55 protein-coding genes are annotated in these 48,704 nt (G+C 43.7%); 34 read left to right on the top strand and 21 right to left on the bottom strand.

Features of this window, described 5'->3' with window-relative positions:
- Positions 1 to 176: 176 nt before the first annotated feature.
- A complete protein-coding gene (locus JGK11_RS24225; protein ID WP_293213169.1) occupies positions 177 to 1,442 on the bottom strand; it encodes a lipid-A-disaccharide synthase in 1,266 nt (421 codons plus the stop codon).
- Between the two features lie 37 nt (positions 1,443 to 1,479).
- Between JGK11_RS24225 and JGK11_RS24220 the strand changes: the two genes are divergently transcribed.
- Both JGK11_RS24220 and JGK11_RS24215 read left to right on the top strand, forming a co-directional pair.
- The gene (locus JGK11_RS24220; protein ID WP_293176656.1) at positions 1,480 to 1,956 is read left to right on the top strand and encodes an ankyrin repeat domain-containing protein; all 477 of its coding nucleotides are present in this window, start codon (positions 1,480 to 1,482) and stop codon (positions 1,954 to 1,956) included.
- 79 nt (positions 1,957 to 2,035) lie between these two features.
- On the top strand, positions 2,036 to 2,758 hold the full coding sequence (locus tag JGK11_RS24215; protein ID WP_293213167.1) for a Uma2 family endonuclease: 723 nt from the start codon (positions 2,036 to 2,038) through the stop codon (positions 2,756 to 2,758).
- Between the two features lie 81 nt (positions 2,759 to 2,839).
- Here JGK11_RS24215 and JGK11_RS24210 read toward each other — a convergent pair whose 3' ends face one another.
- From JGK11_RS24210 to JGK11_RS24200, 3 genes are all read right to left on the bottom strand, one after another.
- Positions 2,840 to 4,024, bottom strand: coding sequence for a calcium-binding protein (locus JGK11_RS24210; protein WP_293213165.1), 1,185 nt, complete (start codon positions 4,022 to 4,024; stop codon positions 2,840 to 2,842).
- A gap of 240 nt (positions 4,025 to 4,264) precedes the next feature.
- A complete protein-coding gene (locus JGK11_RS24205) occupies positions 4,265 to 5,293 on the bottom strand; it encodes a calcium-binding protein (RefSeq protein ID WP_293213163.1) in 1,029 nt (342 codons plus the stop codon).
- A gap of 270 nt (positions 5,294 to 5,563) precedes the next feature.
- Positions 5,564 to 6,550, bottom strand: a complete 987-nt coding sequence (locus tag JGK11_RS24200) for a calcium-binding protein (protein WP_293176662.1) — start codon at positions 6,548 to 6,550, stop codon at positions 5,564 to 5,566.
- A 640-nt stretch (positions 6,551 to 7,190) separates the two neighbouring features.
- Between JGK11_RS24200 and JGK11_RS24195 the strand changes: the two genes are divergently transcribed.
- The gene (locus tag JGK11_RS24195) at positions 7,191 to 11,186 is read left to right on the top strand and encodes a magnesium chelatase subunit H (protein ID WP_293213161.1); all 3,996 of its coding nucleotides are present in this window, start codon (positions 7,191 to 7,193) and stop codon (positions 11,184 to 11,186) included.
- A gap of 71 nt (positions 11,187 to 11,257) precedes the next feature.
- On the opposite strand, the gene JGK11_RS24190 is transcribed toward JGK11_RS24195, so the two are convergent.
- Together JGK11_RS24190 and JGK11_RS24185 are read right to left on the bottom strand one after the other, a co-directional pair.
- Positions 11,258 to 11,836 carry a hypothetical protein gene (locus JGK11_RS24190; RefSeq protein WP_293206846.1) on the bottom strand — a complete coding sequence of 193 codons (579 nt, stop codon included), beginning with the start codon at positions 11,834 to 11,836 and terminating at the stop codon, positions 11,258 to 11,260.
- Positions 11,837 to 11,887: 51 nt separating this feature from the next.
- Positions 11,888 to 12,037: a hypothetical protein gene (locus JGK11_RS24185; protein ID WP_293206843.1), complete on the bottom strand. Its 150-nt coding sequence runs from the start codon at positions 12,035 to 12,037 to the stop codon at positions 11,888 to 11,890.
- A 75-nt stretch (positions 12,038 to 12,112) separates the two neighbouring features.
- Between JGK11_RS24185 and JGK11_RS24180 the strand changes: the two genes are divergently transcribed.
- From JGK11_RS24180 to JGK11_RS24135, 10 genes are all read left to right on the top strand, one after another.
- A complete protein-coding gene (locus tag JGK11_RS24180; protein ID WP_293206841.1) occupies positions 12,113 to 12,373 on the top strand; it encodes a type II toxin-antitoxin system HicA family toxin in 261 nt (86 codons plus the stop codon).
- Between the two features lie 113 nt (positions 12,374 to 12,486).
- Positions 12,487 to 12,825 (top strand): type II toxin-antitoxin system HicB family antitoxin, encoded by a 339-nt coding sequence (locus JGK11_RS24175; protein ID WP_293206837.1) that lies wholly within the window; start codon positions 12,487 to 12,489, stop codon positions 12,823 to 12,825.
- Between the two features lie 43 nt (positions 12,826 to 12,868).
- Positions 12,869 to 13,186 (top strand): DUF433 domain-containing protein, encoded by a 318-nt coding sequence (locus JGK11_RS24170; RefSeq protein ID WP_293206835.1) that lies wholly within the window; start codon positions 12,869 to 12,871, stop codon positions 13,184 to 13,186.
- Entirely contained in the window at positions 13,183 to 13,530 is a 348-nt protein-coding gene (locus tag JGK11_RS24165; RefSeq protein ID WP_293206833.1) for a DUF5615 family PIN-like protein, read from the top strand. Before JGK11_RS24170 ends, JGK11_RS24165 begins: the two co-directional genes overlap by 4 nt.
- A gap of 9 nt (positions 13,531 to 13,539) precedes the next feature.
- Positions 13,540 to 14,898 carry a DNA cytosine methyltransferase gene (locus JGK11_RS24160; protein WP_293213159.1) on the top strand — a complete coding sequence of 453 codons (1,359 nt, stop codon included), beginning with the start codon at positions 13,540 to 13,542 and terminating at the stop codon, positions 14,896 to 14,898.
- Between the two features lie 14 nt (positions 14,899 to 14,912).
- Entirely contained in the window at positions 14,913 to 15,752 is an 840-nt protein-coding gene (locus JGK11_RS24155) for a TdeIII family type II restriction endonuclease (RefSeq protein ID WP_293213157.1), read from the top strand.
- A 42-nt stretch (positions 15,753 to 15,794) separates the two neighbouring features.
- The gene (locus JGK11_RS24150) at positions 15,795 to 16,010 is read left to right on the top strand and encodes a type II toxin-antitoxin system HicB family antitoxin (RefSeq protein ID WP_293213155.1); all 216 of its coding nucleotides are present in this window, start codon (positions 15,795 to 15,797) and stop codon (positions 16,008 to 16,010) included.
- Positions 16,011 to 16,085: 75 nt separating this feature from the next.
- Complete coding sequence (locus JGK11_RS24145) at positions 16,086 to 16,343, top strand: BrnA antitoxin family protein (protein WP_293196779.1); 258 nt, start codon at positions 16,086 to 16,088, stop codon at positions 16,341 to 16,343.
- Between the two features lie 149 nt (positions 16,344 to 16,492).
- Positions 16,493 to 17,068, top strand: a complete 576-nt coding sequence (locus tag JGK11_RS24140; RefSeq protein ID WP_293213153.1) for a Uma2 family endonuclease — start codon at positions 16,493 to 16,495, stop codon at positions 17,066 to 17,068.
- A gap of 68 nt (positions 17,069 to 17,136) precedes the next feature.
- Positions 17,137 to 17,796, top strand: coding sequence for a Uma2 family endonuclease (locus JGK11_RS24135; RefSeq protein ID WP_293213151.1), 660 nt, complete (start codon positions 17,137 to 17,139; stop codon positions 17,794 to 17,796).
- 191 nt (positions 17,797 to 17,987) lie between these two features.
- Here JGK11_RS24135 and JGK11_RS24130 read toward each other — a convergent pair whose 3' ends face one another.
- Entirely contained in the window at positions 17,988 to 19,535 is a 1,548-nt protein-coding gene (locus JGK11_RS24130; protein WP_366054007.1) for an ATP-binding protein, read from the bottom strand.
- 47 nt (positions 19,536 to 19,582) lie between these two features.
- Between JGK11_RS24130 and JGK11_RS24125 the strand changes: the two genes are divergently transcribed.
- Positions 19,583 to 20,500, top strand: coding sequence for a GTPase (locus JGK11_RS24125; RefSeq protein ID WP_293189147.1), 918 nt, complete (start codon positions 19,583 to 19,585; stop codon positions 20,498 to 20,500).
- Positions 20,501 to 20,545: 45 nt separating this feature from the next.
- On the opposite strand, the gene JGK11_RS24120 is transcribed toward JGK11_RS24125, so the two are convergent.
- The 8 genes from JGK11_RS24120 to JGK11_RS24085 form a co-directional block, all read right to left on the bottom strand.
- The gene (locus JGK11_RS24120) at positions 20,546 to 20,932 is read right to left on the bottom strand and encodes a type II toxin-antitoxin system VapC family toxin (protein ID WP_293213149.1); all 387 of its coding nucleotides are present in this window, start codon (positions 20,930 to 20,932) and stop codon (positions 20,546 to 20,548) included.
- On the bottom strand, positions 20,925 to 21,155 hold the full coding sequence (locus tag JGK11_RS24115; protein WP_293213147.1) for a hypothetical protein: 231 nt from the start codon (positions 21,153 to 21,155) through the stop codon (positions 20,925 to 20,927). Before JGK11_RS24115 ends, JGK11_RS24120 begins: the two co-directional genes overlap by 8 nt.
- 102 nt (positions 21,156 to 21,257) lie before the next feature.
- Positions 21,258 to 21,530 carry a DUF5615 family PIN-like protein gene (locus tag JGK11_RS24110; protein WP_293213145.1) on the bottom strand — a complete coding sequence of 91 codons (273 nt, stop codon included), beginning with the start codon at positions 21,528 to 21,530 and terminating at the stop codon, positions 21,258 to 21,260.
- 90 nt (positions 21,531 to 21,620) lie between these two features.
- Positions 21,621 to 21,800, bottom strand: a complete 180-nt coding sequence (locus tag JGK11_RS24105; RefSeq protein WP_293213142.1) for a DUF433 domain-containing protein — start codon at positions 21,798 to 21,800, stop codon at positions 21,621 to 21,623.
- Between the two features lie 120 nt (positions 21,801 to 21,920).
- Positions 21,921 to 22,175, bottom strand: coding sequence for a hypothetical protein (locus JGK11_RS24100; protein WP_293213140.1), 255 nt, complete (start codon positions 22,173 to 22,175; stop codon positions 21,921 to 21,923).
- Positions 22,176 to 22,248: 73 nt separating this feature from the next.
- Positions 22,249 to 22,479, bottom strand: a complete 231-nt coding sequence (locus tag JGK11_RS24095) for a hypothetical protein (RefSeq protein ID WP_293189130.1) — start codon at positions 22,477 to 22,479, stop codon at positions 22,249 to 22,251.
- A gap of 92 nt (positions 22,480 to 22,571) precedes the next feature.
- Positions 22,572 to 22,904, bottom strand: coding sequence for a hypothetical protein (locus tag JGK11_RS24090; protein ID WP_293176700.1), 333 nt, complete (start codon positions 22,902 to 22,904; stop codon positions 22,572 to 22,574).
- A gap of 103 nt (positions 22,905 to 23,007) precedes the next feature.
- A complete protein-coding gene (locus JGK11_RS24085; protein WP_293189128.1) occupies positions 23,008 to 23,205 on the bottom strand; it encodes a hypothetical protein in 198 nt (65 codons plus the stop codon).
- 148 nt (positions 23,206 to 23,353) lie between these two features.
- On the opposite strand from JGK11_RS24085, the gene JGK11_RS24080 reads away from it, so the two are divergent.
- The 3 genes from JGK11_RS24080 to JGK11_RS24070 all read left to right on the top strand — a co-directional run bounded on the left by JGK11_RS24080 (position 23,354) and on the right by JGK11_RS24070 (position 23,863).
- Positions 23,354 to 23,488, top strand: a complete 135-nt coding sequence (locus JGK11_RS24080; protein ID WP_293189126.1) for a helix-turn-helix transcriptional regulator — start codon at positions 23,354 to 23,356, stop codon at positions 23,486 to 23,488.
- An 82-nt stretch (positions 23,489 to 23,570) separates the two neighbouring features.
- A complete protein-coding gene (locus JGK11_RS24075; protein WP_293189124.1) occupies positions 23,571 to 23,705 on the top strand; it encodes a hypothetical protein in 135 nt (44 codons plus the stop codon).
- A 20-nt stretch (positions 23,706 to 23,725) separates the two neighbouring features.
- The gene (locus tag JGK11_RS24070; RefSeq protein WP_293206812.1) at positions 23,726 to 23,863 is read left to right on the top strand and encodes a hypothetical protein; all 138 of its coding nucleotides are present in this window, start codon (positions 23,726 to 23,728) and stop codon (positions 23,861 to 23,863) included.
- A gap of 30 nt (positions 23,864 to 23,893) precedes the next feature.
- Here the strand turns inward: JGK11_RS24070 and JGK11_RS24065 are convergent, their stop codons facing one another.
- Positions 23,894 to 24,451, bottom strand: coding sequence for an adenylate kinase (locus JGK11_RS24065; RefSeq protein ID WP_293189120.1), 558 nt, complete (start codon positions 24,449 to 24,451; stop codon positions 23,894 to 23,896).
- A gap of 135 nt (positions 24,452 to 24,586) precedes the next feature.
- The gene (locus JGK11_RS24060) at positions 24,587 to 24,709 is read right to left on the bottom strand and encodes a hypothetical protein (protein WP_293196790.1); all 123 of its coding nucleotides are present in this window, start codon (positions 24,707 to 24,709) and stop codon (positions 24,587 to 24,589) included.
- Between the two features lie 72 nt (positions 24,710 to 24,781).
- Between JGK11_RS24060 and JGK11_RS24055 the strand changes: the two genes are divergently transcribed.
- Positions 24,782 to 25,219 (top strand): hypothetical protein, encoded by a 438-nt coding sequence (locus JGK11_RS24055; RefSeq protein WP_293200901.1) that lies wholly within the window; start codon positions 24,782 to 24,784, stop codon positions 25,217 to 25,219.
- 258 nt (positions 25,220 to 25,477) lie between these two features.
- Here JGK11_RS24055 and JGK11_RS24050 read toward each other — a convergent pair whose 3' ends face one another.
- Together JGK11_RS24050 and JGK11_RS24045 are read right to left on the bottom strand one after the other, a co-directional pair.
- Positions 25,478 to 26,263, bottom strand: coding sequence for a methyltransferase domain-containing protein (locus JGK11_RS24050; protein WP_293213138.1), 786 nt, complete (start codon positions 26,261 to 26,263; stop codon positions 25,478 to 25,480).
- Between the two features lie 73 nt (positions 26,264 to 26,336).
- Entirely contained in the window at positions 26,337 to 27,242 is a 906-nt protein-coding gene (locus tag JGK11_RS24045; protein WP_293176756.1) for an undecaprenyl-diphosphate phosphatase, read from the bottom strand.
- A 478-nt stretch (positions 27,243 to 27,720) separates the two neighbouring features.
- On the opposite strand from JGK11_RS24045, the gene JGK11_RS24040 reads away from it, so the two are divergent.
- The 3 genes from JGK11_RS24040 (at position 27,721) to JGK11_RS24030 (ending at position 30,766) form a co-directional block, all read left to right on the top strand.
- On the top strand, positions 27,721 to 28,335 hold the full coding sequence (locus JGK11_RS24040) for a thylakoid membrane photosystem I accumulation factor (RefSeq protein WP_293213136.1): 615 nt from the start codon (positions 27,721 to 27,723) through the stop codon (positions 28,333 to 28,335).
- Between the two features lie 393 nt (positions 28,336 to 28,728).
- Positions 28,729 to 29,658 carry a trypsin-like serine protease gene (locus JGK11_RS24035; protein ID WP_293176716.1) on the top strand — a complete coding sequence of 310 codons (930 nt, stop codon included), beginning with the start codon at positions 28,729 to 28,731 and terminating at the stop codon, positions 29,656 to 29,658.
- Between the two features lie 46 nt (positions 29,659 to 29,704).
- Entirely contained in the window at positions 29,705 to 30,766 is a 1,062-nt protein-coding gene (locus JGK11_RS24030) for a mannose-1-phosphate guanylyltransferase (protein WP_293176718.1), read from the top strand.
- 58 nt (positions 30,767 to 30,824) lie between these two features.
- On the opposite strand, the gene JGK11_RS24025 is transcribed toward JGK11_RS24030, so the two are convergent.
- On the bottom strand, positions 30,825 to 31,409 hold the full coding sequence (locus JGK11_RS24025; protein ID WP_293176720.1) for a Uma2 family endonuclease: 585 nt from the start codon (positions 31,407 to 31,409) through the stop codon (positions 30,825 to 30,827).
- Positions 31,410 to 31,552: 143 nt separating this feature from the next.
- Between JGK11_RS24025 and JGK11_RS24020 the strand changes: the two genes are divergently transcribed.
- The 8 genes from JGK11_RS24020 to JGK11_RS23985 all read left to right on the top strand — a co-directional run bounded on the left by JGK11_RS24020 (position 31,553) and on the right by JGK11_RS23985 (position 39,821).
- Entirely contained in the window at positions 31,553 to 31,708 is a 156-nt protein-coding gene (locus tag JGK11_RS24020; RefSeq protein ID WP_293176722.1) for a hypothetical protein, read from the top strand.
- A gap of 57 nt (positions 31,709 to 31,765) precedes the next feature.
- Positions 31,766 to 33,418 carry an AarF/ABC1/UbiB kinase family protein gene (locus JGK11_RS24015; RefSeq protein ID WP_293189116.1) on the top strand — a complete coding sequence of 551 codons (1,653 nt, stop codon included), beginning with the start codon at positions 31,766 to 31,768 and terminating at the stop codon, positions 33,416 to 33,418.
- Positions 33,419 to 33,727: 309 nt separating this feature from the next.
- Positions 33,728 to 34,672, top strand: a complete 945-nt coding sequence (uvsE, locus tag JGK11_RS24010; RefSeq protein WP_293213134.1) for a UV DNA damage repair endonuclease UvsE — start codon at positions 33,728 to 33,730, stop codon at positions 34,670 to 34,672.
- Positions 34,673 to 34,778: 106 nt separating this feature from the next.
- Positions 34,779 to 35,453, top strand: coding sequence for an SOS response-associated peptidase (locus JGK11_RS24005; protein WP_293176730.1), 675 nt, complete (start codon positions 34,779 to 34,781; stop codon positions 35,451 to 35,453).
- Positions 35,454 to 35,592: 139 nt separating this feature from the next.
- Complete coding sequence (locus tag JGK11_RS24000; protein ID WP_293189112.1) at positions 35,593 to 35,979, top strand: VOC family protein; 387 nt, start codon at positions 35,593 to 35,595, stop codon at positions 35,977 to 35,979.
- A 173-nt stretch (positions 35,980 to 36,152) separates the two neighbouring features.
- Positions 36,153 to 37,754, top strand: a complete 1,602-nt coding sequence (locus tag JGK11_RS23995) for a serine hydrolase (RefSeq protein WP_293213132.1) — start codon at positions 36,153 to 36,155, stop codon at positions 37,752 to 37,754.
- A 253-nt stretch (positions 37,755 to 38,007) separates the two neighbouring features.
- On the top strand, positions 38,008 to 38,925 hold the full coding sequence (locus JGK11_RS23990) for an AraC family transcriptional regulator (protein WP_293213130.1): 918 nt from the start codon (positions 38,008 to 38,010) through the stop codon (positions 38,923 to 38,925).
- A gap of 101 nt (positions 38,926 to 39,026) precedes the next feature.
- Complete coding sequence (locus JGK11_RS23985; RefSeq protein ID WP_293213128.1) at positions 39,027 to 39,821, top strand: dienelactone hydrolase family protein; 795 nt, start codon at positions 39,027 to 39,029, stop codon at positions 39,819 to 39,821.
- A gap of 125 nt (positions 39,822 to 39,946) precedes the next feature.
- Here the strand turns inward: JGK11_RS23985 and JGK11_RS23980 are convergent, their stop codons facing one another.
- The gene (locus JGK11_RS23980; RefSeq protein WP_293176760.1) at positions 39,947 to 40,564 is read right to left on the bottom strand and encodes a CP12 domain-containing protein; all 618 of its coding nucleotides are present in this window, start codon (positions 40,562 to 40,564) and stop codon (positions 39,947 to 39,949) included.
- Positions 40,565 to 40,607: 43 nt separating this feature from the next.
- Between JGK11_RS23980 and JGK11_RS23975 the strand changes: the two genes are divergently transcribed.
- The 5 genes from JGK11_RS23975 (at position 40,608) to JGK11_RS23955 (ending at position 48,628) form a co-directional block, all read left to right on the top strand.
- On the top strand, positions 40,608 to 40,847 hold the full coding sequence (locus JGK11_RS23975) for a hypothetical protein (RefSeq protein ID WP_293196767.1): 240 nt from the start codon (positions 40,608 to 40,610) through the stop codon (positions 40,845 to 40,847).
- 66 nt (positions 40,848 to 40,913) lie between these two features.
- A complete protein-coding gene (glpX, locus tag JGK11_RS23970) occupies positions 40,914 to 41,951 on the top strand; it encodes a class II fructose-bisphosphatase (RefSeq protein ID WP_293176740.1) in 1,038 nt (345 codons plus the stop codon).
- Between the two features lie 152 nt (positions 41,952 to 42,103).
- Positions 42,104 to 43,396 carry a glutamyl-tRNA reductase gene (locus tag JGK11_RS23965; protein WP_293213126.1) on the top strand — a complete coding sequence of 431 codons (1,293 nt, stop codon included), beginning with the start codon at positions 42,104 to 42,106 and terminating at the stop codon, positions 43,394 to 43,396.
- Between the two features lie 613 nt (positions 43,397 to 44,009).
- Positions 44,010 to 47,012 carry a UPF0182 family protein gene (locus JGK11_RS23960; protein WP_293213124.1) on the top strand — a complete coding sequence of 1,001 codons (3,003 nt, stop codon included), beginning with the start codon at positions 44,010 to 44,012 and terminating at the stop codon, positions 47,010 to 47,012.
- Positions 47,013 to 47,284: 272 nt separating this feature from the next.
- Complete coding sequence (locus JGK11_RS23955) at positions 47,285 to 48,628, top strand: tetratricopeptide repeat protein (RefSeq protein WP_293213122.1); 1,344 nt, start codon at positions 47,285 to 47,287, stop codon at positions 48,626 to 48,628.
- Positions 48,629 to 48,704: the final 76 nt, after the last annotated feature.

Here is a 48,704-nt window from a genome sequence, read left to right as displayed (position 1 = left end):
TATTTACATTGTTGGTTGGTGTTCGATATTGTTGGTTAACCCACCCCTACGATATTTGGGAAAATCAGGAAAATTGCTAAGATAATGCAGGTTGATATTTTCTGTGGGGTGGGGGCGGGTTTATGTAAATTGTTGGTTGGCGTTAGATATTGTTGGTGAAAGGGCCCCTACCACAATTAACGATCGCACAAATCGACTTCTTCACAAACCAATTCAGCGATTTTCCGCGCCGCCCCAGACTCGCCGCGCACGCTGCGGAGTCGATCGCCAATCCGTGCTAATTTATCAGGATGGCTCAAATAGTCGATCGCCAGATCCGCCACAACATCCGCCTCCAGCCGCCCGATCAACTCCGGCACAATCTCCTCGCCCGCCCAGATATTCGGCCAAGCATAAAGCTTTCCCCTCCCCAATTGCAGAATCAGCCAATTAATCCCCGTCGCAAAAACAGAACCGACTAACGGCAAATTTGCCAACAATCCCGGCAAACCATCCCAAGCCTTCATCGCATCCAACTGCTGCGTCGGAATCAACACAATCATCGGTACAGCTAACGAACCCAATTCCGCAGTATTCGCCCCCACAGTAGTCAAACACAGGCTGCATTGTGATAGCAAATCGTAGGCAGGAGTTTGCGTCCAAAGTTCTATTTTCAAGCCAGTTGCTGTCTGCAAAAACGGCGATTCTGTTAAATGAAGTTCCGCGCTAGCGTTGGCAAATAAATGCAAGCAGGGATTGTGTTCGGCGTCGGCAAAACGTGCTAGAGTTTGCACATCTAAGCTCGGAGCAACCGGAATTACAAAGCGCGTTTCAGGGCGGACTCGATGGATCGATTGCGCGATCGCCAAACACAACGGTACACCTAAAGCTAATTTTGCCGCCTTAGAACCCGGTAACAATCCAATTAACTCTATTTCCCGTCGGGGTTGTACGCCGTCTTTTGTCTCCGATTTGCGATCGCCTACTTCCGCAATCAAATCTCCCACAACTGTAAATTTATCAGCATATTTTTGCGGAACTTTAGCCAAAACTTCCGGTTTCATCGCCGCAAACCTATCAATCCAGCGATACCACCGCGCGTCCCATTCCGCATAGGTAACAGTGCGATATTTTAGCCTTTTGCCAATAACAACCGTAAAAAATTGGTCGCCGCCTAAAAACAAAACAACTCCCGTTTCATACCAATCCCAATTTTGGGCAGTTTTGCCCGATAATAAAAATCGAAAAAAATGCTCCGGTGCTTGCACTCTATCCACTTCTGGGTAGTTCGCGGCGATTTCTGCTTCTTTTCCCGTGGCGTGCGGACAGGGGGACAGCACCACCGAGATTCGCGCTTCTGTGCCCTTGTTTGCCAATTGCTGGCGCAATGCTTGCACGGTGGGACGCACCCAAGTTGCTAATTCTCCGGGCCCGTTGGAAAGGATTAAAATATCGACTGTCATAGCATTTAAGATTTAAAAGGATACAAGGGAGAATTCTATGACAGATTTAATGGATGCCGTCAAGATGGGTGATGTGGCGGCTGTGGAATGTGCGATCGAACAACGTGCAGATATCAACGCCAAAGACGAGGAAGGCGCGACGGCTTTGACGGCTGCGGCTGAGGTTGGCAATGCTGATATTGTCAAAAAATTGCTCGCAGCAGGTGCGGATGCTAACAGTCAGGATAATGACGGTTGGACGCCGTTAATGAGCGCCGCTGCTGCCGGACATACCGAGATTGTACAGCTTTTGCTGGATGCGGGGGCGGATGTGAATGCTAAAACTGCTTTTGGTTTGACGGCTTTGATGAGTGCGGCGGGTAGCGGGCGCGCTGATGTTGTGCAGGTTTTGATCGATCGAGGTTCCGATCTCAAAGCCAAGGATAATAATACTTGGACTGCGTTAATCTGGGCATCTTCGGAAAAGCACCAAGATGTGGTTGAGGTTTTGAAGCTGGCGCGCGATCGCCATTAACAACTTAGCAACCGGGTTTATCAAATAAACCCGGTTTCTGGATGATATAATTAATTAATAAATTTGCCATTTTTATATCATGGTACTATTCGATCGAGAAATGCGTTTGCCAACCAGCGCCGAACTCCCTTCTTCGGATGATACTCCCGTGGATAACGAAAATCAAAACTTTCTTCCCAACTTACTGTTATTCTTGCTCAAATTTCACTGGCGCGAGCGGAATGACTGGTTTTTTGCGGTGGATATGGGAGTTTATCACACGACGGGAGTAAGTCATCTAGTTCCAATCGTTCCTGACGGCTTTCTAAGTCTGGGTGTCGAAAGATTCAAAGGCGATACTTTGCGCCTCAGTTACGTCCTGTGGGAAGAAAATAATATTCCCCCGATATTTGCCTTAGAGATTGTTTCTCAAACTTACGGCGGTGAATACGATAAAAAGATTGATATTTACGCGAAGTTGGGCGTGCTTTACTACGTAATTTACAATCCCTATTACTGGCGGCGAGACCAACATCAACCCTTTGAAATTTACCATTTGATAAATGGCGAGTACGAACAGCAAATTGGTGAACCTTTTTGGATGCCGGAAGTAGGCTTAGGCATTGGTCGAGGTCGTTACAATGATGGAGAGCGACAGTTAGAGGTTTTGTACTGGTTTGATGAACGAGGCAATAGGTATTTGACGGCTGAAGACACTGCGGATCGAGCACAGCAAAGAGCCGAGGAATCAGAACAAAGAGCGGAGGAAATACAGCAGCAGCTTGCGAGATACCGCGATCGCTTTGGCGAGTTACCGGAATAGCAAAGTGCGATCGCCCATTTTGCGAATGTGCGATCGCAGTCCCAGGAGCGATCGGGCAAATCCTGAATATCTTCGAGATTTCTACCCAATTAAAAATGTCAGATTGTTAGATGATGGTGGTATAAGAGTGTTAGATGATGGTAATTGATTCAAAGTCAGGTTTCCGCCGCCTTCAATAACAGCGATCGTGTCAAAGTTACTGATTGATGGCACTCCATCATTTACAGGGTTGCTAAAGACCTTCCGCTGGATAGCTAAATCTCGATTATTGTTTATGGGAGACACCGAGAAATTATTTAAGTAAGAGTCTGTTGAGGAATTAACTGTCGCTCCTAGCTGAATGCTATCCTGACCTTTGGTAAAGTTCCGAATTATAGCAAAGCCCGGCCCTCGGTAGAACTCTTGCGTGACTGGAGAGAACCGCGGAGTGTCCAAGTAAGCATTACTTAGCATAAATGTATCGCTGCCGCTACCGCCAATGAGAGTATCGAATTCATCGCTGCCCCTACTTTCAGCTATTACGTTGTTGACTCGGAAGTTGCCGGGATACAAGCCTACTTCAACTCCAATTAATTCAACTTTCCCCACCCCAAAACTGGTGAGGATGTCATTCCCAGAAGTTCCGACAAAAGTTGCAGATCGACTGGGTTCATCTTTTCCGAAATTGAAGTAATGTTCCCTACCAGTTTTCAAAGCTCCCGATTGGACGACCGGTAGAACGTCGAGGTTGTTTTGTAAGTATCCTACTTCTAAAAATGAAGTGGCGATCGATTGACCGTATTTGACCTGGGGAAACGGTTGTTGAATGCTGGGTTGAGTTTGGAAGTATCCTGTTTCTAAAAATGAAATTCCAGATTCACGATCTTTGATGCCGAATTGAATGAAATTCTGGTAGCCACTTTTAAAAGTTCCATTCTGAATCAACGGCTCCAAATTTCGATTATTTGCCAGATAAAATGCTTCGTCGTAGTCTGGCGATACGCGCGATCGACCTTCTTCGTAACCAAACTGGATAAAGTGGTCTAATCCCGTTGCAAAAGGTTTGTTTGGATTGCTAGGAGTGCGGACTAAGGCAGCGATGTCAGGATTTCCAGCAAGATAGGTAGCTTCGTCAAAATAACGCGATACTTTTGTTAGGCCACCAGCTTGACCAAATTTTTCAAAGTGTTCTTTTCCAGATTTGATAACTCCTGCATCAATGGCAGGTTTGACCCAAGGATATTGCGACAGGTAATACTTTTCGTCAAAGATGTCATAGCTTGCCATATTTTCTTATCTGGTTTTGATAATTTCATCCAACTTATCAATCATCGGAAACTTACACAATCACCTGATCGGGTGATTGTTCCCAATAAATATAACTTAATATCTATACTTTCTAACCGATGAATGTGCGATCGACTGGAGGCTTAAACGGATTTGCGATCGAAATCTGTTGCAGATTTAGATTTGCTCCGCCCTGAATTCTGGCAATTGTATCTCCCGATGTTTGGATTAAACTGATGACTAACCAATCAAGAAAGTACCATTACCATTAGATTGTTGGAATACCAAATTCAAATTTGCTCCTCCTTCAATCACGCCCATCAAATCTGCATAACGAGTGATTAACAAATTGTTGCCACTGATGATTAGTGTGTAGCCCTCGCTTAAAGAATTTCCTGCCAGTTGGATCAAATCATCTTCTGCATTGAACTTCTGAATGGTAGCAAAACCCGGCCCTGTTGTGTTTAAGTTCAAAGCCGGTGTCCCGGCTGGGAGACCTGTATACAAGGTAATCGAGGCTGCATTCCCGGTTGTAGCAGGAATGCCGAGTACAAATGTATCAACTCCCGGACTACCAATCAGGACATCGAACTCGTTGATTCCAAAGCTTTCATATTGTCGATTACCTTGGGAATCTATACCCACTTCTACTCCAATCAGTTCGGTATTTCCCACACCAATGCCTGTCAGAATATCGCTGCTGGAAGTTCCGACAAAAGTAGCAGACCGGCTTGGTTCGTTTTTTCCGAAATTGAAGTAGTGTTCCCGACCAGTTTTCAAATTCCCAGAGTTGACAAACGGTACAATATCTGGATTTTTCTTTAAGTATTCGGGTTCAAAGAAAGAAGTCCCAAACCGACCTTCTTTGACGCCGAATTGAATGAAATGCTGGTACCCCGATTTGAAAGGTGCATTGGGGCCTACGAACGATCGCAATTCTGAGTTATTTGCTAAATAAAAATCTTCGCTGTACTCAGGCGATACTTGATTGCGACCCTGTTCATAACCGTATTGAATAAAGTGGTCTAAACTTGACGCAAAAGGTGCACTTGGGTTGTTACGAGTGTAGATAAAGGGTTTGAGGTCTGGATTTTTTTCAAGATAAGTATCTTTGTCAAAATACCGCGAAACTCTGGTTAAAGCACCGTCTTGACCGAATTTTTCAAAGTGTTCTTTCCCAGATTTGATGACTCCTGCATCAATGGCTGGTTTCAGCCACGGATATTGTGAGAGGTAATATTTTTCGTCGAAAATTGCGTAGTTAGCCATGTTTTACTCCTGATTTTTGGGAGCATCTCAATTTTGCATTTATTATAGTGCGAGCACGCAAGATCTCGCGTATTGTACAATACGCGAGCGGGGACAGCACTCAAAGAAAAAATGCTTTTTACAAAAATGAGATGCTCCCTGATTTTTGGATGATTTTCAGTGTGAATACTCATTAGCTTTCCAGATGAAAAAAGTCATCAATCATCAGTATCAACTAATGACCAATGACTAATGACTAATGACTAATGACTAATGATTAATGACCAATGACTAACCGATCGCGAAAGTACCGTTACCATTAGATTGGATGAAACTCAAATTCAAGTTTGCACCTCCTTCAATCACGCCGAGTACATCTCCAAAACGCTGGATTGACAAATTGCCACCAACAGGAGTCAGGCTGTAACCGCTTAAAGAATTTCCTTGCAGTTGGATCAAATCATTTTCTATGTCGAAGTTGCGAATCGTAGCTTGACCGTTACCTGTATACAGCGCTGCGGCGGAGGGATTCCCGGCTGATGCAGGAACTCCGAGGACGAATGTATCAACTCCCGGGCTGCCAATTAGGACATCGAATTCATTAGTTCCAAAGCTTTCATACTGCCGGTTTCCGTTGCGATCGATACCTACTTCTACTCCCACAAGTTCGGTATTCCCCACGCCAACGCCTGTGATAATGTCGTTGCTACGGCTGCCAACAAAAGTTGCGTCGCGGCTTGGCTCGTTTTTCCCGAAATTGAAGTAGTGTTCCCGACCAGTTTTCAAATTTCCAGAGTTGACAAATGGCACAATATCAGGATTTTTCTTTAAGTATTCCGGTTCAAAAAATGAAGTTCCAAAACGGCCTTCTTTGGCCCCGAATTGAATGAAATGCTGGTATCCTGATTTGAAAGGTGCATTAGCCCCGATAAACGATCGCAATTCTGAGTTATTTGCCAAATAAAAATCTTCGTTGTACTCAGGCGATACTTTAGTGCGGCGCTGTCCTTCATCGTAACCGAACTGAATAAAGTGATCGAGGCCGGTGGCAAAAGGCGCGTTTGGGTTGACAGTTTTGACAAAGGGTGCGAGATCTGGGTTGCCTGCAAGGTAAGTAGCTTCGTCAAAATAACGCGATACTTTAGTTAAGCCACCTGCTCTACCAAATTTTTCAAAGTGTTCTTTGCCAGATGCGATTACTCCGGCATCAATGGCCGGTTTGACCCAAGGATATTGGGCGAGGTAGTATTTTTCGTCGAAAATTGCGTAGTTAGCCATGTTTTATACCTATGGTTTTGATGAGCTTGATTGTGAATACCAATTAGCTTTTCATTGACTCGATCGCGGATCGGGAACTTACAGCAGATTCCAGGTTTATGAAGTACGCCTCGGATCGAGAAATTCCGGTAGGGACACGGCATTGCCTTGTCCCTACTGCACTTCATAAACCTGGCATATACTGTATAGAATTCAGAAGTTATAAAATGGTTTTAAGTTCCTAGGCAAATATTGAGTTTTGTGACATACAAATTACTAGAATTTTTTATTCTATCTTCATAGATTATGCCTTTTCCCCCTCAATTAACTGCTCTATCGCAAGTATGATCTGTTATACAAAAGTTCGAGCTTGTTTCGGGATTTTTTTTCTCAAAGGTTTGTTGATTTTTGGGGATTTTTTTATGATAGCTTGCTTTAAACATATTTTATAAGATATGTCAAGTAAATTTTTGTAAAGATAATTTGGAGCATTTGCTCAAGGAATTTGTAAAATAATGTAACTAAAAATTGCAATAAATTTGTCGAATTGTGTAATTAGCAGGATCGAATCGCCTAATGGCAAGCGTTTTCTGGTAAAAATGCTTAGGGGACAAAAAAATTCCCGATTGCCGAAAACAGCATCTTAAAGGAGCCTAACCGGATGTTCACTCACGTCAAGCCCACCATTCGCCACGTCGTGCCGGAAAACTTGCAGGGGCGATCGCTCATGAAGGTGGTCTATGTCGTACTAGAACCGCAGTATCAAAGCGCCCTCTCCGCAGCGGTTCGAGCGATAAATAACAAAAATCCGAATCTGGCAATAGAAATCAGCGGCTATCTGATCGAAGAACTCCGCAGCCCGGAAAATTACGAGGCCTTCAAGCGGGATGTGGCTGATGCCAATGTATTTATTGCTTCTCTAATTTTTATCGAAGATTTGGCCGAAAAAGTGGTAGCGGCTGTGGAACCGCTGCGCGACAGCTTGGATGTCGCCGTCGTCTTCCCGTCGATGCCTGGGGTGATGCGGCTCAATAAAATGGGCAGTTTCTCGATGGCGCAGTTGGGACAAAGCAAAAGCGCGATCGGCGAATTCATGAAAAAACGGAAGGAAAAGTCCGGTAGTTCCTTCCAAGACGGAATGCTGAAACTGCTGCAAACTTTGCCGAAAGTGCTGAAATATTTGCCGATCGACAAAGCCCAAGATGCCCGCAACTTCATGCTGAGTTTCCAGTATTGGCTGGGCGGTTCCCAAGAAAACTTGGAAAACTTCTTGCTGATGCTGTCACATAAATATGTATTCAAAGGCCAGGAACAGTTAACTTTTCAAGAACCTGTTGTCTACCCCGACATGGGGATTTGGCATCCTTTAGCACCGTCCATGTTTGATGATGTCAAAGGATATCTGAACTGGTATAATGCCCGCAAAGATATTTCCGCAGACCTCAAAGATCCCCTCGCACTTTGCATTGGTTTAGTGTTGCAGCGCACTCACTTAGTTACTGGAGATGACGCACACTACGTAGCAATTGTGCAGGAATTCGAGGCAATGGGCGCGCGGGTTTTACCGATTTTTGCGGGCGGTTTGGACTTCTCGAAACCGGTTGAAACCTTTTTCTTGGAAGTTGGGCCCAAAGGTGTGGCACCGCTGCCGATCGTAGATGCGGTAGTTTCTCTGACTGGTTTTGCGTTGGTTGGCGGCCCGGCGAAACAAGATCACCCAAAGGCGATCGAGACTTTGAAAAAGCTCAACTGCCCTTATATGGTGGCTTTGCCGCTGGTTTTCCAAACGACGGAAGAGTGGGAAAATAGCGATTTGGGCTTGCACCCGATTCAAGTTGCTTTGCAAGTGGCGATTCCTGAGTTGGATGGTGCGATCGAACCAATTATTTTGTCGGGTAGAGATGGCGCAACTGGAAAGGCGATCGCCCTGCAAGATAGAATCGAGGCGATTTCCCAGCGCGCCATGAAATGGGCAATGCTGCGGCGCAAACCAAAATTAGACAAGAAAGTTGCGATCACAGTCTTCAGCTTTCCGCCCGACAAAGGCAACGTCGGCACAGCCGCTTACTTGGACGTTTTCGGCTCAATTTACGAAGTATTGAAAGCCCTAAAAGGTAACGGTTACGACTTGCCAGAACTGCCGGATTCCGCCGAAAAACTGATGCAAGAAGTCATCCACGATGCAACAGCCCAATACCAAAGCCCGGAATTGAATATTGCTTACCGGATGTCGGTAGCTGAATACGAAGAATTCACTCCTTACTCGGAACGTTTGCAAGAAAATTGGGGCCCGCCTCCTGGGCATTTGAACAGCGACGGACAAAATTTGCTGATTTTCGGCAAACATTTCGGCAACGTATTTATCGGAGTGCAACCTACCTTTGGATATGAAGGCGATCCGATGCGGTTGTTATTCTCTCGTTCTGCTAGTCCGCACCACGGTTTTGCTGCTTACTACACTTATTTAGAGCGCATTTGGGGTGCGGATGCGGTGCTGCACTTCGGCACTCACGGTTCCCTAGAATTCATGCCTGGTAAGCAGATGGGAATGTCTATCGATTGTTATCCCGACAGTTTGATCGGCAAAATTCCTAACCTTTATTATTACGCCGCGAACAATCCCAGCGAGGCAACAATTGCTAAGCGCCGCAGTTATGCTGAAACGATCAGCTATCTGACTCCTCCGGCTGAAAATGCTGGTTTGTATAAAGGTTTGCAGGAACTCAGCGAGTTGATTGCTTCCTATCAAACTTTGAAGGATACGGGCCGGGGTGCGCCGATCGTGGATGCGATCGTCGAAAAATGCCGTTTGGTCAATTTGGACAAGGATATCACCTTACCTCCGGAACAGGAAAGAGGCGTTGCTGCGGGCATGACTGCGGAGGATCGGGACAATTTAGTTGGCTTGGTTTACCGCAAGTTGATGGAGATTGAATCGCGGTTGTTACCTTGTGGTTTGCACGTTGTTGGGAAGCCACCGACTGCGGAAGAGGCGATCGCAACACTCGTCAATATCGCTAATTTAGACCGGGAAGAAGACGGATTAGTCAGTTTGTCGCGGATTATTGCTCTAAGTTGCGATCGGAATATTGACGATATCTACACCAACAACGACAAAGGCATTTTAGCAGATGTCGAATTGCTGCAAAATATCACCTTAGCCTGTCGCGATGCTGTTAGCGCTTTAGTGAAAGAACAAACCGATGCTGAGGGTCGAGTTTCCCTAGTTTCCAAGTTGAATTTCTTCAACATGGGCAAGAAAACACCTTGGATTGAATCCTTACACGCAGCCGGTTACAAAAAAGTCGATTCAGACCTGATTAAACCGCTGTTTGAGTATCTGGAATTCTGCTTGCAGCAAGTTTGCGCCGATAACGAATTGGGCGCACTGTTGCGCGCGCTAGAGGGCGAATACATTATCCCCGGCCCAGGCGGCGATCCGATTCGCAACCCGGATGTTTTGCCGACTGGCAAGAATATGCACGCTTTGGACCCGCAGTCAATCCCTACGACTGGGGCGATCAAGTCTGCTAAGGTTGTAGTCGATCGGCTATTAGAAAGACAGCGCACTGATAACGACGGCAACTATCCCGAAACCATCGCCGTTGTGCTCTGGGGAACCGACAACATCAAGACTTACGGCGAATCCCTCGCCCAAGTAATGTGGATGGTGGGAGTGAAGCCAGTACCCGACGCTTTAGGCCGGGTAAACAAACTGGAATTGCTGTCTTTAGAAGAGTTGGGACGGCCTCGAATCGACGTAGTAATTAACTGTTCCGGCGTCTTCCGCGACTTGTTCATCAACCAAATGAACCTGTTAGATAAAGCAGTGAAAATGGCAGCGGAAGCCGACGAACCCTTAGAAATGAACTTCGTCCGCAAACACGCATTGAAGCAAGCCGAAGAAATGGGAATCAACCTGCGCCAAGCAGCCACCCGCGTCTTTTCCAACGCTTCCGGTTCCTATTCATCTAACGTCAACTTAGCGGTAGAAAACAGCACTTGGGAAACCGAAGCCGAGTTGCAGGAAATGTACTTAACCCGCAAATCCTTCGCCTTTTCTTCCGACAATCCCGGAACAATGGAACAAGACAGGCAGATTTTTGAATCATCCTTAAAAACTGCGGAAGTCACCTTCCAAAACTTAGATTCTGCGGAAATTTCGCTAACCGACGTGTCGCACTATTTCGACTCCGATCCGACTAAATTGATCGGCAGTTTGCGCGCCGATGGCAAGAAACCAACATCCTTCGTTGCTGATACAACAACAGCCAACGCGCAGGTACGGACGCTATCAGAAACCGTGCGTTTAGATTCGCGAACTAAGCTGTTGAATCCGAAGTGGTACGAGGGGATGTTATCCCACGGTTATGAAGGCGTGCGGGAGATTTCTAAGCGTCTGGTGAATACGACTGGATGGAGTGCGACTGCGGGCGCGGTGGATAATTGGGTGTATGAGGATGTGAACGGTACGTTTATCCAAGATGAGGAGATGCAGAAGCGTTTGCTGAATCTGAATCCTCACTCATTCCGCAAGATTGTCAGCACTTTGCTTGAGGTGAATGGCCGGGGTTATTGGGAGACTTCGGAGAGTAATTTGGACAGGTTGCGTGAGTTGTATCAGGAGGTGGAAGATCGAATTGAGGGGGTAGAATAGGATAGTTTGGGGCAGGCCCAAAAGCCTGCCCTACATTTTAGTTTTATTTGAGGTATACAAAATGACTGTCATCAGTCATCGAATGACTTGAATATTGTACTTTTTAACCATTTGGGCATAGACCATTCATCTTGCCAAAGTATGTTATGTTTTTTGCTGTAATAGGTCAATCCTAGTTTAGACCAATACTTTCTCATAATGAGTTGGCCTTTAGTTTTAGAGTATTTACCTTCTAAATCATTCATAGGTATAGGATGACAACTTACAACTTCTCCTCTAGCGAATAGTTCTAAGAACAACGCTAATGCTTGAAGAGCATATCCATGTCCTCTAAACTGAGGTTCAATAAAAATATGATCTATATAGAAGAGATATCTGCTACCAGAAATTTTTTGATAATTCGTTTTATTATCTAATAAAAAATTAGCCATATGAAATAAATCCGAATCAAGGTTATCTGCAAAACTCACTAATGTTCTGGGCGAATAAGCTAAATCAAATCTGTGTGCTAGTATATAGCCTAATTCTATATCTTTTTCTTCGTCAGTGTCTTCATCATAAAAATCTGTTTTAATAGGTGTATTGAAAGGTGTTATTAATAAGTCATGCTTATTAACAATATAAGCAGTTGGTTCAAGTTGAAAATACATAACAGTAAATTAAATAGAAGATTAGGTTTTAGGTAAAGAAAGTAAGGATGATTATAGCAGGTCGATCAAGGTTTCGCAAGCTTGTACGATCGCGATCGTCTTTGCCTGCATCGCCCCTCCGCTTTCCCCGATCGGACTTTGGGGAGTATTCTCGAAGAAAGTGGTGTTTGTTCCAGTCTCAAGTAGTCTTGGCGATCGCAAGATTAGCTCACCTTATTGACATTGATATCACATTATGATATCATAAAGTAAATTATAATAATAAATAAATTTTTTATGAAACTAAATAATAAACATCGTAAGATTTTAGAATCAATTTTTACAGATCCTATACCAGCTAATATTAATTGGCAAGATATTGAAAATTTATTTACAGCACTGGGTGCTACTGTTACTCAAGGTTCAGGTTCGCGGGTTCGCATTTTATTAAATGAGGTTAAAGCTGTATTTCATGAACCACATCCTCAAAAAGAAACAGATAAAGGAGCAGTTAAATCTGTCAGGGAATTTTTGATAAAAGCGGGGGTTGAACCATAATGACTTAGCTGTTAACGGGAAAATCCTTGTTGATTACCCAAATCAACAAGGGTATTAGCATAAAATTTATAATCCACAAGTTTCACTTATTGAAAGAGGAAAAATTAACAGCCATGATGACTTACAAAGGTTACAGTGCTAGCATTGAAGTAGATTTAGAAGCCGAAATTCTTTTCGGGCGAGTGCTTGATATTAATGACGTAGTGACTTTCAAAGCACAAACTATTGAAGAAGCTCGCCAAGAATTCCAAAACTCGATCGATGATTATCTAGAGTTTTGCAAAGAATTAGGACAGGAACCGGATAAACCCTTTTCAGGTAAACTTCCCTTCCGCACTACTCCCGAACATCATCGCAAAATCTTTATTGCTGCCAAAAAAGCTGGGAAAAGTATTAACAACTGGATGGATGAGGTTTTGATTAAGGCGGCAGAGCAAGCAATTAACACTTAATTAGCTTATGATAATTAAATTAGCTCCATTAACGAGGTAAACTATGTCACTAACTGCAACCGAATATAAATATGTAGAATTAGATGAGAAGAATACGCCTATCATCACAGGGACTACGATGAAAGTAGTTGAATTAATGACTGCGGTAAAAGCTTACAGCTTGAGTCCTGAAGAATTACTGGAAAGCTATCCTCACCTAACTTTGAGTAAAATTTACTCTGCTTTAGCCTACTACTGGGATCATAAACAAGAGCTTGATGCAGATATGCAGGGCAGATTTGAGTATGCGGAAAAGTTGCGATTAGAAGCTGGTGAATCTCCTTTGGCTAAAAAACTCCGCGCCCAAGGATTAATTAAATGACTATAGCTTTGTACATGGATGAGAATGTGCCTCTACCGATTGCAAAGGGATTGAGACAAAGAGATGTAGATGTTTTGAGAGCTCAAGAAGATAACCATCAAAACACGCCAGACCATATTATACTCGATCGCGCAATGGATCTTCAGCGTGTTGTTTTTACACAAGACGACGATTTTTTAGCCATAGCTAACAGTCGCCAGCAAGCAGCAGTAAATTTTGCTGGCGTTATTTATGCCCATCAACAGAATGTAACTTTTGGTGATTGCATTCGTGACTTGGAAATTATTGCTAAGGTTAGCGAACCTGAAGATTTAGTTAACCGCGTTCAGTACCTACCTTTATAACCAACCCTTATGTATGCTCAACAACTTGAATTATTCGATCTATTCAATCCAAATTATATTAAAAATGCCCGATCGCAATTAACGTTCGTAGACTTATTTGCTGGGATTGGTGGCTTTAGAATTCCTCTCGAAGAATTAGGCTGTAAATGCTTAGGCTATTCAGAAATTGATAAAAAAGCCATTCAAGTTTATAGAGATAATTTTATTAAAGATGCCAACTCAGATGAAGTATATTTAGGAGATATTACCAATCTAAATCAATTGCCTTTTCCGATAGATATATTAGTGGGTGGTGTTCCCTGTCAACCTTGGTCGATTGCAGGTAAAATGCAAGGTTTGGACGACCCAAGAGGCAAGTTATGGACAGATGTATTTAGAGTAGTAAAAGCTAATCGTCCCAAAGCTTTTATATTTGAAAATGTCAAAGGCTTGACCGAACCAAGAAATATAGAAAGCTTGAAATATATAATTAATAATTTAACATCATCTGGTTATATTGTCAAATACGAAGTGCTAAATTCCTATGATTTTGGATTACCGCAAGATAGAGATAGAATGTTTATAGTTGGCATTAGGAATGATCTAGAAAGAGGCTGGGGATTTACATTTCCTAAACCAATCGATCGCGCGATCAAGCTTTATGATGTGATACCGGGGATTCAGCGTAGCAATTTTAGGAAGCAAAAATTTTCACCAACCGTTTTATTTGATGGCAAAATACCGGGTTCCAGAGGCAGATTTCAAAAGCTAGATGAATTAAATGACTTTTTCTTATTTACTGATATTAGAGATGGACATACTACCATCCATTCTTGGGATTTAATCGAAACAACTATCAGGGAAAAATTAATTTGTCAAACGATTATGAAAAATAGGAGAAAAAATATTTATGGAGAAAAGGACGGTAATCCTTTGGGATTCAAAGTGTTAGCAAGACTAATTCCTGAGTTGAAACAAACAGAAATTGACAACTTAGTTGACAAGGAAATTTTGCGGAGTGTAGATGAGAAAGGCTATGATTTTGTGAATTCTAAAATATCTTCAGGGATTAACGGCATTTCTAAAATTTTCTTACCTCATGCAGAGGCGATCGCAACTTTAACCGCAACTGGAACTAGAGACTTTGTGGCAACAATCTCGATTCAATGTCAAGAACCAGTAGCATATAAAGAAACATTTATTAGGGAAATTTATGAAAAGAAAAACTTTCAACCTCTAACTGCACAGGATTACGCAAAATTGCAAGGATTTCCCGAATGGTTCAAAATTTCTGAAAATGAAACTACAGCAAAACATCAATTGGGTAATGCTGTATCAATTCCTGTGGTTTACCATTTAGCCAAAGCTTTACTCGAAATTATTTTGTAATTGTGACTTAAAATATGGCAGCTATTAGTACAAAACAACTAGCAATAATTAAAGGATATCTTGAAGGTTTTATTCAGGGTATTGTAGATGAATATAAAGGTCGGATTATTCACAAGTCAACTACTGGAATAGAGTATCTATCGCGCAGTTCAACTAATGGAGAATTAAAACCTTTTCAAGCCGCGCTAATTCCCATAGAATTAATACGAATCAATCAATTTGAGCGAGGTTTAAGTACCAGATTAGGAAACTCTCTTGAAGAATGCGCTAAGTTAATTGCCCTTGAACATCATCAGGATGCACGTCGAGGATATGATATCAGAGCGGAAGTGAGTATTGCAGCTTTTGAAGAAGCCCAACGTCAGAAAGAATACTATGAATCTATGGATAAAAAAGGACAAACTAAACCATCTTTTGAGCAGATGATAACAGCAGTGCTGAATGCTAGACGATCCGATGATTTGGCAACAAAAACTGTACGCGCTGACCTTTATATTTTTGCTAAGGACGGAACAGAATACTTATTTGAAATTAAAGCTCCTAAGCCCAATAAAGGTCAATGTTTAGAAGTTATCCAGCGTCTGTTGAGGTTTCATTTACTGCGGGGTGCAAAGCGTCCGCAGTTGCAAGCTTACTACGCAATGCCTTATAATCCCTATGGTGTAACAAAAGCTGTTTATAAGTGGTCTCAGGCAAGGAATTATCTGCCTTTTGATGAAGCTGTAGTTATTGGAGATGAATTTTGGAATATTGTAGGCGGAGCGACTGCTTATGAGGAATTATTGGAAATATATTTAGAAGTGGGACGTGAGAGAAGTAAATATATGATGGATGCTTTAGCCTTTGGGTTTTAAGGAAAGGGAATAATTTTTGATAAAGGCGGGGGTTGAACCATAATGAAGTACGAAGTCATCATTTACAGGAGTGAGGAAGACCAGGCATTTATTGCCGAAGTACCTGAATTGCCGGGATGTGCTGCGGATGGGGAAAATTATCAAGAAGCATTGCAAAATCTAGAGATTATTATGCAGGAGTGGATAGAAACGGCTAACGCACTGGGTCGCCCTATTCCACAAGTGAAAGGTCGATCGATGTTTGCGTACTTGAAATAGCATCACAGGCGATCGCCCTTTATGCTATCCTATGAGTAGATACGTTTTGTATATACAGTATGCTGACATTTGAATATGACTATCTCGCCCAAACGACTTGAAGAATTAGAAAATATTCCAGAATCTGCGATCGATACCTCTGATATTTCTGAGTTAGATGCGAGTTTTTGGGAAACAGCTAAACTGGTAAAACCGCTAACAAAACAAGCTATTTCTTTAAGAGTCGATCGCGATGTATTAGATTGGTTTAAAAGTCAAGGGAAAGGTTATCAATCTTTAATGAATGCTGTGCTGCGCTCTTATGTTGAACACCACGTAAAAAGCAGTGAATAAATGTGGATTATCCTCTGGATCATGCTGTATCAATTCCTGTGGTTTACCATTTAGCAAAAGCATTACTTACGAAGCACGATCGCCCTCGCAACTCACTCAATATGCTAGAATCGCTAATATAGGTCGTTTAGTCACGATAAAATACCGCTATGACTACCCTCACCCTCAACCTCAACCCCATTATCAAGCTGACAGACGAGCAGTTTTTTCAACTCTGTCAGGAAAATGAAAATATTAGATTGGAACGCACAGCCAAAGGAGAATTAATTATCATGTCACCAGCAGGAGGAGAAACTGGAAGCAGCAATGCAGGATTAACGGCACAGATTTGGATTTGGAATCAGCAAAAAAAACTGGGTAAAGTGTTTGACTCTTCAACAGGTTTCAAACTTCCTAATAATGCAAATAGAGCGCCTGACGCTTCTTGGGTAAAATTAGAACGCTGGGATGCTTTGACTCCCGAACAAAAAAAAAAATTCCCCCCAATTTGTCCGGATTTCGTCGTCGAGTTAATGTCTCCCAGCGACAGTTTGAAAGAAACTCAGGATAAGATGAAAGAGTACCGAGACAATGGTGCTGTTTTAGGTTGGTTAATCAATCGCAAGTCTCGACAAGTAGAAATTTATCGTCCGAATCAAGAAGTTGAAATATTACAATCTCCAACCACGGTATCAGGTGAAGATGTTCTCCCCGGATTTGTGCTGAATCTTGAGTCGATTTGGTAAAGTGCGATCGCACCTGTCCAATGTTCAATAGAGTAAAATAGAGTTAAAGTTCTCGTGGAGTATTGGCAATGGTTCAAACCCTGACGTACAGTAAAGAAGAGCTTGCAGGTTCTCACCTCGTTTTACATGATATCAGTTGGGAAACCTACGAACACTTGTTAGAAATATTTGCGGAACGTTCAACGCCGCGCATGACTTACTATCAGGGAACTTTAGAACTCATGGTACCTTTACCAGAACATGAGAGGTATAGCTGGACTCTCGGGCGGCTAATTGTAGCACTTTCTGAGGAACTAGGACTAGAGATTATCGGATTAAAATCATCTACTTGGCGTTCGGAACCGAAAAAAGCTGGCAACGAAGCTGATGAATGTTTTTATATCCAAAATGAAGCTTTAATGCGGGGAAAGTTAACTATCGATCTCAAAAATGACCCGCCGCCAGACTTAGTTGTGGAAATGGATTTGACTAGCTCATCTATTAATAAAATGGCGGTTTATGCGGAACTTAAAGTGCCGGAAGTTTGGATTTGGAAGAAAGGAAAACTAATAATTAACATTTTAACTGATACGGGTTATGCCGAGTCGGAAACGAGTTTGGCATTTGCCTCGTTTCCTGTCAAAGAACTCGCACAGTTTATGAATTTAGACTCAGAAAAGGGAGAGAATGCGAGAATTAGAGAGTTTAGAGAGTGGGTGCGATCGCGCTTACAGAATCAGCTACCCTAGGGAAACGGTAGTGCCACCTCCGGCGCGAGCACGGATACGAACACGGCATAATACCCGGCGGTTGAAACCGCGTCTATACAGACAAAACCCGCCTCCGCGGGTTGAAGAAGACCGGGCAGTTGAAATTATCTTATTTTCTTCAGTCCGCGGAGGCGGACTTCGTTTGTGTAGACGCGGTTTCAACCGCCGTTTCATCTTTGCACATACTGTTTCAACACGGGATTCAAACTAAACAAAGTTATCTTTTCCTCTTCTATTGCATCCAATAAAAACCGATTTCCCAGAGATCGCACTGCATTAACTATTTCAGACGGCGAAAATGGTATTTTGTTGAAAAATTGCGACACAGCAACGGGTTCAGGTTGATTAGCCAGGTGAATCATCACTGCCAACTCTGCCGGAGTCAAACGCCCAAAAGGTTGAGATAACTGAGATTGCAACCCTTCATCTAAAATCGGCATTTCGCACTGCAAAAACTCCGAAACTCTCCCCCCAAATAACTCTCGAATCAGCGTTGCAGTCAACTCCAACCACAGAGGATTTCCTTGATAAAGATCGATCAAAGTTGACCATGTTTCCTCATCGGATAACTTTTGTGATTTCAAAATCTCTTTAGCAGCTTCTCCTAAACTTCCCAATACAAAACACCGCACGGGACGATCCTCTTTTGATAATCTAGCAATTTCTCTGGGTTTTTCCCAACTATTCAATATCAAACAACTTTGATGACAAACTTCGGCAATTAGTTTAAAAAATAACTGATAATCTTCATATCCAGTTTTGTATTGTCCTGCGAGTTGTCCGCTGCTAAAAAGCATCTGCACGTCATCGAGGACAATCAGACATCGGTATTTTCGCAGGTAATCGAGGATTTGGGAAATTTTGGTTTCGATGCTGTGGGGAGTTTCTGATTGTTGCGAAAAGATTTGCAGCAGGTGGGTGAGGGTTGCGTCTAGGGTTGGGGAAAAGCGGAGGCTGCGATAGATGACGTAATCGAATTGGGTCTTGATTTGGTGAATTAGGCGGAGGGAGAGGGTTGTTTTGCCGATTCCGCTGATTCCGAGGAGTGCGATTAGGCGTGTGCGATTATCGCCCGTTATCCAGTTTTCGAGGGTGGAGAGTTCGGAAGTGCGATCGAAAAAGGTGAATATTTCGGGTGCGTCGCCTAAGTCTATGTGGAGTTGTTTAGAAGTTTGTTGGGAGTTTTGCGGTTCTGTTGGACTTCTCGCCCTTTCTTGGCAAATATTGACGTTATTAACTGTTATATTATCGCTACCGATAGTTGATTGATAATTGTTAAAATTTGCTTTTTTAAAAATTGCTCTAAAATTTCTTTTAGTAATCTCTTCTCCGAATCCCTTTGAGAGTATTTGCCATAATTCCGAACCGATATCTCTAGTATGACCTTCACTGGAATGAGTGGCTTCAGCAATTTGTGGGTATGTCCGACCTTGGAATGTCCCTTCAAGGATAGCTTTTTGCAGATAGTCTAGATGTTCTCCCGTCTTCGCGAAGATTAGTTCGTCGGCGAGTTTTAAGACTTCTGCGATTTCCATAGGTAAGTCGTGTGCTGCGATTTGTCGTATTATATCCGATCTTTCCGACATTTCCGACAAGATTCCGATATTTCCGACAAGATTCCGACATTTGCGATCGGGCTGTCTTGGGAAAGTCCCGACATTTCCGACTGACGGCTTAGCAGAAAATATACCTTGATGACTGTATCGTCTGCTGTACAAACGGGCGATCGGTAAATTATTGCAATAAATTTAAAAAGTAAAGTAATATGGATGACCAAAAAGCAGCACAATTCATTGAATTTCTTGAAAGAAAGGTGCAAGCACTTAGGGGACAACGGCTAGTATTTTTTGTTATTGGTCGTGCAGGTTGGGGTAAATCTAGCACGGTAAACTCATTAGTAGGTCAAGATGTATGTGAAGTTAGCGATCATGAGACAACAACAACAGATATTACTGGGTTTAATTTTGAAATGAATGGTGTTAAAGCAATAATATTTGATACTCCTGGTCTTTGCGATGGTAGTGGAAACGATCGTATATACATAGAGAAGATACGTTCCGAAATCAAAGAGCCTGATTCTATGTTATATGTAAACAGGCTCGACGAAACTCGAATCACAGACAATGATAAGCGAGGAATCAAAATTATTTCAGAAGCATTGGGTATAGAATCATGGAAACACGCTGTTATAGTTTTCACTTTTGCTGATAAGCTTAGTGCTTCAGAGTATCAAAAAAAATTAACTAAGAGAACACAAAGTGTTCGACAAGCAATAGCCGAATGCATAAAAGATACGGATATAGCATATCAGATTCCAGCAGTTGCAATAGTTAATAAGAATGACACAACACCTGATGGTAAAAGTGACAGAACACCAGACGGTAAGGAATGGCTTGGAGAATTTTTTACAGTAGTAGCGGAGCGTGTATCTATGAAAGGTATGATTGCTTTACTAAGTTTTTTGACTCCGAGTATAACAAAGCGAACCCGTTTTAACAAGGCACAAAAAGCTATTATTAGAAGAAAATTTGTTGAGGCAGTTTTGCAGTCAATGGGAACAGCGGCGGGATTTGGAGCTGCTGTGGCCGGACTTTTAAACGCTCCAATAATAATAGGTTTTTCAGGAGCTGGAATAGTAGGAACTCTGATAGGAGCCTGGTTATCTAGGTATGATGATGAGTAAACCGATCGCCCTTATCTTCCCAAAGTGCGATCGCCCTTCTTTTACCTAATCAAATGGATTTAATATAGTTAACCCATCAACGCGCTTAAAATCCTTAGCATTCCGAGTTACCAAGACACATCCCTCAACTAAAGCACAGGCTGCAATTACACCATCACCTAGTTTCAAGCGATAATCTCTACGAATTTGGGCTGCACTATCTAAAACTGATTCTGTCAATGATACGCACTTAAGAAGCCTCAAAAATTCTCGCATCTCATTCGCTTGTTCTTCTGTCAGTGCCGGGTAACAAAGTAACTCCACCCAACTAATCGGACAGTAAAATGCCTCTGCATCTCCAGCTTCAATTTCATCAAATATAGGCTGAACTTCCGGCCCATCATTGAAGTAGTAAATCAGGATGTTGGTATCGAGAAGATATTTATTAATCATCCCATTCTGCTCTAAGTTGCAACTGGAATTCCAAAGCATCCACACGCTTAGGTAAAAAACCTCGCCATCTCTTTAAATTTTTCCTGGGCAATCTTTCACTGGTACCCTGAATATGGGGTGTTACCCGATCGCGCATCAATGCTGACAATACTTCTAAAAGCTGCTGTTGCTCGTCAGGAGTGAGACTTTGAGCCTGACTCAGTACCTCGCTATAAGTAGACATAGGCTTTATGTTGATATTTTTGGGCTGATTGTCATTATAGCAATTTAGGATCGAAGGAAGTGCGATCGCCCTTTTCTTTCCAACACCAAACTAATTAACATCCTATATAAGCGGTTTTCTAAACCGATATCCATCAGGTTCTACAACCACAAATGCCCCTTTTAGTTCTACTTCAGAGTAATTTTCAATAACTCCTGCTAGTTCCTTGTGAACTTCATTCACCATTTTAGGTAAGACTCGAAGGTAAATTACACCTGTTCCGATCGCCCTCACAAAAACAAGATTTCCGTAATCTCTGTCTCGCGTAACCAGGATGCGATTTTCTGCTTGGGCTATTCTCAGTATTTCTTCATCACTTGCTTGCGCTAAACCCATTTAAGCAACAACAATTACATCATGTCCTGCATCAATCAAAAACTTTGTGGTGACAGCGTACACATCTTAGTCTATCAGAAATTTCATAATTTAAGCTAATGTCAAATGCACATCGACCGCCGCCACCAGTGCGATCGCATAGTCTCGGATAATTTCTCCAAAAGAAAGCCCTTCATTTAGTAATTCGAGAACGCTCTGTACAGTAATGCGCGTACCCACTATGCAAGGCTTACCGAAGTGAATTTGAGGGTTGACGGAGATTCTGTCCATTTTGACCACAGAGCTATATGTCTCTTCTATTTTAAGTCATCAGATAGGCGATCGCAACTTGTCTCTTTTCACCAGCGAGCCGATCGCCATTTTTTCCCAAAAGTGCGATATTATTCATCCCTACCAGGGAAGTGGACGATCTTGACGCAATTCTCGCTGCCATTCCACAGGATCGATAATATCAGCAAAGACATTACTTGCTGCAATTTTTTCCAATATTTCAACTATTCTCTGACGGCGAAGCTCAGCACTTAAAGTCGATCGCTCTTCTTGCAAAGTAACGTAAACTTTGACAGGCTCATCGCCCTGTTTTGGAACCTCATTAGCCCATTCTAAAAGGTTTCCCTTCAATATAGCCTCAAATATTCGCTGCATAGCTAATATCAACTATTCTTTATTTTTATTATTATAGCTCTTGATGACTGCCTCGCCCCTTTTCTTTCCTCTCTTACTCATCCCATTCTGCTCTAAGTTGCAACTGGAATTCCAAAGCATCCACACGATACGGCAAAAAACCGCGCCATCTCTTTAAATTTTTCCTGGACAATCTTTCACTGCTACCCTGAATATGGGTTGTTAGGCGATCGCGCATCAAAGCTGACAATACTTCTAAAAGCTGCTGTTGCTCGTCAGGAGTGAGACTTTGAGCCTGACTCAGTACCTCGCTATAAGTAGACATAGGCTTTATGTTGAGATTTTTTGGCTGATTGTTATTATAGCAATTTAGGAGCTAGGGAAGCGCGATCGCCTTTATCTTTCCAAAGTGCGATATTATTCATCCCTACCAGGAAGTGGACGATCTTGACGCAACTCTCGCTGCCATTCCACCGGATCGCTAATATCCTCAAAGACATTACTTGCTGCAATTTTTTCTACCAACAGCTTCAATTTGAGTTCTTGGGAGGATATCCCCCGATCGCGACCAGCTTTATAATCTTGCCAAGCAGCTTCACTCTCTGCTATTTCTTCTGCTGAAATCACTTCATCATCTTCTGCAACTTCTTCTCGTAACTGAATCATTTTTTTCAAGTCTTCTAATAACCGCAGTTGGTCTGCAAGCGTGAGGCTTTTAACTTGATTCAGTACCTTGCTATAAGTAAACATAGACTTGGTTGTAAGAGTTTTTGCTTGCTCTCTATTATATCTCAATTTACAATTCTGGGAAATGCGATCGCCCTTTTATTCCCAAAGTGCGATCGCTCTTATACTATCTTGCACAATTTGTTGGCTGCTGCGAATTCACCTCAAAGGCGATCGCAAACTCCACTTGCGGCAGCAATCTTTTGATAATCCGCAAGTGTTCCTCGCCGTCGTTTCGGCGGCGAAAACGCGCCACAGTCAGGCGTTGCAGGTTGGGCAGGTGACGGTAAATCACCCACGGGTAAAGTTGTTGTTTGTAGTTCATCCTAGTTCTGCCATAGATTGCGGGCAAAATGAGACACTAGAAAGGCAGGGCTGATTTCCCGTACTCTGCCCTTTTGCTGTCTATATAGACATAGTGTCTGGACAAAATTGTCTTGTCAAGCGGTCTAGACACAATGTCAGATTTTGTAATGACAAAGCGAAGACAACCTCAAGAAGAAGCTGGCGAATCACTGCTTAAAAAACTGAGAGATGAGTTAGGAATGTCCCAAGAAGAATTTGCTCGGCAAATTGGGACATCGGTACGGACTGTGAGTCGCTCTTAAGCCGGAGATAACGTGCCGACATTCACAATTGCCCAAATGAAAGCTTTGGCAAATTTTTTGCGATCGCGTGGGTTAACTCTTGATGACTTGCCCGATCGCTTTGGCCCGCCTGAGTGAGGAGGTGAGAAAAATAGGATACGATCGCCCTCGATTTGCCTTCGATCGAACGAAAGAGGAGTATTTTCGCAGAGCGATCGCCCTTGATACTATATTATAAATAGATGGGAATATTGAGCCATGAATAACGTCAATTATGCTGGAATTAGCGATCGCAAATTAAAGCGATACATTCTCACCTACAGAGACGATCGCAAAGCTTTCTATGCCTATGTAGTGACTTTCAAAGCACAAACTATCGAGGAAGTTCGCCAATAATTTCCAAGTTCGATCGACGATGATAGAATTTTAGTCCGCTTGTGAGGCTGCTGCACCATTTTCAAAGTTAAACTCATTTTCAATTGATTCAAAAAATTGCGAAATCTGCTCAGTCGATGTGATGTGATAAACATTTTTGGTACTTCGTGCCCGATCGATATATTCGCGATATTTTGGGTTCAAATATTTGTCGCACAACCAAAGCACGCGGTAACTGGTAAGCGAACTCTTTAATATTGGGGTGTTTTCCGGCCAGCCTGCGGGTGGTTTAAAGTAACCCGACATCAGTCTTTTAGTCACCCACCAGAAATGCACGTATAGCGGTAGATCGATAAAAACCAGGGTATCCGCCTCATCAAGTCGCAGCCAGAGGGTTTCTATGCAACCAAACCCGTCAATAACCCATCTGTCAGTCTGCAAAATTTCTTGATGGGCGCGCTTAAAATCTTCCTTTGGAACCTCAGCGCCGCCCGATCGATATTGAATCTTGTCTAAGATGTGAAGGGGCAATCCAGTGATGTCCGATAATCTCTTGCTGAGAGTGGATTTACCGCCTCCGGTGTTGCCAAATACTGCTACTTTTTGCATAGCTACTCCTGCGCCCGAGTTCAAGTTTAATTTTAGCCGATCGACTTTGCGAACAAGTCCAGAGCGCGATCGACTTTTCGATACCGCTGCATTCTACAATAATTGAAAATGGTATGATTCCCCGGGTTCCGGCTGCTAGCGGCGAGGTGCGTACATAATCACCAAAACGCCCAGCAATGCAATCCACCCTCCTAGTAAATCGTATTTATCAGGAGCAACGCGATCGACAATCGGGCCTATACAAAAAGCAACAAAGATTGCATCATATTATGTCCGATCGAATGTCTTGCTGCTAACATTAAATCATTGATTTTTCCAGGGATTACTGCGATGGCTAAGTCTAAAACTTACATTGGCAAATTAAAACCTCGATATTCCTTCATGCTGAACCCGTATAGCGATATCCGGTTGAGCAAATGCCCGAAGTGTGAAAAACTGACACATCTGCGGAAATTTGCTTTGTTTATCTGGATTGAGGGCCTGGGCCCACTCATACAGGGAAAAACCTGTCGCTACTGCTCGAAATGCGAGTTAATTATGGCGCATCAAGATGAATTGGAGGCAGAATTGATATTAGGCTTGCAGAAAATCGCACCGCAGGCGATCGGCAATGACTATTTTGTTGTCGGAACCTTTGATAAAAAGGTGTGGCAGGGTGGACTCAAAAATGAAGAGAATTATTTGAACTCGGAAATGTTCAACTATTTGGCTGATTTCAAAACAATGCTGGATTTGGAGGTTGAACCGGGAGGTTGGTATCTAGAGTAGGTATTCGATTTGGGGAGTTGCTGGTGCGATCGTAGGGAATCGTCTCTTATAATTAAAGACTTAGCATTTTATTTTTGAGCAGGTACGTTGTTGCGCTTGGGCGCTCTTTTTGGGATATTGGAAAGAGCGCTAAAGCGCAACAACGTACCTGGACTTAATAGTTGTAGCAGCGAGAGTTATTACTGGCGACGCACATTATATTTAGAAAATCAATGGGGTAGGCACGCACCATCCACTACCCCTACAAATTGATTTAAATCATTTAGGATTGCTATATAACTTTGCTTTTTCGCCAACGATCGCAGCGATGGGAACCGCATAATGAATTTCATCGCCTCGAAAATGCGCGCCAATCCCCAGACTGTCAACACCAATATCTTCTCTAAAAAGTTGTCGCAGCTTATCATCATCGCCGGGGTTGGGGAAAGAAGCAGCTAACTGCTGTTCTAGTTCCAATTCTACTTTATAAAATGCTAATTTGACATTTTGCAGATTCGCATCTGCGACTAATTTCGGCAACTCTTCCAGAGTCAAGGCGCGAGTATGAGATGGATCGCGCAGCTTCTCAATATAGTTGTAAGCATCCACTTTTTCCGGTGGCATTGCCACATCAGCAATCAAAATGCGATCGCCCGCGCGACACACCCGAACCATCTCCGACAGCACAACATCGGGCTGCAAGAAGTGATGGAAAGCGTAACGACTCAGCACAATGGAAAAACTATCATCGGGAAACGGTAGCGTTTCGATATCGCCTTGCAGCCACGAGAGATTAGTCAAGTTTTTTTGCTCTGCCAAAATCTGGGCTTGTTCTAGCATTGCCGGTGTTAAATCGATGCCCGTAACGCGATTGGAAACTGCCGCAAAAGCACAAGCCACAATACCCGGGCCGCAAGCCACATCTAGAACTGTATCCTTGTCAGATATGCTTGCCATCTTCATCAGTAAATCGAGAGATTCTTGATTTGTGTGGCCGTACAAGTTAGAGAATGGTACAGCTTGACGGGTGAACTGGTCGATGATGGATTCGTGATATGCGGTCATAGTTAAATTCTGTCATTTTTTCTGACTAGCGGGTATAGTAGGAGTGACTTTTGCCACTCCTACAAAATTTATCTTATCCTTGTGGATTTTGTAATACACCACCTGCGAGAGCAGTTAAAATCGCCACGCCAAAGGCCAGCCGGTACCACACAAACACCCACGTATTCTGAGTTTGCAGGAACTTCATCAGCCAGGCGATCGAAATATAGGAAAAAATAAAAGCTGAAATTGTTCCGACTATCAAAGCTACAACTCCAGCGTCGCTGGCGCCTTCACCCAAAGCACTTTTCAATTCGACTAAACCAGCCAGAGTAATTGCCGGAATTCCTAACAAGAAAGAAAATCGGGCGGCGGCGGCTCTTTGCAATCCGAGGAACAATCCTGCTGTTAGGGTAGAACCCGATCGCGAAACACCAGGAATTATTGCCATTGCTTGAGCTAATCCCATTAAAATACCATCTTTGATATCTAATTTTTCGTAATCCCGTTCGCGCTTGCCAGTTTTTTCGGCGATCGCTAACAGCAGCGACATCACGATCGAAGCAATCGCGATCGCTCCCAAACTCCGCAGCGGTGATTTATCAAAATCTGGCACCAATATCTTGATTAACAATCCAAAAAATATAATTGGTATAGTTCCCAAACCAATCCCCAGCGCCATCCGAAACTCTTGGGATTCGTAGTCTGAGCGCCTAATAGCTTTAAATCCACCAATAGCTATATTTGTTAAGTCTTTCCAAAAATACCACAGCACTGCCACAATGCTGCCTAATTGAATGACAGCAGTATAAGCAACACCCGGATCGGCCCAGCCGAGGGCTAAAGGCACGACTTTTAAATGAGCGCTGCTGCTAATTGGCAAAAATTCCGTTAATCCTTGGACAATGCCTAAAACAATAGCCTGTAAGATATTAATTTGAGCTGGCCCGGAAGCCTCAGCAACGGGCGTTTGCGCGAATAAGTGAAGCAAAGCAATCATCATTTGTTGTCAGTTCCTAGTTGTCAGTTTCTATCTGTCAGTCACCAGCGATCGGTTGATATCAAATCCCGTGGATTGTACGGGATATCTGTAGGAACGCGGCAGTACCAAAGGAGTGTCAACTTAAGACTCAAACGTAGTCAGAGATTGCTGTTTGACTATAAAACTCAGATCCCCCCTAGCCCCCCTTCTTAAGGGGGGGACAAGAAATTACTCAAAGTCCCCCTTTTTAAGGGGGATTTAGGGGGATCTAGACTCGACTAAAAGCGAGATTTATCAAGGGTTTTAGTCTTAAGTTGAAACCAATGGGCAGTACCGTATCCCTACCCATAGTGTTGTCGATCGCCAATAAAAGCAGATTAAAATAGTTTGTCAAAAACCAATTTAACCTACTCAACTGTAAATACAGGCATTTGCTGATAAACTTAATAATGTTTTGCACGCTTTTTCGCCACTTTACAGCAACTGCCAACCACCTATGATATTTTCTGATTCCCAAAAATTAATTTTGATTGCAGCTTCAGGCAAACGCTGGCTGCGGCGAATCGTGTCTGCTAGTCTTTTAACTGTGGCGATCGCACTTAGCTTGATACTGCTCACCGGTCAGCCGCCCGCCTTCGCAACACTCACGGACGATCGCTTCGACGGCACCATCTTCGCTCTCTACGCCGGCAACGGTTCCCTCGTTCCTCCTAAAGTCAAGCTCACAGATTCTTTCAACCGCAAAAAACCCGCATTGTTAGTTTTTTACACTGACGACAGTAGCGACTCCAAGCAATACGCGATCGTTGTCTCAAACCTCCAGGAATTTTACGGCCGCGAAGCAGATTTTATGCCGATAAGCATTGACTCTTTGCCTTCGCAACCGTCACCAAAAATAACCGAACCCGGTCATTATTACGAAGGTTTCGTACCTCAAACTGTCATCCTCGACCAATCGGGAAAAGTAGTTTTTAATGAAAAAGGACAAATACCTTTTGAGAAGGTAGATGATGCCTTTCGGAAAGTATTCGAATTGCTTCCTAGAGAAAAATCGCTCCCGCTCAAGCGCCGTGTCGTGAACGAACTTAACATCGAATTGTCCAATAAATAGCTAAGGATCGCGAATTAAATAAGTTACAATTTTTATTGTTATTGTGGGATGGGCGTCCCGCCCGTCCAAAAAGAGCGGGCGGGACACCCCACAAACTTGTGTAAGTTATTTAATTCTCATTCCTAATAGCTAATCGCCTATTCAGGACTTACGCAATTTTATATAGGACGAACGGGTAGCCAGAAACCCGGTTTTTCACCAAAATATATCGTTGCAGGGCTGAATTCTGCCAAAAACCCGGTTTCTCGACTCTGACGAACGGGTAGCCAGAAACCGGGTTTTTTCACCAAAATTATTGGTTACAGCCCGTAATTCTGCCAAAAACCCGGTTTCTTGAGTCGGAGTGCGATCGCAAACTATCCTAATTTTTTCACGAATTATCAACAGCATCAAATGAAGCAAATTATAAAAATATTATTAATGACAGTTTTGACTGTACTTTTAGTTTTAGAAGCAGCCGAAGCAGGGCGATCGATAATTAGTGCTTTTGGCGATAGCAGTTCCCGCAAACCCCTAGCTTTAGAGCGATATACAGGTGTCGCCTACCTCGAACCGGTGCAGTGTACGGGTTCGGTGTTAACCGGAGGATTGTACGTACTCACGGCCGCCCACTGCCTCAATGAAGGCGGGGTCAAGGTTCCTGCTGGAACTGCTGTAACGGCAACTTTTAAATTGCCCAGCGGTCAAGTTACTATCCCTGTTAGCAACTATTATATCCATCCGGGATGGACTGGTTACGAATCAGAAGTCGGAAACGATATTGCTATTTTAAAGCTTAAAAAAACCGCACCGCGTACTGTGGAACAGTACGAAATTAACAGGAATAAAAATGAAATTGGCAAGGTGTTTACAAAAATTGGCTATGGATATATCGGCCTGGGTAATAAAGGACAAAATGAGAATTCTAATTCTGAGGCGAAACGATATGGAGGTCAAAACCGCTACGATGCACTAGGCGAAATATTCAAAAGTTCTACTGAATCTGATATGTCTGAATTAGTCTTGGGGAGTCAGTTAATTTTTGATTTTGATGACGGAACCGCCGAACACGATAGTTTGGGGAGGCATTTTCCTAAATTAGCCGATCGCGGTTTGGGGAAAAATGAAATAGCTACGGCTAGCGGAGATTCGGGCGGGCCTTCGTTTGTGGACGGGAAAATTGCGGGGATTAGTTCTTGGGGTTATAGCGATCGCGGATTTTTCAAAACAAATATCGGCGATATTGATAAAATTGACGATAATGGCAGTTTTGGCGAAATTTCCGGCGACACGCGGGTATCATTTTATGCTAATTGGATTGACAAAGTGACAGGTGGAAGATAGAAGGTAGAATTTAAAATATAGACATCAATTGTTTAAACTTTAAACCATGAGTAGAACCTTAATTCCTGTGATTCTGGCCGGCGGTAAAGGCGAACGTTTTTGGCCGCTGAGTCGCAAGCAGCGCCCCAAACAGTTTCTCAGTCTCGACGGTAGCGGCAAGAGTTTGCTGCAAGCTACAGCCGATCGACTATTAACATTAGGTAACGGCTGGGAAGATTTGTGGGTAGTAACATCGGAAATGCTGGCCGACGGAGTGCGGGAACAATTGCCGCTGCTACCTCCTGAGAATTTGCTGGCGGAACCGGAAGGCCGGGATACTGCGCCGGCGGTGGCTTGGAGTGCGATCGAAATTGCGAAACGTTACGGTGAGGATGCGGTTGTCGGGTTTTTCCCGGCGGATCACTGGATTGGGGAACCGGAGGAGTTTGTCAAGACTTTGGAGGCGGCGGCTGAATTGGCGACAAAGGAAAGTGCGATCGCCACTTTGGGAGTCAAGCCGAGTTATGCTTCTACTGGTTACGGCTACATCGAACAAGGCGAGGAAATTGGCAGTTTTGGCGGTTTTCCGGCCTATCGTGTGGCTAGGTTTACAGAAAAGCCCGATCGCGCCACCGCCGAGGAATTTGTAGCCAGCGGCAAGTTTAGTTGGAATGGCGGAATCTTTGTATTTAAAGTTGGCACTGTCTTGACAGAATTGCGAAATCATGTGCCGGAAATGATGGCAGCTTTGGAAGCAAAAGGCGCTGCTGCTTACTCGGAATTGCCGAAAATTAGCATCGATTACGCGCTGATGGAGAAGACGCAAAAAGCCTGTGTATTACCTGTAGGCTTTAGTTGGGACGATTTGGGTGACTGGAATGCGATCGCCCGTTTGTTGCAAGGAGACAAGCCGAATGTCGAGTTAGCAAAACACATCGGAATTGATACCAAAGACGCTATTTTCTATGCAGCGGATGAGAATGAAGTCATCGTCACCATCGGTTTAGAAGATGTCGTCGTTGTCAGAGATGGTAATGTGACTTTGATTGTGAAAAAAGACAGGACGCAGGAGATAAAACAGGTGATTAAAGTATTGGGAGAAGATGAGAAATTGAAAGATTTACTGTAACTAATTCCGTAGGGACACGGCACTGCCGTGTCCTTACTCGATATCTATAATTCTAGAATTACATAATTTCTACTAAATCCAACACAAAACCCGGCAGTACATCTTCCCCTGAAAGAGTGGCAGGATTTTGGAGAATTTCCACATCTTGACCGGGGCGATAAATTTCTACCCGCCGATTTTGCCTGTCAATTAACCAACCCAATCTCGCACCGTTATCTATATATTCTTGCATTTTATCTTGCAGCTTTTTCAACGAATCAGTCTTTGAGCGCAACTCAACTACAAAATCGGGACATAAAGGAGCAAAACTGTCTTTTTGTTCCGGTGTTAAAGCATCCCACCGTTCTTTTTTGACCCAAGAGGCATCAGGAGAGCGATCGGCACCATTACGGAGGGTGAAACCTCCAGAAGAGTCAAAGGCAACTCCTAGATTATTTTGCCTGCTCCAGGCTTGAAGTTGATACGATAGATCCATATTGCGCTTGCTAGTTTCGCTGCCCGTTGGTGGCATAATAATTAACTCCCCTGATACTGTACGTTCAAATTGATAATCGCGGTTGTTCTGACAAAGCTGAAAAAATTGCTCGTCAGTTAAGTCTATGGATAATTCGATCGAGGTTGCAGGAGATTGGATGGCAATCATGTTTTTTATTGGGTTTGAAACACATTTAGAATTTGGCTTGTAATAACTTACTAATTCAAGTCTTTGACACAATTTTTCAACTCAATAATTTTAATTATAAAAAGATCGTGTCTGGTTTAACTGTAATATTAGCATGAGGATTAATGCCACCGCCAAAAACCGTAGCTTGCGGGGCGGAACGCCATCGCCCTCCCCCACACCCCAAAGTACGCGCGGCGCAGCTATCCCCAGCAGGAATTGCACCCATTCCCGCTATTTCTACCAAAGTTATTCCTCAAGACCAAGGTCAGCTTGGTTAACAGCGCTATCCTAGTAGTTATATAGCCCTTAAACCCGATCGACCCGGAGGCCACCACGTGTTCAGCCTAGTTCAAAACACTTCTCGCAAAGGAGAAATTCTAGAGGTCGTCTTCCGCAACGGTTGGGACTACATGAAAAGTCTCCTCACCGGCCGCAAAACCGACGCACCCAGTCTCCCAACTCCAGCGGTTCTCCGCAACATCCTCGTCGAATTAGGCCCAGTTTTTGTAAAATTGGGACAATTGTTGAGTACCCGTCCCGACCTTTTACCCGCTGCTTACATCGAAACCCTCTCTTCTTTACAAGCGGAAGTGCCGCCCGTATCATGGTTGGAAGTAGAAGCAATCGTCCGCCAGGAACTCAAACAGTCGATCGAAGAAACCTTCTCCAAATTTAACACTCAGGCGATCGCCGCAGGTTCGATCGCCCAAACCCACAAAGCTACCTTAAAAGACGGCCGCGAAGTCGCCCTAAAAGTTCAGCGCCCCGGTATTGATATTGTCATCGAACAAGACATCGCCGTGCTCCGAGGTTTAGCAGAACTTGTCATGCTGACAGACCTCGGTCAACAATACGATATTGTGGCCCTAGCAGAAGAATTTGCGATCGCCCTGCGTGCAGAATTAGACTTCATTCAAGAAGCCAGCTACACAGACGAACTGCGCCGCAATTTATCAAAAAGTCGCTGGTTTGACCCCACACAAGTTGTCCTCCCAGAAATTAACTGGGAATTAACTACAAAAAAACTCTTAGTCATGGAGTGGCTGAACGGAGTCCCAATTTTGTCAGGCGATTTGCAAGGAATTCGCCACAAAGGAGATATAAATGCCGAACGCGAAGAAATTACAACCCTGCTTTGCCGCGTTTTCTTCCAGCAGTTATATATTGACGGCTTCTTTCACGCAGACCCGCATCCAGGCAACTTATTTTATCTCAAAGACGGCCGGATAGCTTTGCTCGACTGCGGCATGGTCGGCAGATTAGACCCGCGCACCCAACAGAATCTGACAGAAATGTTGCTGTCAATTGTCGATTTAGATGCTCAGCGCTGCGCTCAATTAACATTGCAAATGGCAGAATTTGCTCAGCCTACAAGTTTAGCTAATCTAGAGAACGATTTGGCTCGAATGCTGCGGAAGTATTATAATGTCAGCTTGTCGCAAATGAACTTGTCGGAAATTTTTTATGAAGTGCTGGAAATCACTCGCAAAAATAAGATTAGGCTTCCCAGTAATCTCGGTTTGTATGCAAAAACTCTCGCTAATTTAGAAGGAGTAGCGCGTTCTTTTAATCCCAGATTTAATATTGTAGAACAGGTCAAACCGCTGATGACCGATATGTTTCGGCGTCAGTTATTAGGAGAAGACCCGGTGCAAGCTTTGCTGAGAACTGCTTTGGATCTAAAAAGCTTATCTTTACAATCTCCGCGACAGGTGGAAGTGCTTTTAGACCGGGTTACTTCAGAAACTTTGAAGTGGAACTTGAGCATCAAAGAACTCGATCCGCTGCGCCGCACTCTGGGGGATTCTGCGAACCGACTTTCTTTTAGTATTGTGGTAGGTTCGCTGATTATGGGGGCGGCAATTATTTCTTCTAACGCGCAAACTGCTCAGCTATCTTTTTTGAGCAACGGTTTGTTTGGGGCGGCGAGTTTTTTGGGTTTTTGGTTGATTGTGAGTATTCTCAGGTCTGGGCGTTTGCGGAGTTAAAAGGTTCGTAGTGGGGACTTCAGTCCCTCCAAATTAAGGATTTTATTCCTTACTACAAACCTAAGTTAGATTAAGGTTTGTAGTAGGGAATGCCAGGGGTGCATCTGAATTTTGGCAAATATATTCGTAGGGGCGAAGCATTTCGGGATTAAATCTCTGGTTCTCACTAATAAACTGTCTGCCGAAATGCTTCGCCCTTGCCAAAATGAGATGCACCAAATGCAAGTTTCTCCAAATTCCAGAAACAAGGACTAAAGTCCTGACTACAAACCTATGTTAAAGTAAGATTAGAGATAGATATTATTTTAAATGAGCAAACTTAACCAAGTGTCATCAAGTCAAAAACAGCCAGAATTAGGATTAGTCTGCATTACGACTTCCGATGCAGTTCGTTTCCGCACGGTCACGCGGAAGCGGCTGTTGCAACTTACAGAAATAGAACAAGAAAAAGTATTGCGCGAGTTGTATGCAGATAACTTAAAAAGACTTGACAAAGCGCTTGATTTCTGCTACGCCAATGGGATTAAATTGTATCGCATGACTTCTGCACTCTTCCCTTTTGCAGATATAGATTTGGGGGAAACAGTTTTAGATTCGATGAATGAGGAATTGCGAAGAGTTGGCGATCGCGCAATTGACCTCAATATCCGTTTGGTGTTCCACCCCGATCAATTCGTTGTCCTCAGTTCCGACAAGCCGGATGTTGTGAAAAACAGCATTAAAATTCTGGCGACTCATGCTTTAATTATGGACAAGTTGCAACAACCCCGATCGCCCTGGGCACTGATGAACATTCACGGCGGTAAGGGCGATCGCACTTCGCAACTCAAATCAGTCATCCGCGACTTACCCGAATCTATTCGATCGCGCTTAACCTTTGAAAATGACGAATACGCCTACAGTTCCTCGGAAATCCTAGAAGTTTGTCTCGATACAGGCGTAGCAATGGTTTTTGACGCGCACCACCACGTCATTCACGAACATTTAGAAAGTTACAACGATCCAAACGTTGCCGAAATGCTCGCAGCAGCCCGCACTTCTTGGCCTGTTCCTGAATGGCAATTAGTCCACATATCAAATGGCAAAGAATTTTTTGCAGATCCGCGCCACAGCGACTTGATTGTAGATATGCCCAATTGCTATTATGATGCTCCTTGGATTGAAGTAGAAGCTAAATTCAAAGAATTAGCTATTGACAAGTTGCGCGCCGAATGGTTGTCTGCAAATGTTCCACAATTTAGCAGTGTCTCGTAGGGGCGGGTTCGCCAACAATCTCGGCCTAATACGAATAATCTCAAAAACCCGCCCCCACCCAACGGTAAATCGCAATCTACTTTCTTGTTAATACCAACTATAAATTATGTGCGGCAGATTCACGTTAAATACTCCAGCTAAAATCATCGCCGAATTCTTCAAACTCTCGGAAATTCCCGACATCAAACCGCGATACAACATCGCCCCAAGTCAATCAATTGCTACCGTCACAGTTTCTCCCGAAAAAAATCAGCGACAGTTTCAATTTATGCGCTGGGGTTTGATTCCCAGTTGGGCAAAAGATATGAAAATCGCCAGCCATACGATTAATGCCCGATCGGAAACAGTAGCAGAAAAACCTGCTTTTCGCAGCGCCATCAAGCACAGGCGGTGTTTGATAATCGCTGACGGCTTCTACGAATGGCAACCGCAGGGCAAGAAAAAACAGCCTTACTATTTTACAATGACAAACAGCGAACCTTTTGCGTTTGCCGGTTTGTGGGAAAATTGGGAATCTGCCGAAGCAGAAAACATTGTATCTTGCAGTATAATTACTACTGCTGCTAACGAAACAGTGCAACCCGTGCACGATCGAATGCCGGTGATTCTCCCCGCAAGCGATTGGGAACAATGGCTCGATCCTTCTGTTGACAAGGCTCAGGAAGTTTTGCCACTGTTAAAGCCCTACGATCCAGCAGCAATGATAGCAAATGCCGTAAGTGCGATCGTCAACAGTCCAACTAAAGACAGTCCTGAGTGCATTCAAGCTATCCCCTTATAACTCGGCGGTGTGAAACCGCGTCTACACACAGGAAGTCCGCCTCCGCAGACTAAGAAGTCGAGGAGTATTACAGTTAAACTCAGTTGTGATATTCTTAAAGACTTTTCTTCATCTTAACATCACTGAAAGGACAAAAAATATGATCGGATACGTTACAATCGGCACAAACAATCTTGAACGTGCAGCCAACTTTTATGATACTTTGCTTGCTGAAATTGGCGCTCAACGATTCATGGAATTCGACCAATTTATCGCATGGAGCGTTTCTCCAGAGATGCCAGGACTTGCTATTACAAAACCATTTGATGGTAACCGAGCAACTGTTGGTAATGGCGTAATGATCGCACTTCAAGTTGACAGTCCAGAAAAAGTCAATTTAGTTTATAACAAGGCGATCGCACTTGGCGCTCAGGATGAAGGAGCAGCAGGGCCGAGAGACGCTTTGCCGGGGTTTTATGCGGGATATTTCCGGGATCTTGATGGAAATAAGTTGAACGTGTTTTGTATGATTGAACCAAACAGTTAAGATTTGGGTGTATCTCAATTTTGTAAGGGCGAAGCATTCCGGCAGACAATTTATTAGTTATAGCCATAAATTTAGTGCCGGAATGCTTCGCCCCTACGAATATATTTGCAAAACTGATATGCACCCTAAGATTTTTCTGTTTGATGACGTTCAAAAAATACACATTTCAAACAATGGCACTACCACTAACCACTAAAATCGATGAATTGTTTTCCGAATGGAATAGACCAGACTCTCCTGGTTTCGCCTTGGCCATAATCAAAGATGGTGAAACTGTCTATAAGCGTGGTTATGGCATAGCCAACTTAGAATACAATATACCGATCGCGCCAAGTTCGGTCTTTGACATTGCCTCAACGTCTAAGCAATTTACCGCGATGTGCATTGCTTTATTGGCAAGACAGGGAAAAATTTCTTTGGATAACGAGATCCAAACGTATATTTTAGAGATGCCCAGGTATGACTACCCAATCACGGTTCGGCATCTCATTCACCACACGAGCGGCATCCGCGATTACCTGACCCTGATGGAATTGGTAGGAATGCGGTTTGAGAATGATTATCCCGATGACGAAATCATTGGTTTGATCGCTCGTCAAAAAGAACTGAATTTCAATCCAGGCGATGAGCAGTTGTACAGCAACTCGGGATATTTTCTACTTGCAGAAATCATCAAACGGGCTTCCGGAAAGACTCTTGCCACCTTTGCCCATGAGAATATTTTCAGTCCGCTTGGGATGAATACAACTCACTTTCATGATGATTTCACGAGGATTGTAAAAGATCGAGCGATCGGCTACTCCCCGAAAGATGAGGGCGGCTTTCGGATTGATATGTCTATTTTCGATGTCGTCGGTGATGGTGCTGTCTACACCACGGTTGAAGATTTATCGCTATGGGATAGGAACTTTTACGACAACAGACTTGGAGGGTGTGGGCAAGATTTGATCGAGGAAGTCATCAAACCCGGAACGTTGAATAGCGGCGAAGTGCTGAAGTATGCGTTTGGCTTGTGCACATGGCAGTACCGAGGATTAGATATTGTCAGTCATAGCGGCGGATGGGCGGGTTACGGGTCAGAAATGCTGAGATTTCCGAAGCAGCGATTTTCTGTAATTTTCTTGTCAAATTTGGGCAGCATTAATCCGACGGAACTCGCCCAGAAAGTCGCAGATCTCTATTTAGCCGATGAGTTTACCGAGCTGAGCACAGAACCTGATCGTAGCAAAGCGCAATTTGTCGAGATTCCATCGATCGAATTGGAGAACAAAATTGGCTTTTATCAAAGCCCGAAAACAGGAAGCATTTGGGAGTTATCGGTAAAGGATGGGAAATTAACCCTAGAAGATTCCGGAGAGAGCTTTACGCTTGCTCCCCTGAGTTCAAACCATTTCATAGCAATGGATATTCCGTTTGACATTGAATTTGAAAAGTTAGATTCCGATGAACTATTTCATCTGTCTGTTCGCATAAAAGGTGGAAAGCCCGATATTTATCAACGGCTGAATATCGTGTCGCTCAATTCTGACCAGTTGAATGAATTTACGGGAGAGTATCATAGCGAAGAGTTAGATATGACCTACAAAATCATTGTAGAAGACGGCACGTTGCTGCTCAATCGAATAAATTATCCTCAAGAGACTCTCAAGCCAACAAGCAAAGATCTATTGAAAGGTATGCACACCACTTTTCAGTTTATCCGTGATGACCATAATCAAGTTACTGCTTTCAATCTGGGGGCAGGGCGTGTCAAAAATGTGCGATTCGCGAAATAAAATGATGCGTTTATATACCGGGACTTAAACAAAAAATTAGTGCCATACAGAAAACCGCTATCGCACCGGTGCGTCGCCCGAAACAATTTGCAAATTCCCTCGAACATCTGACAGCGACGCTTCAGAATTAGCACCATACAGAAAACCGCTATCGCACCGGTGCGTCGCCCGAAACAATTTACAAATTCCCTCGAACATCTGACAGCGACGCACCCTACAAAATCCAAGAATTCTCAGTCTACTTAAGCGAAAGATGAGAACATCAGAATCAGAGCTAAAGCTTATTGACTTCAGTCAAGAAAAGGCAACAGATTTTATGTTGCCTCAGCCTGCTGTCTTGACAAGTTCGGGATGGGATAAAATCTATTACGAACACCATCAACAGCCGCAGTTTGACACGCCCGAACATCAAGGTACATGGCACGTTATTGCCCATTGTCCTGCTTTTGAGGTATCGGGAGAGCGATCGGGAGAACGGTGGTTGGATGGTAAGCTGAAAAAAGAAGCGCGGAATCAGGGAGACATTGCGGTGATTCCGGCGGGTATTTCCCAGCGCTGTAATTGGAATAGGTTATCTGAGTTTACCATTTTGGCGATCGCCCCTACACTCCTGGAACAAGTGGGTCAAGATTTGGTAAATTGCGATCGCATTGAACTCATTCCTCATTACATGGAAGAACAAGATATCCTGATTCAAGGGATATTCGGTGCTTTAAGACAAGAATTAGAATTTGGACAAATCGGCGGTTATTTGCTGATTGATAGTCTTAAAACCGCATTAGCGATTCACCTGTTGCGGAATTACTGCACCACACAACCTCGGCTTTCTAGCTATACGGATGGATTATCTAAACCCAAACTGCAACAGGTGAGGGAATATATTAACGAACATCTTCATCAAGAGATAAAACTAATTGAACTTGCTGCGATCGCCCAAATCAGCCCTTATCACTTTTTACGTCTGTTCAAGCAAAGCATGGGCATAACACCTCACCAGTATATCTTGCAGCGCCGCATCGACAAAGCCAAGTATCTGTTGCAAGAGAGCAAACTGAGCATCGCAGAGATTGCTTTCCGAGTCGGATTTTGCGATCAAAGTCACTTGACTCGATGTTTCAAGCGCCTGCTGGGGATGACACCGAAACAATTTCTGTCAGCGCGATCGCAATAATCTACCAAAATCCCGCAATTTTTTTCTAGAATTCAGAATCGCCAATTTTCTAAGCTATGAGCATGATTAGAAAACTTAACGATCGAAGCTGGAAAAAGCAAATGAAAAATAGCGAAATTAATACCACAACAGTCAAAATCCTTAACAACAACTTACAAATCGATGCTTACTTAGCCCAACCAGTAGAAAAGGGAATTTTTGCTGCGGTTATTGTGTTTCACGAAATCTTTGGTGTTAATGAAAATATTCGGGATATTACCGAATTGATAGCACGACAAGGATATATAGCAATTGCACCTGCGATGTATCAACGTATTGCTCCCGGTTTTGAATTTGGGTTTAGCGAACCAGATATTGGTTATAGTCCAGAAGCTTACCAATTGGGGTTGCAATACTATCAACAAGTCAAATATTGGGAAATATTCAGCGATATTCAAGCAACTATTGCCTATCTAAACACATTACCCAACGTTAAAGCTGATTCTATTGGCTGCATTGGTTTTTGCTTTGGTGGTCATATTGCTTATATGGCTGCAACCTTACAGGATATCAAAGCAACTGCTTCGTTTTATGGCGGGGGGATTACAACTTCTAGCTATGGAGAATATACTCCAACTATCGATCGCACATCGGCAATCAAAGGCACGATTTATACATTTTTTGGTACGAAGGATACATTGGTTTCACAGGAAGAAAACCAAAAAATTGAGGCAGAATTACAGAAACATCAAATCAATCATCGTGTATTTCGATACGATGCAGGACATGGATTCTTTGGTGGATTGTTCGTAGATAAGTACCCGTTTTTAGCACACCATCCTAATATAATAGGATACAGAGAAGCTGCTGCTGATGCGTGGCAACAGGTTATTGAACTCTTTCAAAACAAACTTTAAAGCTTACCAGCGAGATCGTTAGTATTTGAAAGCAGATGGTAGAAGGCATAATTAAAAATTCAGCTTTCTACCTTCTGTCAACTGTCAACTGTCAACTGTCAACTGTCAACTGTCAACTGACTAAATTAACTGTCGTACATCCGGGCTTCGGCCGCGTCGGGATTCTCTTCGCAATACTCATCAAAAGCCGTTTTTTCAAGCTTGATCGATCGCTGGTGAGCGGCCTCAGCCTGCATTTCCTCTACGATGTCCCAAGCTACGGCGCACTGTTTAGAAGTAGCACCTTTCTCTGAACAGACTGTTCTAGCATCGGCGATCGCCTTTTGAATTTCATCCTCAAAGACAACACTCTTCGGCTTCTCAACAAAATCACTTTTTGTCAAAATATCCGTTACCGAAATAATGCCCAGCAGTTTGTCCTTAATCACCGGAGCTCGACGGATGCGGGTATTGGCGAACAACCTCGCCACATATTCCACGCCCAAGTCGGGATTCACCGTGATGCACGGTTTGGTCATAATCTCGAAGACGCGGACTTTTTGCGGGTCTACTCCGTAGGCTGTTACTTTGTAAACAATATCCGTTTCTGTGACTATGCCATAGGCGTCTTGTTCGTGGCGGCGTTCCACAATTAGCGCGCGCAGACACAGTTCGTTCATCATCGCCACTGCTTCAGCTACCGTTGCCGAACCACGAATGGTGACAACTTCCTTTGTCATAATATCTTGGGCTTTCATCATCATTTTTTCTTGCTCCCAGCTCATACACTTAGAGTGTATCGCGATTGTGGGACGCCCGATTTACCATGACTATCGCAACTTACGCCTGGGCTCGCCTCCGCCTCCGAGAGTCCGCTCTTGGACAATCGGGCCCGCCTGTGTAGGACGATCGCCATCGCAAGAGTCAAGCATTCGGGCGATCGAGCCTTCAGCTTATTTTGCCCAATTTATCAGCCCCAGTCTCAAAGAAGTAAAAGTTAACACAAACAAACCAACTGCTTGCGCTCGCACAGATCCCCGCCTCTGATAAACTTGATGGCTGGGAGTGCAAAAAGCACAAGGCACGCAAGACTTAGTTGGGAGTATATAGTTCGTGGATAATGCAATCGGTTTAGAGATTATCGAAGTAGTTGAGCAGGCAGCCATCGCCTCCGCTCGATTGATGGGCAAAGGCGAGAAAGATGAAGCCGACAGAGTGGCTGTAGAAGCAATGCGCGAGCGGATGAACAAAATTCATATGCGCGGCCGCATCGTGATCGGTGAAGGCGAACGCGATGACGCACCCATGCTTTACATCGGCGAACAAGTGGGTATTTGTACTCGTGAAGATGCTAAAGATGTCTGCAACATAGATGAATTGATCGAAATTGATATCGCTGTTGACCCTTGCGAAGGTACTAACCTGGTTGCTTACGGTCAAAACGGTTCGATGGCAGTTTTAGCAATCTCTGAAAAAGGCGGTTTGTTTGCTGCTCCCGATTTCTACATGAACAAATTGGCTGCTCCTGCGGCTGCCAGAAATCATGTAGATATTCGCAAGACACCAACCGAAAACCTCAAAATTATCTCTGATTGTCTCGGCCGTAGTGTTGAAGATTTGGTGGTTGTGGTGATGGATCGCCCTCGTCACAAAGATTTAATTAATGAAATTCGCCAAGCTGGTGCAAGAGTTCGACTGATCAGCGACGGCGACGTTTCTGCTGCGATTTCTTGTGCGTTTTCTGGTTCCAACATCCACGCCTTGATGGGTATTGGTGCAGCACCTGAAGGTGTGATTTCCGCAGCAGCAATGCGCTGTTTGGGCGGTCACTTCCAAGGACAGCTAATTTACGATCCGGCTGTTGTAAAAACTGGTTTGATCGGTGAAAGTAAAGAGAGCAATATCGCTCGACTTACATCAATGGGCATCACAGATCCAGACAAGATTTACAATGCTGAAGAATTGGCATCTGGGGAAACAGTTCTGTTTGCGGCTTGCGGAATTACTCCCGGAACGCTGATGGAAGGAGTTCGCTTCTTTGGTGGCGGCGCTCGTACTGAAAGTTTGATTATTTCTTCTCAGTCGAAGACTGCTCGGTTTGTGGATACAATCCATATGTTTGACCAGCCTAAATCTCTGCAATTGAAATAATCATTAGTTAGCGGTTAACAGTTAAATTTTAAATGTTAATTTTTGACTATTAACCGTTGACAGTCACCAGTGATTAGCAATTAGCGATAAACTAAGAGTTAATCACAGGTGACTGTTGATAACTAAGAAATAAATAGTGACAAATCACAGATATGAATATTGCCGTCATAGGTCTCAGCCACAAAACAGCGCCGGTTGAAGTTCGCGAAAAACTCAGCATTCCAGAACAGAAGATTGAAGCGGCGATCGCCCAATTGCGCGGCTACCCCCACATTCAAGAAGTTGCAATCCTCAGCACTTGCAACCGTTTAGAAATTTATATCGTTACCACAGAGTCAGAGCCGGGAGTGCGAGAAGTGATGCAGTTCCTTTCGGAATGCAGTAAACTTCCTTTGCAGTCTTTGCGCCCTCACCTGTTTATTTTGCTGCACGAAGATGCGGTGATGCACTTGATGCGAGTGTCTGCGGGCCTGGACAGTTTGGTGCTCGGAGAAGGACAAATTTTGGCTCAGGTGAAACAAACTCACAAACTCGCCCAGCAGTACAAAGGTGTTGGCAGAATTTTAGAACGTTTGTTTAAGCAAGCTTTGACAGCCGGGAAGCGTGTTCGCACGGAAACTAGCATTGGTACTGGTGCGGTTTCGATTTCTTCGGCGGCGGCGGAATTGGCTCAATTAAAAGGTCAGCATTTAGCAACTAGCCGGATTGCGATTATTGGTGCTGGGAAGATGTCGCGCTTGTTGGTGCAGCATTTGCTGTCGAAAGGAGCGAGTCATATTGCGATCGTCAATCGATCGATGCGAGGCGCTGAGGAATTGGCCGGTTTGTTTAAAGATGCTACACTGCACTTGCATTTGCTCTCGGACATGATGCAGGTAATTGGGGATTCTGACTTGGTGTTTACCAGTACAGCCGCTACAGATCCGCTGTTAAATAAAGCTAAATTAGAAGCTGTCTTAAAACCCGATCGCCCTTTGATGTTGGTGGACATTTCTGTGCCGCGCAACGTTGACTCGGATGCGAAGGAATTGGCTAACGTGAAGTCGTTTAATGTGGACGATTTGAAAGCAGTGGTAGCTCAAAATCACGAAAGCCGCCGCAAAATGGCAATGGAAGCTGAGGGCTTGCTGGAACAGGAAGTAGAGGCTTTTGATGTCTGGTGGCGCAGTCTAGAAACTGTTCCTACCATTAGCTGTTTGCGGGATAAGATCGAATTAATTCGGGAACAAGAGTTAGAAAAAGCTTTATCGCGTCTGGGTTCCGAGTTTTCGGAGAAACATCAAGATGTGATTGAATCTTTAACAAGAGGGATTGTGAATAAGATTTTGCACGATCCGATGGTGCAGTTGCGGGCGCAGCAGGATATTGAGGCGCGCCGACAAGCGATGCACACTTTGCAAACTCTGTTTAATTTGGATGTTGATGTAAATCAGCAGTACAGTTAACAGTTGACAGTTGACAGTTGACAGTTGACAGTTGTCATTGGTGATGTTTTGCATCAGCTTTTAATGTAATTAGGACTTACCCATTTGCTCATTAAGTAATGGGGTTTCTTAACTCAAATTTAGGGTTTTATATCCTTTCTGTTTGCATTGGAACGATCATTTTGTGCATTGCTGTCCCTGCTGGCGAGTCGCGCGAGCGGGGACAGCACTGTATAATTCCGATGTAACTGATATCTTGCACCATTCTTAACTAGCCTTTCACGGACGGGCAGGATGCCCATCCCACAAGAAAATTTATTTTTTGTGGAACAGGCATCTTGCCTGTTATTGAGAATGCGGCAAGATGTGAGATGTAACCGCAAAAAATATTACTTGTTACCAGGCTGGAGCTTGGTAACGCAGATTCGGAGGTTCTGCCTCCATTTTTGGATGAGGCAGAGCCTCTCGATATCGGTTCCCTGGCAGAGCCTGGGAACCAGTTTAACAACTAACAACTAACAACTAACAACTAACAAACAACTAACAACTAACAACTAACAACTAACAACTAACAACTAACAACTAACAACTAACAACTAACAACTAACAACTAACAACTAACAACTAACAACTAATGACTATTAAGCGAATTCATCAATTAATTCTATTGCTTGTAGGGCTGTGGTTAGTTTTTGAGTTTTCCTCGCGGATTGTGGCAGAAATGCTGTGGTTTGAGGAAGTTGGATATCTTCAGGTTTTGCTGTTAAAACTGAAAACTCAAGGGTTGCTGGGCGCGATCGCACTTTTGGTATCTTCCGCCTTCTTCTTCGGAAATTTAGCCCTAGCCCGCCGCCTGCAACTTCCCACCGAAAACATTAAATCACCTGTTTTTAGGCAGTTAATCGCGCCCGCAAGTGGCAAAAACACGAAGAAAAATCATCAATCACCTGCTGCTAAATCTCAAATTGCGTTTCCCTGGCTGTTGTTGGCGATATTTGGATTAAGTGCGATCGCAAGTTTAACAGTAATTCACTGCGGGCTCTTAGCCGCCGGTAGCATCGGCGATTTTAGGATAGTCGGGGGTTTGTCTGCGCCGCCAATTCACTTCGGATTTCAGTCAATCCAGGTTGGCGTGGTGCAGCTATCGTCTGATTGGTGGCAGTTGGGCTTGCTGCTGGGGATGATGTTCGCTGTAGCAATTAAGCCGGATTTTTGGTTGCGGGCGATCGCTCTTTTGCTCAGTTTGGCGATCGGGATAATTGCCGCTAGTCGCTGGACTAAACTTTTACACTATTTCCACCCTACTAATTTTAACATCACCGACCCGATTTTTAATCAAGATATTAGCTTTTATGTATTTATTTTGCCCATCTTAGAATTACTAAGTTTCGGGCTGACTGTTGTATCTGTGTACGGTTTAGTATCTTGCACTTTAACCTATTTGCTGTCTGGAAACAGCCTGAGTCAAGGGATATTTTTGGGGTTTTCGCGATCGCAACAGCGGCACTTGTACGGCTTGGGAGCAGCTTGCATGGTAGCCATCTCGCTCCGGTACTGGCTGGGCTGTTACACCTTGCTGTACTCGCGCGGAGACGTTACCTACGGGGCTGGTTACGCTGACGTGACAGTGCGGCTTCCCGTCTATGGCTTTTTGAGTGTGGTGGCTGGGGCGATCGCACTTTTCATGCTTTGGCCTGTTTTCCAATTAAACATCAACAATAATAACTTAAAAAAAATCATCTTAGCATTTTTAACTTTAAGTATATCTCTAGGTTTGCTGCTGCCAAAAATCGTGCAGCAACTGATAGTCAAACCCAACGAACTAGCCCGCGAACAGCCCTACATCCAGCGCAGCATTGCCTTTACTCAACAAGCTTTTGACCTCAAGAAAATTGAAATCAAAACCTTCGATCCAGGCGGAAAACTTACATATCAAGACTTAGAAAAAAATCAACTTACTATTAGCAACATCCGGCTGTGGGACAAACAGCCACTGCTGCAAGCCAACCGACAGTTACAGCAAATTCGACCTTATTATACATTTCCTGATGCTGATATCGATCGCTACACAATCAAAAACGCCACAGCAAAAAAGGGAGATGTGGAAAGCCAGCAAGTAATTCTGGCGGCGCGGGAATTAGATTACACAGCGGTGGCGCCGGAAGCTCAAACTTGGGTAAACGAACACCTCGTGTACACTCACGGTTACGGCTTTACTCTATCTCCCGTAAACACAGTCGGTGCCGGCGGTTTACCCGATTATTTTGTCAAGGATATTGGGGTGACAGCCCAGACAGGAGATACTGTTTTAGATGTCACTAAAGATAGCATTCGGGCCAGTATCCCGATCGGCTATCCGCGCATTTACTACGGCGAAGTCACCGATACAGACGCCATCGCACCGACAAAAGTCAAGGAATTCGACTATCCCAGCGGCCAAGACAATGTTTACAATACCTACAGCGGTACGGGCGGAATTGCGATCGACTCTCTATGGAAGCGCTTGCTGTTTGCGAGTTATCTGAAAAATTGGCAAATGGCGCTAACCCGCAATTTCACACCAGAAACTAAGTTACTTTATCGCCGCAATATTAACAAAAGAGTCCGGGCGATCGCTCCTTTTTTGCGCTACGATTCCGATCCGTATTTAGTGGTAGCAAATGCCAATCTTAGCAAAGGAGAAATAGAAAAAAAACAGGATAAAATTGGGAACAAGATTAAACCTTCACCCTCGGTAAACGATAAATCTCCCAACTATCTTTACTGGATTATCGATGGCTATACAGCGAGCGATCGCTACCCTTATTCAGATCCAGGAAGCAATGAATTTAACTACATCCGCAACCCGGTAAAAGTCGTCATTGACGCCTACAACGGCTCTGTCAACTTCTACGTTAGCAATCCTTCCGATCCGATTATTAAGAGTTGGATGGCTATCTTTCCCGGACTCTTCAAACCCCTGGACAAAATGCCTCCGGCACTCCGCAAACATATTAGATATCCCGTAGATTTGTTGAGCATTCAATCGGAACGGTTGTTAACTTATCACATGGAAGATCCGCAGGTATTTTACAACCGGGAGGATTTGTGGCGCGTTCCTAATGAGATTTATGCTGGCAAACAGCAGCCCGTAGAACCGTATTATTTGATTACGAAACTGCCGACGGAAACATCAGAAGAGTTTATTTTGCTATTGCCATTTACGCCAGTCAGTCGTAATAATTTAATTGCTTGGATTGCAGGGCGATCGGATGACGATGATTATGGCAAGTTGCTATTGTATCAATTCCCCAAACAGCGATTAGTTTACGGCCCGGAACAGATAGAAGCTTTGATTAACCAAGATCCGGTGATTTCAGAACAAATCTCTCTGTGGAATCGGCAGGGTTCAAAGGCAATTCAAGGCAATTTATTAGTAATCCCGATCGAACAATCTTTGCTGTACGTGGAACCTCTTTATTTGGAGGCTGAACGCAATAGTTTGCCAACTTTAATTAGAGTGATTGTTGCCTACGAAAATAGAATTGTGATGGCGGAGAATCTCGACAAGGCACTGAAGGCACTTTTTCAGCCAAAATCTACTAATAAACCCGCAATTGTGAGGCCAGTAGAAGGCGCAGCCCCTGCGTTGAATTGATAATATTTGTAGGGTGTGGATACCTCGACAATATCTGAAAAAAAAAGCAACAATCTCATAGCGACGCACCTCAAACATAGGACTAATATAAACAAATATTGGGTTGATTTCCAAAATCCCTTGAATAGCCTCAAATATCTCTGATCTCTTAGTCCGCGGAGGCGGACATTGTTTGTGTAGACGCGGTTTCAACCGCCGGGTGTTCAAGGCGATAACCAATCCCCATAATTCCTGCTACAATAACAAAAACCAACCGCCTCACCATCTCACCAATGTTAGATAAAATCTGGCGATTCCTCAAACAATTAATTCAGCGGCTATTCGGCACCAATCCGAATATTGAACCGACACCACCTCAACCTGCGCCAACTTTGACTGATGCGGAATACGAGGCGAAGTTGATGGAACTTCTCGAAGGGGTGAATCAGGGCTGGGGAAGAGGCGATGTTGCGGGATTCTTAATCGCAAAACAAATTAAAAATGGTGATTTGGCGGCTTGGTTGCGGAGGTTTGGCGATCGATCGTTGGAGGGCGCGCAGGGGAGTACAGCGTCTGCGGATGCGGTGGTATCGCTTCAGGAATTGGCGCGCAGGTTGGAGTTGTTGGGTGGAGTTGCGGGTGGGGAATTGGGAGAGGCGGCGGGGAATGTTGGTAGGGAGATTTTGGTTGAGTTTCCGCTAGCTTCGGTTGAGGGGGATGAGGTTGTCGATCGAGAGGCTGAGGCTTGGAAAAAGCGAGGAAATGAGCAATATGAACAAGGTAATTTTCAAGAAGCACTTGCTTTCTACGAGCGATCTATTGAATTAAAATATAACGCTCCCGAAGTCTGGGAAAAACGAGGTTTAGTTCTACAGAAATTAGGTAATTATCAGGGTGCTATCGATTCTAATAACGCTGCTTCTACTCTTTATCGTTCTTCTGGGAATTATGAGTCAACCTCAGTTCCTCCGTCAACAGAAGGATTTTTCAATCTAAGTGATATCTTCGACAAAGCCTTAGAAATTAAACCTGATATCCACGCAGCTTGGTTCATTTTAGCCTACGAGCAATATAATTTAGGGAATTTTGAAGAAGCCCTAGCCTCCTACGACAAAGCCTTAGAATTCAAACCAGGTAACTTTGAAGCCTGGAATAATCGGGGCAGTGTACTGGATTATTTAGGAAGATTAGAAGAAGCGATCGCTTCCTACGACAAAGCTTTAGAATTCAAACCAGATGATGACGTAGCCTGGTTCAATCGGGGCTATGTACTGAGTAAATTAGGAAGATTAGAAGAGGCGATAACCTCCTACGACAAAGCTTTAGAATTAAAACCAAATAACTTTGAAGCCTGGAATAATCGGGGCAGTGTACTGGATGATTTAGGAAGATTAGAAGAAGCGATCGCTTCCTACGACAAAGCTTTAAAATTCAAACCAGATGATGACGTAGCCTGGAACAATCGGGGCCTTGCACTGAGTAAATTAGGAAGATTAGAAGAGGGGATAACCTCCTACGACAAAGCCTTAGAATTCAAACCTGATGATGACGAAGCCTACAATAATCGGGGTAGTGCGCTGTATAATTTAGGAAGATTGCAAGAAGCGATCTCCTCCAGGGGGAACGCATCTTATTGAACACTCTTCGCTAGTGGTGAGTATATTTTGAGATAAATTCACCATTCTTAGAAGCTATAGATACGCTTTGTAATGA

Source organism: Microcoleus sp. PH2017_34_RAT_O_A, from assembly GCF_020737885.1.
GTDB lineage: Bacteria > Cyanobacteriota > Cyanobacteriia > Cyanobacteriales > Microcoleaceae > Microcoleus.
Note: the sequence above shows the minus strand (reverse complement) of the source record. Positions and strands in the feature narration are given on the sequence as shown.

What these genes read in the sequence shown, in the direction of transcription:
- JGK11_RS24225 (WP_293213169.1), bottom strand. Translation starts at nt 1,442, where the DNA reads ATGACAGTCGATATTTTAATCCTTTCCAACGGGCCCGGAGAATTAGCA.
- JGK11_RS24220 (WP_293176656.1), top strand. Translation starts at nt 1,480, where the DNA reads ATGACAGATTTAATGGATGCCGTCAAGATGGGTGATGTGGCGGCTGTG.
- JGK11_RS24215 (WP_293213167.1), top strand. Translation starts at nt 2,036, where the DNA reads ATGGTACTATTCGATCGAGAAATGCGTTTGCCAACCAGCGCCGAACTC.
- JGK11_RS24210 (WP_293213165.1), bottom strand. Translation starts at nt 4,024, where the DNA reads ATGGCAAGCTATGACATCTTTGACGAAAAGTATTACCTGTCGCAATAT.
- JGK11_RS24205 (WP_293213163.1), bottom strand. Translation starts at nt 5,293, where the DNA reads ATGGCTAACTACGCAATTTTCGACGAAAAATATTACCTCTCACAATAT.
- JGK11_RS24200 (WP_293176662.1), bottom strand. Translation starts at nt 6,550, where the DNA reads ATGGCTAACTACGCAATTTTCGACGAAAAATACTACCTCGCCCAATAT.
- JGK11_RS24195 (WP_293213161.1), top strand. Translation starts at nt 7,191, where the DNA reads ATGTTCACTCACGTCAAGCCCACCATTCGCCACGTCGTGCCGGAAAAC.
- JGK11_RS24190 (WP_293206846.1), bottom strand. Translation starts at nt 11,836, where the DNA reads ATGTATTTTCAACTTGAACCAACTGCTTATATTGTTAATAAGCATGAC.
- JGK11_RS24180 (WP_293206841.1), top strand. Translation starts at nt 12,113, where the DNA reads ATGAAACTAAATAATAAACATCGTAAGATTTTAGAATCAATTTTTACA.
- JGK11_RS24175 (WP_293206837.1), top strand. Translation starts at nt 12,487, where the DNA reads ATGATGACTTACAAAGGTTACAGTGCTAGCATTGAAGTAGATTTAGAA.
- JGK11_RS24170 (WP_293206835.1), top strand. Translation starts at nt 12,869, where the DNA reads ATGTCACTAACTGCAACCGAATATAAATATGTAGAATTAGATGAGAAG.
- JGK11_RS24165 (WP_293206833.1), top strand. Translation starts at nt 13,183, where the DNA reads ATGACTATAGCTTTGTACATGGATGAGAATGTGCCTCTACCGATTGCA.
- JGK11_RS24160 (WP_293213159.1), top strand. Translation starts at nt 13,540, where the DNA reads ATGTATGCTCAACAACTTGAATTATTCGATCTATTCAATCCAAATTAT.
- JGK11_RS24155 (WP_293213157.1), top strand. Translation starts at nt 14,913, where the DNA reads ATGGCAGCTATTAGTACAAAACAACTAGCAATAATTAAAGGATATCTT.
- JGK11_RS24150 (WP_293213155.1), top strand. Translation starts at nt 15,795, where the DNA reads ATGAAGTACGAAGTCATCATTTACAGGAGTGAGGAAGACCAGGCATTT.
- JGK11_RS24145 (WP_293196779.1), top strand. Translation starts at nt 16,086, where the DNA reads ATGACTATCTCGCCCAAACGACTTGAAGAATTAGAAAATATTCCAGAA.
- JGK11_RS24140 (WP_293213153.1), top strand. Translation starts at nt 16,493, where the DNA reads ATGACTACCCTCACCCTCAACCTCAACCCCATTATCAAGCTGACAGAC.
- JGK11_RS24135 (WP_293213151.1), top strand. Translation starts at nt 17,137, where the DNA reads ATGGTTCAAACCCTGACGTACAGTAAAGAAGAGCTTGCAGGTTCTCAC.
- JGK11_RS24125 (WP_293189147.1), top strand. Translation starts at nt 19,583, where the DNA reads ATGGATGACCAAAAAGCAGCACAATTCATTGAATTTCTTGAAAGAAAG.
- JGK11_RS24120 (WP_293213149.1), bottom strand. Translation starts at nt 20,932, where the DNA reads ATGATTAATAAATATCTTCTCGATACCAACATCCTGATTTACTACTTC.
- JGK11_RS24115 (WP_293213147.1), bottom strand. Translation starts at nt 21,155, where the DNA reads ATGTCTACTTATAGCGAGGTACTGAGTCAGGCTCAAAGTCTCACTCCT.
- JGK11_RS24110 (WP_293213145.1), bottom strand. Translation starts at nt 21,530, where the DNA reads ATGGGTTTAGCGCAAGCAAGTGATGAAGAAATACTGAGAATAGCCCAA.
- JGK11_RS24105 (WP_293213142.1), bottom strand. Translation starts at nt 21,800, where the DNA reads ATGGACAGAATCTCCGTCAACCCTCAAATTCACTTCGGTAAGCCTTGC.
- JGK11_RS24100 (WP_293213140.1), bottom strand. Translation starts at nt 22,175, where the DNA reads ATGCAGCGAATATTTGAGGCTATATTGAAGGGAAACCTTTTAGAATGG.
- JGK11_RS24095 (WP_293189130.1), bottom strand. Translation starts at nt 22,479, where the DNA reads ATGTCTACTTATAGCGAGGTACTGAGTCAGGCTCAAAGTCTCACTCCT.
- JGK11_RS24090 (WP_293176700.1), bottom strand. Translation starts at nt 22,904, where the DNA reads ATGTTTACTTATAGCAAGGTACTGAATCAAGTTAAAAGCCTCACGCTT.
- JGK11_RS24085 (WP_293189128.1), bottom strand. Translation starts at nt 23,205, where the DNA reads ATGAACTACAAACAACAACTTTACCCGTGGGTGATTTACCGTCACCTG.
- JGK11_RS24080 (WP_293189126.1), top strand. Translation starts at nt 23,354, where the DNA reads ATGACAAAGCGAAGACAACCTCAAGAAGAAGCTGGCGAATCACTGCTT.
- JGK11_RS24075 (WP_293189124.1), top strand. Translation starts at nt 23,571, where the DNA reads ATGACTTGCCCGATCGCTTTGGCCCGCCTGAGTGAGGAGGTGAGAAAA.
- JGK11_RS24070 (WP_293206812.1), top strand. Translation starts at nt 23,726, where the DNA reads ATGAATAACGTCAATTATGCTGGAATTAGCGATCGCAAATTAAAGCGA.
- JGK11_RS24065 (WP_293189120.1), bottom strand. Translation starts at nt 24,451, where the DNA reads ATGCAAAAAGTAGCAGTATTTGGCAACACCGGAGGCGGTAAATCCACT.
- JGK11_RS24055 (WP_293200901.1), top strand. Translation starts at nt 24,782, where the DNA reads ATGGCTAAGTCTAAAACTTACATTGGCAAATTAAAACCTCGATATTCC.
- JGK11_RS24050 (WP_293213138.1), bottom strand. Translation starts at nt 26,263, where the DNA reads ATGACCGCATATCACGAATCCATCATCGACCAGTTCACCCGTCAAGCT.
- JGK11_RS24045 (WP_293176756.1), bottom strand. Translation starts at nt 27,242, where the DNA reads ATGATTGCTTTGCTTCACTTATTCGCGCAAACGCCCGTTGCTGAGGCT.
- JGK11_RS24040 (WP_293213136.1), top strand. Translation starts at nt 27,721, where the DNA reads ATGATATTTTCTGATTCCCAAAAATTAATTTTGATTGCAGCTTCAGGC.
- JGK11_RS24035 (WP_293176716.1), top strand. Translation starts at nt 28,729, where the DNA reads ATGAAGCAAATTATAAAAATATTATTAATGACAGTTTTGACTGTACTT.
- JGK11_RS24030 (WP_293176718.1), top strand. Translation starts at nt 29,705, where the DNA reads ATGAGTAGAACCTTAATTCCTGTGATTCTGGCCGGCGGTAAAGGCGAA.
- JGK11_RS24025 (WP_293176720.1), bottom strand. Translation starts at nt 31,409, where the DNA reads ATGATTGCCATCCAATCTCCTGCAACCTCGATCGAATTATCCATAGAC.
- JGK11_RS24020 (WP_293176722.1), top strand. Translation starts at nt 31,553, where the DNA reads ATGCCACCGCCAAAAACCGTAGCTTGCGGGGCGGAACGCCATCGCCCT.
- uvsE (WP_293213134.1), top strand. Translation starts at nt 33,728, where the DNA reads ATGAGCAAACTTAACCAAGTGTCATCAAGTCAAAAACAGCCAGAATTA.
- JGK11_RS24005 (WP_293176730.1), top strand. Translation starts at nt 34,779, where the DNA reads ATGTGCGGCAGATTCACGTTAAATACTCCAGCTAAAATCATCGCCGAA.
- JGK11_RS24000 (WP_293189112.1), top strand. Translation starts at nt 35,593, where the DNA reads ATGATCGGATACGTTACAATCGGCACAAACAATCTTGAACGTGCAGCC.
- JGK11_RS23995 (WP_293213132.1), top strand. Translation starts at nt 36,153, where the DNA reads ATGGCACTACCACTAACCACTAAAATCGATGAATTGTTTTCCGAATGG.
- JGK11_RS23990 (WP_293213130.1), top strand. Translation starts at nt 38,008, where the DNA reads ATGAGAACATCAGAATCAGAGCTAAAGCTTATTGACTTCAGTCAAGAA.
- JGK11_RS23985 (WP_293213128.1), top strand. Translation starts at nt 39,027, where the DNA reads ATGAAAAATAGCGAAATTAATACCACAACAGTCAAAATCCTTAACAAC.
- JGK11_RS23980 (WP_293176760.1), bottom strand. Translation starts at nt 40,564, where the DNA reads ATGATGATGAAAGCCCAAGATATTATGACAAAGGAAGTTGTCACCATT.
- JGK11_RS23965 (WP_293213126.1), top strand. Translation starts at nt 42,104, where the DNA reads ATGAATATTGCCGTCATAGGTCTCAGCCACAAAACAGCGCCGGTTGAA.
- JGK11_RS23960 (WP_293213124.1), top strand. Translation starts at nt 44,010, where the DNA reads ATGACTATTAAGCGAATTCATCAATTAATTCTATTGCTTGTAGGGCTG.
- JGK11_RS23955 (WP_293213122.1), top strand. Translation starts at nt 47,285, where the DNA reads ATGTTAGATAAAATCTGGCGATTCCTCAAACAATTAATTCAGCGGCTA.